Consider the following 56,686-nt stretch of genomic DNA (forward strand, 5'->3'; position numbering starts at 1 on the left):
TTATCCCGAACTCAGGTTAATTAAGAAAGAAAAATTAATAATTAAAATAAAAAATGCCGCAGAATTTCTGAGGCATTTTTATATTAGTGAGAAGAAACGGCCTTCAGTCCAATGATAGAGCCAATCAAGGTGAAAATGAAAAACATGCGCCAAAATGTTACCGGTTCTTTGAAGATGAAGACCCCAACCAAAACGGTTCCCACAGCGCCAATTCCCGTCCAGACTGCGTAAGCTGTTCCAAGCGGGAGACTTTGCGTTGCTTTCATCAGCAAAACCATACTGAGGATGAGCGAAACCAAGAATCCACTGTACCAAAGATAAGACTCGGTGCCGCTAGTTTCTTTGGCTTTTCCCAGACAAGAGGTGAATCCGACTTCAAAAAGTCCTGCGATGATCAAAATAATCCAATTCATTTTATTAATAATTTCAAGACTGCAAAGTTCACTTTTGAAACTCGAAAAGTTTTATACAAATGATAAAAAAGACATTAAATTTCTGCCCGGATCCTGCTTAAACTCACTTGTGTGATCCCAAGAAATGAAGCAATGTAGCCAAGCTGAACTCTTTGCAGAATCTCAGGTTGTTCGCGCAAAAGTTCCAAATAACGTTGCGACGCTGTTCGGAATTGTCTGGAAATGAAGAGTTCTTCGGTTTTTACCAATTCTTTTTCAGCCAGTTTTCTTCCCCAATTTGCGATGTGAATATCCGTTTCAAAAAGTTCCCTGAGAGATGCTATTTCCAATTGATACAAAACCGAATCTTCCAGAAGTTGGATATTTTCATAATTATTATCATTCCCGACATAACTTTTCATCGGCAAAACCACATCACCTTCCTTGCCAAACCAAAATGTAACATCTTGATTTTCTTGAGGAACGAAAGCTCTTACAATTCCTTTTTTAATAAAATAAATGGTTTTTTCCAATTTTCCGGCTTTGATGATAATGCTGTCCTTCGGAAACTCTATCTCAGAGATCAAAGTCTGTAAAACTGATTTTGAGCGTTCTGGAAGTGGAAATATTTGGTCAAGAATTGTATCGATATTCATCAACGAAATTTAATAAAAATAAAAACTCCGAGAAAATTGCCTCGGAGTTTGTCTATTACTTTTTTTTGTCTAAAAGTCTATTTTCTATTTAAGACTTCCAACCATATCTTCTGGTTTCACCCATTCGTCAAATTGTTCTGCTGTCAAAAGTCCAAGGTTTACGGCTTCTTCTTTCAAAGTTGTGCCGTTTTTGTGAGCCGTTTTAGCAATTTTCGCTGCATTTTCGTAACCGATGTGCGTGTTAAGCGCTGTCACCAACATCAAAGATTTGTCAACCAATTCCTTGATTCTCGGTTCGTTTGGCTCGATTCCAACCGCACAATGGTCATTGAATGAGATCATAGAATCTGCCAACAACTGTGCAGACTGCAAGAAATTGTAAGCCATCACTGGTTTGAAAACGTTCAGTTCGTAATTTCCTTGCGTTCCTGCAAAAGAAATTGTTGTGTCGTTTCCAAGAACTTGCGCGCAAACCATTGTAATCGCTTCGTTCTGAGTAGGATTCACTTTTCCTGGCATAATAGAAGAACCTGGTTCGTTTTCCGGAATGTGGATCTCGCCAATTCCAGATCTTGGTCCAGAAGCCAGAAGTCTGATGTCCTGAGCAATTTTATAAAGAGAAACCGCCAATTGCTTCAAAGCGCCGTGAGATTCAACAATACCGTCGTGCGCTGCCAAAGCTTCAAATTTATTAGGAGCCGTTACAAAAGGATGTCCAGTGAAGTCTGCAATATATTTCGCTACCAAAACGTCATAGCCTTTCGGTGTATTTAGTCCGGTTCCAACTGCAGTTCCACCAAGAGCCAATTCCTTCAAGTGGTCCAAAGTATTGTTGATTGCTTTTTTCGCATAATCCAATTGCGCAACATAACCAGAAAATTCCTGTCCAAGCGTCAAAGGCGTTGCATCCATCAGGTGCGTTCTTCCGATTTTCACGATATTCTGGAATTTCTTCGCTTTCTCGTCAAGTGTATTTCTCAATTTTTCCAAAGCAGGCAAAGTCTCTTTTACCACTTTCGTATAAGCTGCGATGTGCATTGCCGTTGGATAAGTGTCGTTGGAAGACTGAGATTTGTTCACATCGTCATTCGGGTGAACCAGAGTTTTCTCACCAAGATTTCCACCGTTCAAAACATGAGATCTGTTGGCAACCACTTCGTTCACGTTCATGTTGGATTGTGTTCCAGAACCTGTTTGCCAGATCACAAGTGGAAATTGGTCATACAATTTACCTTCAAGGATCTCATCGCAAACTTTCCCGATCAGGTCTCTTTTTTCATTGTCAAGAACGCCTAATTCTGCATTCGTATAAGCAGCGGCCTTCTTTAGATAAGCAAATGCATCGATGATCTCGCGAGGCATACTTCCTTCCGGCCCGATTTTGAAATTATTTCTGGAACGCTCCGTCTGTGCACCCCAAAATTTATCTGCAGGCACCTGCACGTCGCCCATTGTGTCTTTTTCGATTCTGAAACTCATTATATTATATTTATTTATTTTTAGGAGCTTGATCCCGTTTTCCGCTATTACTCCTCACTCCAAGGCTTTTCCCAAGGCCAGTTCCGGGGTAACCGCTGCAATCGGGGCTAGGGAATTGGTCTTTTTTATCCAACTTTTCCAACCAACTTGACATTGATTTTTCCAACCTTACGAAATTACTAAAAACTAAAAGTTCAGCAAAATGAAAAAAATCAAGTCAGAAATTTTGTGAGTTTTGGTAAAATCATCTACTTTTGCTAAAAATATATAGCATTATGATGTTATCAGCATTCTGGCCGGTTTACCAATTCCTTTGGACCATTTATTTCTTCACAATGATGATTTGTGGATTTTGGTGTATTTTGATGTTCTTCGGATTCATCGTACCACTTTGGTTAACAGAAGGTGTAGCGGAATATTTTGGGAAGATCAACAAGAACTTCGACCCAGAAAAGATCAGATACAAAAAGCTTTATGAGCAAGAAGGTGTAGAGGTGATCTACCAAAGACCTGCAGGTGAAAAACCAGTAAGCCACGGTCACCACCATTAATTTGGCAATTTTCTTTTCGTGAGAGATTGCACTCAAAGCGAAACAATATATATTTAAATCCATTCTTTTTTAAGAGTGGATTTTTCTTTTGACAAAACTTTTTTCTTCAATCTCAAGTCTTGATTCTTGCCTCTTTTTTCTTGATTCTTAATTCCGTATCTTTGCACTTTAAAAATTTAATATGTCCAAGTCATTAATTCCAAAACTGGAAGCGATAAAACAACGATATAATGAGGTCGCGGATCTTATCATCCAACCAGATGTGATCACTGACCAAAAAAGATATTCCACACTCAACAAAGAATACAGCGATCTGGGAAAGATCGTGAAAGTATTTGATGAATATAAAGGTGCCATAGACACGATTGCAGAATCCGACGAGATCATTGCGGACGGTTCTGACAAAGAATTTGTAGAAATGGCGAAGCAGGAGAAGTATGAAGCAATGGACAAACTGCCTGAATATGAGGAGCAACTTAAGTTCCTTCTAATTCCGAAAGATCCAACCGATGACAAAAACGTGATCGTGGAACTTCGTGCTGGAACAGGTGGTGATGAGGCGGCAATCTTCGTGGAAGATGTTTACAGAGCTTATGCAATGTATTTCAAAACCAAAGGTTGGAAACACGAGATCACAGATTCCAGCGAGTCAACCAAAGGTTATAAAGAATTGATCCTAAAAATAGAAGGCGACGGCGTTTACGGCATTATGAAATTTGAATCCGGCGTTCACCGTGTACAGCGTGTTCCTGAAACAGAATCTCAAGGTCGTGTTCATACATCAGCAATTACGATTGCCGTTTTACCAGAAGCAGAGGAAATCGATTTTGAATTGAATCCTGCAGATATTGAGATGCAGACATCACGTTCTGGTGGAGCTGGTGGACAAAATGTTAACAAGGTAGAAACGAAAGTTCAATTGACACACAAGCCGTCTGGTATGGTTGTGGTTTGTCAGCAAGCCCGTTCTCAGTTGGCTAACCGTGAATTGGCAATGGAAATGCTTCGTACGAAATTATACGATATCGAGGTTCAAAAATCAGTTGGCGATATTGCAGCGCAACGTAAATCAATGGTTTCTACAGGTGACCGCTCGGCAAAGATCAAAACGTACAACTATCCGCAAGGAAGGGTGACGGACCACAGGATCAACAAATCGATGTACAATCTGGATGCTTACATGAATGGCGATATTTCTGAGATGATCGACGCTGTGATCATGGCGGAAAATGCTGAGAAATTAAAAGGTGAAGAAGAGGGAATTTCTTAAGATTCTCAATTTATATAAAATAAAAGACTGCAAATTTGCAGTCTTTTTCTATTTTAACTTATCAATTCCTCTCAGTCCATTAAATTGGATTCCGTATTTCCAATTGCAGTAAGCGAAGAATTGGTACATTCTGTACTCGAACTCAAAACCGTAATTTTCTTTTGGGTCATAATCGATGGCGACTTCATAAAAATTCCGATTGGTACCAGAATAGAATCTGGAATTCCATTCGGTGACCAAAATTGTGTTTCGGGATTTCAGACTGGATTCTGTGAACATGGATCGTGGTTGCGCTCGTGATGCGACAAAGGTTTCGTACTCGGCATCGAAAACGGTGATTTCCCACTCGTCGGCAGAATCTGTTTTCTTCTGAGTGGCGATGGACGGTTTTTGGTCTTCTGCTCGCGGTTTTTTATTTGTAACACAAGACCAAATGAATACAGAAATTATGGTGAGGATGATGAAGTTTTTCATTTTTGTAATTTTTATTTTCTCGCAAATTTTTGCAGCTTTTTTTGAGATACTTTTTCAAAATCTAAGTTGGTCTAAGTTACATAAGTTATTTTAAAGTTGGTTTTGGAACGTGGAATCTCTCGCAGCCCGAGCTGAGTGGAGCTCATTTTTTTGTAAGGGGAAAGCTTTGGCAAAAAATAGCGGGAACGGAGCGCGGAAAAAGCTGCCCAAAAAATTATTGGACTATTACTTAAACAAAAAAACCGTTCCAGAGATTGAAACGGTTTGTATCAGTTTGATTTTGTATTAATTCTTACGGCGTCGGATCTTTCTGCAGGATCACAAACGCAGGAAAGTGGTCGGAATATCCGCCTGTGAACTGGTCGCCATTCCACGAACGGAACGGATAACCTTTGTAGTTTCCTTCTTTGTTGACCAAATAAGCTGGTGCATAAATTTCGGCTTTGAAGACCGTATAATCTTTTCTCACTTCTTTGTTTGGTGAATATAAATTAGACGAAACGATGATCTGATCGAACAAGTTTGGTGAATCTTGATAAGCCAAAGATGCCACACCGTTTTTATATAACGGATACATCAGATTGAGATAAGGTGTACTTTCTGACAGGTCTTTTGGATTGCCTGCTGCTTTCAAATAATTTTTTAAACTCGGACTGATCGGATCATCATTGAAATCTCCCATTGCGAACATCTTAGTGGAAGGGTCCAACGCTTGTACACTGTCCATCTGTTGTTTCAAGATTGTAGCTGCTGCATTCCTTTTTGGAAGGGAAGCTGCTTCGCCACCTCTTCTGGATGGCCAGTGGTTTAGGAAGAATGCCACTTTCTCATTGTCTAGGAAACCTGTCAATACTACAATATCTCTTGTGTATTCTCTTTTACCTTCGCTGCCGAAGATCTTTACTTCTTTTTTCCAAGATTTGGATGGCGTGAATCTTCTTTTTTGATAGATGAAGCCAACATCGATTCCTCTGTAGTCATAAGAGTTGAAGTGAACTACGCCATAATCATATTTTGCAATAGCTGGTTCTTTTACAAGGTCTTCCATCACCTGACGATTCTCTACCTCTATCAAACCTACGACAACAGGTGCTGTATTCGTGTAGGCTTTTCCCATTTCTGAGATCACTTTCGCCTCGTTCTCCAATTTTTGCTTGTAGATCTTGTAGTTGTAATTTTTACCGCTTTTCGGGGTAAACTCCTCAGAACCACCTTGGATTCTCACTACTTTTTTACCTTTAAGTGCTCCATCATTCCAAGGTCCAGCATAATCTTTATCTGTAACTTCAAGATATTTCACGGAATCCAAAGGTATGCTTCTGTGGAAAGCAGGGTTGCTTATGTCTTTGGTGCCATCTATGTAATCAGCAGAACGAATGGTGTCCCAGAGATTTTCGACATTCAGAAATCCTACGGTAGCAGCGCGTACTTGTTTCTTTTGCTGTGCAGATAATAAGGAGATGCTAAAAATAGCTATCAAGCGTAAAATATGTTTCATAAGTAGATTTTATTGTTTTTTTATAGTCTTATGGTATCGCTGAAAATTCTAACAACATGTGAGTTTTCCAAACCACGGCGATTTCATAAATAAAATATGTAAGGCTACAAAAGTAATTTTTTTTGCTTTGTCGCAAAATAAAAATTTCAAGTTTTTGATAATTGACAGTAAGGTTGCAAATAATTGATGATTTGTTAAAATAAATAAAATGTTAAAAAGTATTAATTATAGAAAATTTATTTACATTTGCCTTCCGTGTATAACGGACTGTATATTAGAAAAAAAGAGCAAACAAAACCTAATTGATTTATGATTAAAAAACTATCATTAATCTCCTTATTCACAATGCTTCCAGCATCATTTTATTATGCACAGACGACTGTTTTTGCATACCTGAAAGATGCTGATGGGAAACCCGTGGAAAAAGCACAAGTGGATCTAAAAGGAGAAGGTAATAGTGTTTCGGCAGACAAAATTGGATATTTCCAGTTTGTAGATTTGAAAACCGGACATTATCAGATTGTGGTATCAAAATCCAATTTCGAAACGAAAACTTTGGAATTTGACATCACCACAGAAAAGAAAAAAGACTTAGGGGTAATCACCCTTTATTCTTCTTTAACAGGGGCTGACCAAGGGCTTGCAATCCTTGATAATGGCGACGATGAAGGAGGTAGCCAGTCTTCAACGGTTGGATTATTGCAATCTTCCCAAGATGTTTTCAACAGAATTGCAAGTTTTGACCTTGGCGCTTACTGGTTCAGACCAAGAGGTGTTGACGGGCGAACTTCTGAAAACATGTTGAATGGTGTTTCTATGGTGAAATCTGATAATGGAAATGTCGATTTCTCTAACTGGGGAGGACTTAATGAAATCGTAAGATATCCAGAGATCTCTGCTAACCACGCACCTTCAGAATATGCATTTGGTGGGTCAAGTGGTGTGGTCTATAAAAATACAAAAGCCAGCGAATACAGAAAAGGATTCCAGGCAGTATACTCTATTACTAATAGAAATTACAGACAAAGAGTCTCTTTGAGATATTCTTCTGGAATGTCAAAAAGTGGATGGGCATTCACCTTAATGGGTGCTAAAAGATGGGCAGAAGAAGGTATCCAAGATGGAACTTTCTATGATGCTTATGGAACGTATTTAGGCGTTGAGAAAAAGTTCAGTGACAGTCATACCATGACTTTCAATGCATTTGCATCGCCATACAGAAGATCTACTTCTAGTCCAAGCACACAAGAAGTCTATGACTACAGAGGTGTACATTACAACTCTTATTGGGGATGGCAAGATGGTGAGAAAAGAAGTGAAAGAGTTAGAAAAGGTTTCCAACCAATCTTCCAATTGCAGGATTTTTGGAAAATCAATAAAAAATCAAACCTTTGGACGTCTCTTTCTTATCAATTTGGAAAAGACAAAGGTTCTAGGCTAGATTGGCAAAGTGTACCAAATCCTTCTCCTACATATTACAGAAACTTACCAAGTTATTTCGGATCTTTGAATCCAGATGCTTTCACTTGGGATCCTGTTTCGGGTAACTATCTTGCTGCAGGTGATGCCTACCAAACTTCGAAAACAGCTTGGGAAAATGGAGATCCAAATGTAACTCAGATCAATTGGAATAGATTGTATGCTGCTAATATAGGTCAAGATCCTGTCAATCAATACGGTGTAACTGGGAAAAGAGCATTGTACTATCTTGTAAACGATGTAAGTGATGATAAAGTTTGGAATGCAGCTACGCATTACACTTACAACTTTACAGACAAGTCGAAATTTATGTTAAATATCTCTTATCAGAACTACAGATCGGAGCTTTATAGAGAAGTTAATGACTTGTTAGGAGCAGATTTTGTTTTGAACAGAGACCCTTTTGCTGCGACAAATAATCCTGGAACGTCTGCTTTATATAATGAAGGAGAGACCAATGTTGCTAAAAAAGAAGGAGACAGATTGCTTTATAATTATATCTTCAGAAGACAGGAAGTTAAAGTGAATCCTGGTTTCAAATTCTCAGAAGGTAAATTCGATGTTTTTGTATCAGGTCTTGCAGGTTATTCAACTTCTAGCAGAGAAGGATTGTTCAAGCATTATTTATATGCAGATTCATTCGGGAAAAGTAAAGATTATGAATTCTGGAATTTCGGTTTGAAAGGTCAGATCATCTATAAAATAAATGGAAGAAACTTCTTAGTTTATAACGGTAGCTACTTCTCACAAGCACCATATTTGGAAGATCTTTTCATCAACCCAAGACTTAATGCATCTGTTGCTCCTAATATCAAGAATACGGTAGTTAATGCAAATGACTTGAGCTATGTGATCAATTCTCCACTATTCAAGATCAGGGCATCCGTATTTTTAATTGATACTCAGAATGAAACAAATGTTCAGAGATTTTTCGCCGATGGTATCCAGATCGATAATTCTATCACTGGAGGTACAACAGATTCCAATACCGGTGGACAATATATTCAGAGTGCCTTTGTAACTCAGGTGATGTCCAATGTAGAGAAAAGAAATCTGGGTGCTGAACTTGGAGTTGACTTCAAAGTATTACCGACATTGTCTCTGCAAGGTGTTGCTAGTTACGGCCAATATACTTACCGTAATGATCCGAATGTTTACTTTGCATCTGATGCGATCGGGGTTTTTGGAAATGGACAGTCCTTCGTGCAATTCGGAAAATCAAATCTTAAAGATTACAAACAAGGCGGAACACCTCAGATGGCATTCTCCGCTGGATTCAGATACAGCTCTCCAAAATACTGGTGGGTTGGGGCAAACTGGAACTATTTGGATAACAATTATCTAGACCCTTCTGCTTTGCTAAGATCACAAAGTTTTATACAAAACAGTAACTCTGGTACACCTTACGCAAATGTGGATGATGCTGAATTGAGAAGACTTTTGGCACCAAACAAACTACCTGCTGCTTATTTCATCAATGCAAATGTTGGTAAGTCTTGGTTGATGGGCAAATATTATTTATTGATCTCTGCGAGTGTAAATAATATTTTTGACAATACTAAATATATTACAGGAGGTTTTGAGCAAACTAGAAACGTTAAGTTTGATGGCTTCCAGGAGGATTTTAATAGAAGTCAAACATTATTCGGTCCTAAGTATTGGTTTACACAAGGGCGTTCCTATTTCGTGAATTTACAAGTAAGATTTTAAAAAATTAAAAAAAATGAAAACATATACAACAATCAAAACATTGGTTTTCTCTGCAATTGTTGCAACAACCTTTACTTCGTGCGTCAAAGATGATGACTGGAACGCTCCAGAAATCCTGTGCAATAATAGATTCGACGCACCAACTACTGAAATGGCAGCTTTTGCAGCTTTAGCACCAACAACTGGAACGTATAAAGTTCCTGCAGATGGAGCACCAGTAATTTTTGATGCCTATGTGGTGTCTTCTGATGAAAGTGGTAACTTTTACAAAACGATTTCATTCCAAGATAAACCCGAGAATCCTACTGTAGGTTTACAGATGGAAGTTGATAAAGCTTCCAACTATGCAGATTTCCCGGTGGGAGCACATATACGTATAAAAGCAAACGGATTAGTTTTAGGATTAGATAGAGGGACTGTCAAAATTGGATCTATTGATCCGACATATCCTATCGGAAGAATCCCAAGTATCCTTTTAACCAGATATCTTGCTGGTGTTTGTAATGGAGAAAACAGAATGGATATAGCTACATTGGTGCCTACTAAAATTGCAACTTTAAACTTAGCAAAACAATCAAAGTATATAAATACACTAGTTCAGGTTTCTGATGTACAGTTTAAGTTAGATGATCCAACAAAACCATACACCTATATTAGCTATACCGCAGGAGTTGGACAAAATACAGATAGAGATATCGAGGGTAAAAATGGAAATACCACTGTAATTAGAAATTCTGGTTTTTCTACATTTGGTTCTACATTAGTTCCTACAAAAAGTGGTGATTTGACCTTTGTCGTTAGCAGATATGACTCTAACTGGCAAATGTTAATAAGAGGAACTTCAGATGTTAATTTTAATAATGATAGATTTCCATCAGGAGATCCAAACACTCCAGATGATCCTTCGTCGACAGCGGTTAATCTTTTCGCTGGATCGGATTTTGAAAACTGGGCTACTTTTATTGGTAGTGTAAATAGTTTTGGAATCAAGCAGCCTCTTGCGCAAGGTGTTGGGCTTGGTTTAAATGGAAGCAATTCTGCACAAATTAAAGGAACAGCTGCTGGTAATGATTATTTGTTTACAGCAATAGCTCCAGCAGGTTTGCCAGCTAGTCCAAAAAGAATTACCTTTTATATTAAAGGAACATCGACTGGAAAATCACTTTCATTAAATGTTTACAGAACTTCAGGCTCACCAGCATACTACACCTATAATTTGTTGAATTTTACGAAAAGTTCTATCATTGATGTTTCTGATGCTAATGATTATAGAGGTGCAATTGATACAAAAGGAGAATGGATGCTTGTAGAAATTAATTTAGCAGGCGCGCCACTTATCAATTTGACTGCAGGCAAAGATATCTTCGCAATCAAAACCGGTTCTGCGGGAGTATATGATATTAATATTGATAATATCAAAATAGAATAATAAAGGGATTTATTAAAAACCGAAAAAGACCGCACATCGCGGTCTTTTTTTATTTCAAAATATCCCAGAATTCTGCGTTTTCATTTTCCGCCACAGCTTCCGCCCAAAAAATAAAACCAGAATTATTAGTGCAATCGCCAAAATAAAAGCGATCACAGGAAGAAAGATAGAAAGAACAGACATCAATCCTGCTCCGGCTGTTTCCGTTGTTGCTACAAGGTTATTTCCAATTCCGCCCGTTGTAGCCGTTGAGGCAGCACGAGTTCCTGCGAATCCCGACGCGATGGTCGCAGCAGTTCCACCACCAGCGATCAATGCCAAAGCCCATTGCGGAAAAGTTCCCAGCTCCATAAACTGACTGGCAAACAAAACGGATCCAGCAATTGTCGCCAAAGGAATGGATAAAGTATCAAGGAAATTATCAACTACTGGAATATAATAGGCAAGAACTTCTATCAAAGTCGCAGCGCCTGTGGTAATAAGAGTCGGTAATCCAGATAGCCATTCGAAGTTGTCACCCATTGGGATCCAACCGAAATAGGAAGCCAGGCTCACAGCAAATAATGGTAAGAAAACACGGAAACCAGAAGCCGCAGCCAATCCAATTCCGATAAAAGTACTTAATAGATAGGGTAAGATATCAGCCATTTGTAATTTTGTTTGAGAATAAAATTACAAATAAAAACAGATGCAAAGTCAGTATCAGTTAAAATCTAACTTCTAATATCTCACATCTAGCTTCTCTTTAAGATTCAGATTTCTTTTTGCAGAGATTCAAAAATTGTTTTTCCACCACAGAAAAATTCTCCGGCATTTCCTTTGAGGCCCAGAAAAGCATCACAATCGATCTTTCTTTGAAAGCCTCTAGGTAGATTGCCTTGTTTAATCGGTAAGATTCTCTTAGTAAGCGTTTTATGCGGTTTCTATCTACGGCTTTTTTGAAAAATTTCTTACCTACAGAAACACCAACTCTATGATTGGGAACCGAAAAACTATCGGTAGATTTGATATGAATAACTCGAATATTGTCCACGGTCAGCCATTTACCTTTCTTAAAAAGATGGTCGATCTCGGATTTTCTTTTCAGTTTTTCGTGTGTGGGGAAACTGTTTATTTTCATCGGAAAAATTATTCTTTTCCGGTTAAGTAATTAATGACTTCAGCCGCAGCATACAATCCGAATATCGCAGGAATAAAACTGATCGTTCCATAAAAAGACCTTTTGAAATTAGTTCCATCTGTCATTTTTAAGCTTTCTTCATCTTGCAATTCGGTAGAAAAAACACAACGGAAACCTTTGTCGATCTTCTCTTTTTTGAGACGTTTTCTTACTTGTCTTGCAAGCAGGCAATTGTTGGTTTTATGGATGTCTCGCACCATCACTTTGCTTGGGTCAGATTTTCCGCCTGCTCCCATGGATGAAACGAGTTTGGTCTTACTCCTTCTGCAAGCGATGATCAAAGCAATTTTTGGTGTCAAAGAATCAATACAGTCCAAAACGTAATCGAATTTTTCTGATCGAATGAGCTCGTTCATTCTTTCCGGCTCCAGAAACTCATTAAGTTTAGTCAGGTCAAGTCTTGGATTGATGTCCATCAAACGGTCTCCAACCAAATCAACTTTGTGCTGTCCAATCGTAGAATGAAGCGCCGGTAATTGACGATTGATATTGGTAATGTCAACCACATCGCCATCCACGATCACCATTTTTCCAATGCCGGCTCTCGCCAAAAATTCTGCTGCGAAAGAGCCAACGCCACCCAATCCAACCACCAAAACTTTAGCATTTTGAAGTTTTTCGATGCCATCTTCCTTGATCAATAATTCAGTGCGTTCCAGCCAAAATTTATCCATGCCTAACTATATTATCCAGATTTTCCCACATTTGGTCTTTTAGATTTTCCAAAGAAATTGATCTGATCTCAGCCACTTTTTCATAAAGTTCACTAATTTCAAAATCAGAATCATCGGTTTCCAAAAAAAAACTTCTGATGGGAATGTTTTTAATTGTATTCTGCAAAGGTAAGTGATCTAGTGCTGCTTTTCCAAAACTGAGGTAAAAGCCTGCGTCCAGAAGTTCTTGTGCAATATTTTCTTTCTTATTGAAACCGTGAATGACCAAAGGGACCTTTGCTGTTTTATAATGTAAAATTTGAGAAAAACGTCTTACACAGTGGATGATGATGGGTTTTTTGATTTCTTCTGCCCAATTGATGTGTGCCTGGAAGATTTCATTTTGAAGTTTCTCATCGATATCGATCAATCCGTCCAATCCACATTCGCCGATGGCCAGGCAATTCTCTGATAGTGAGATCTTTTTTATCGACTCAAGATCTGTTTGCCAATTATCCGTAATGTCTTTTGGATGCAAACCTGCAGAGAATTTTCCCGCTGGAATTTCGTCAGTGAGATTAAGACTGTAAATCCCATTTTTGTTGCGTTGATGATGATGAAAATCCAAAAAATCCATAGTCAAAGATAGGGAATTAAGTTTTTTTGAAATACCGATTTACTGATCGTAATTCTTCGATTTCGAGAATGGAGATCATAACATAATATTCTATTGTAATTAACCAAAATAAGTGTTAAATTTACATTCTATCGTTGAAAATAAATGAAGAAAAAATTTACTGATAAGCAGATAAAGATCCTGGATGTTGCGGAGGAATTGATCGCCAAAAAAGGCTTCGATGGTACTTCTGTGCGCGATATCTGTACCAAGGCCAACATCAATGTGGCGATGATCTCGTATTACTTCGGTTCCAAGGAGAAGATGATGTCCTACCTTTATCAGTACCGTGTTCAGCGAACGAAGGAGAGTTTTTCGGAATTTGCCCAGACGATAAAAGAAGGCAAGCCGGAAATGCAGATGAAGGAGATCATCAACTATATTGTGTCTCTACTTTTCAAATACAGTTATTTTCACGGTTTTGTGACTCAAGAAATTAGAACTCAGGACAACGTAAAAGATGATTTGCTGGAGTTTTATCAGATCTGCGTGGCAAGGTTGGACGATATCGTGAAAAAGGGAATCGTCTCGGGTGTTTTTCACAATGCGCCAAAATCAGAAGATATTCTTACGATGATCATTGGATCTACCTTGTTCGTCATTAGGAATCGTAATTTCTATGAGCTCTACATTCCTGCAACCAACGAGGCGCAGTACATGAAAGAAGCAGAACAGAAATTGAGGAGCAGCATTCTCTTGAGTGTTTTTGCACTCTTGGATTATGATGCAGAATAGTTTATTTCTCTATAAGCTTTAAAGCTTCATTAATGTAAAATTCCACTTCTGCCGGGCGGTTCTTCGAATCTTTTTCAAGGCCTTCTTTGTTGCCAAGTCTTACAATGATCATATCATATTCTGGAATTAGGATGACGTATTGCCCGTAAAGTCCGCGAAGATAATAGTGGTGGATCTTTACGTCATAATTGATCCAGACTCCCAAACCATAAACCCCATTTGATTGTGCCGATGGTGTGATCATATTTTCAACAAATGATTCATCGATCAAAGGCATATTTCCAAATTTCCCTTTGTTAAGAAGTAGAGAACCAAGCTTTGCAAAATCCCGTGCGTTGGATTGGATGCAGCAAAATGCTTTTTCAATTCCAAGGTCATCAGTTGACCATTCCGCATTCTGTTCCATTCCTAAAGGTCTCCAGAGTTTTGCAGAAGCGTAAGTAGCAAGTGGCATTCCCACTGCCCTTCCAACCGCGAGCCCCAAAAGTTGAGTGGCGCCACTTTGATATTCAAATTTTTCTCCCGGATTTTGCTTGAGTTTTTTCTGAAAGACCACGTTTGCCAGTGACGAGCCATAGTAGGCGGCCGCATTGGGGCCAAATGGATTCTTATAATTTTCTTCCCAGTCCAATCCAGCTTCCATAGACGCAAGATTTCCTAAGGTTAGATTTTTCCCAAATTCCTTTTCGGCAATTTCTGGATAGAGGTCGGCAAGCTTCTGATCAATCCCGCTGATGCGCCCATCGTCTATCGCCTTGCCCAAGAGCAAAGCCGTAACTGTTTTCGCCATAGAGAAGGAATTGCTGGCCGTATTTTTCTTGTAGCCATCCCAATAATGTTCCTGCAAAAGTTTCCCATGTTGGATTACCAAGAAAGAAACCGATTCGGTCTCTTTCAGATGTTGTTCCAATTCCGGAGACAGTTTTGTTTTATTATAATTAATGTCTGTCGGCCAAGGTTTTGGGTTACCTCTGGAAATTTTATTTGATGAAAAATATTTTCCGTCATCGATAGTTGAACTGGATTCTCCCTTAAGATAAGTAAGTCTCACACCTTGGAAAAGATAGTTATAACCAGAAATGTAAATGGTCAGAATGATTCCGGCAACTATTAATAAGAATATGTTCAAAGGCTTTTTCAACATTGTAAAATACTTTAATGTAAAAATAAATTTATTTTACTCAAATATCGATAAATTTGTTTGGAATGATTTTCGATTTTTCTTTGCTATGAATGATGAATTAAAAAAACAACAACTCCGGAATCACAAATTGTTAGCAACAGGATTGTTCATCTTGATGGCAGTTGTCTTTGTGGTCATGACAATTCTTCAAAAACAAGATCACGCACATTGGATCGGTTACATCCGCGCGTTTTCCGAAGCGGCAATGGTTGGTGCTTTGGCAGATTGGTTTGCTGTGACGGCGCTTTTCAATTATCCTTTGGGAATCAAAATCCCACATACCAATTTGATCGAGAATTCTAAAGAAAAGATTGGTGATAATCTAGGAAATTTTGTGGTGGAAAACTTTCTTTCGCCTCAAAATATCAGACCATATATTCAGAAACTAAAAGTTTCGGTTTACTTGGGCGAATGGCTTTCAAAAGAGAGAAATCAGACTGTTTTGATCAATGAGTTGTCATCGATTTTAATTAATATCATTAATAAATTGGATGATGAAACGGTCGTGAAATTCATTACAAACAAAGCCGAAGAAATGGCAGATTCAATCAAACTCAATTCTATCATCGGAAACGGAATCGAATATATCCTTAATAAAAACGACCATCAGAGATTAATAACAGGCTTAAGTTCTCAAATCAAAAATTACATTCTGGAAAATCAGCAATTGGTTACGGAAAGAGTAGAAAAGGAGAGTTTCTTCTTCATTCCAAAATCTGTGGATTCTAAAATATCAGAGAAAATTACAAAAGGATTAAGCGACTATTTCCGAGAAGTGGAGGAGGATTTGAAGCATCCATTAAGAACAGAGGTCACGAACAAGATTTTCGAATTTTCAAAAGAACTGAAAGAAGAACCAAAGTGGGAATCGGAATTTGAAAATATCAAGTCAGAGTTTCTGAAAGGCGAAAAACTGAATCAATATTCCAATGACATCTGGCAATCTTTAAAATCATCTTTAATAACAGAATTGACGGATCAGGATTCTAAACTCAAATCTTACATCAAAAAAAATCTGGACGAGTTTGTTTTCAATCTTCAAAACGATGAGCAATTCCAAAACCGAATTGATAGTTGGGTGCGATTAACAGCTTACAAATACATTCTTAAAAACACCAAAGGTTTCGGTGAATTAATAAGCACCACGGTCGGAAACTGGGAAGGAAAAGAACTTAGCCGAAAGCTGGAATTGGAGGTTGGAAAAGATTTGCAGTTTATCCGTATTAACGGAACCATTGTCGGTGGTTTGGTTGGTTTGATAATTTATACGGTTGCACATTTTATATAGATCAATTTATTTTCTCACTTTAGGTTGGAGAACAAATGAATCCAATTGCACAAAAAAGCCTCCGATTGGGAGGCTTTCAATTTTATTTCTGTTCAAGAATTTTCTCGATGATTTTATGTGTGATCATATAAGTTGGTTTCACACCAGTCAGTCCAAGTCCGCCGGAAGATAGTGTACTTCCCGTTTCCAAAGGATTATCCGAAGCATAGTAAGCGTACATCACAAACAGGTCCGGAGAAATGTGATGACGGATTTTGCTCGCTACCTGAATCGCTTTTTGATAATGTGCACCTTCCATTTCCAGTCCGATGGCTTTCCACGAAGTCGTCATAAAGTAAGACAAAATATCTTTGTTTTGAAGCGATGTTCCTAAAACGGTCACCATTGGTCCTTCAAATGCTTTTACTTCATCGTCTACAAAATCTTCGAGTTTCAACGCGTTCTCAAAAGTGTAATTATCTGCAGTTCCTTCGAAGATGTGGGAGGTTGGGATCATGATGTCGCCTTTTCCGCCAGTCAAGATTCCGGCTTTTCCCATAATGGAAACCGATTTCACTTTCATCATATAAACCTCGCCGTTGACTTCGTAAGGTCTTAGTAATTCGTCCATTACCTCAAAAGCTTGTTCTCCAAATGCGTAATCGAAAACCAAGATGACATCGTCACCTTTGAATTTTTGTCCTGCGAAAACCGAGTTTTTGAGTTCAGTCTTAGCAAGGTCGATGATCTGAACGTCTATGTTACTTCCGCTGTGGTCATCGATGTAGATCATTCCTTCTTTCAAAGCGTGGTCTAGAACTTTGGTTTGAAGGTCCTTTTTATTACTAATGTCAGCAAAAAGTTTGTAATCCACTTCTTTCGTTCCTTTTTTATTAAGCGCATCGTTGGCGAACAGCATATTTTTCACAGAGTGCATATTCGCACTGATGATGTGAAGCGGACGCATATGAAGGTTGTTCTCTACCAAAACCTGCTTGATCTTATTAGCCCACTTCTCTCCGAAAAGGTGATGACCAACTCTTTCCTGTAGAATCGATGAGAAATAGATCTCACGTTCGCTGATTTCTTTCCAATCCGTCAAACTTACTTGTCCTAAATAATAGATAATTTTGAACAAACGGTCAGGATTGTTGTCATCACCAAAGCTGTTATAAGCGTTCAAAGTTTCATCGAATGTTCTTCCCAAGAAAGAAGAAAGGTGGATTAACGCGACTTCTTTTTCTTTTCGGCTGTGTTTTTTCTCGCCTTTTGCAACTTCTTCAATGATTTTCCAGATTCTTCTTGGTCTTCCATCTTGGCTGAGGTCAAAACCAATGTTTCTGATTTTATCCGCTTCCAGATATAAGAAGGTAAGGTGGGTCAAAATATCATAGATCTCAGAACGTCCTAAAAGAACTTCGATGTTCATCTGATGTTCATCTATTCTGTAGCAATTTCTACGTCTTTTCTTAGGAACGATCGGTTCAAAACTGCCTTTGTCAAAACCTTCGTCAGACGTTAAATGAATGAAAGAACATTCCTCGATTCCTTCCGGAAGACGGTCAAGAACATAAAGTAAACCGTCCAGCTCTATCTTGTTTGGAATGCTCATACTTCCGTAAATCTCAGGGTTGATGACCATTAAGAGTTTTCTTAATGACTCGCCCGAAACACCTGAAGGTTTGAAAAATCCTCTGTAAAATAAATGTCTCATAGACACGTATAATCTTTCGATAGCCTCTGTGGTTTCTCTTGCTCTTGAATTTGCCATATATTAAAATTTTTATAAAAGTCTGCGAAGTTACGAAATTTAATTTAAATAATTAATTTGTTGATTTTCAATTGTTTGTTTGTGTATTTTGTAAATCTAAAATTGGTCTTTAAAATTAATCTTTCTCTCTAATACTAAGAAATGATTCTCAAAATAAATTTTATTCATATTTCGATAACAATAATAAAACATAGTGTTTTTTATTTTTAATTCAATCAGTGTTGATTTTAATGGGGTCAATTAAAGATTAAAATTTAAATCATATTGAACCAGCTGTAATTTTTATGGGGTATTTTATTTTGAATTTATATTTTTTGTAAATTTGCCCAGTTTAAAACAACAAACTTTTATGTCAACACTAAGATTTAAAGCTCTGGCAGAACTTCCGTTCAGAAATTACAGAAAAGACAACTCTATTGAAATTCCTGCAAAATTGTCGGAACTATATTGCCAAAACGTTTTCTCAGAAGTTACGATGAGAGAATATTTGACTAAAGAAGCATTCCAATCTATTTTGGACGCCATCAGAAAAGGTGCAAAAATCCCGAGACATATTGCAGACCAGGTTGCAGTTGCGATGAAAGATTGGGCAATGTCGAAAGGTGCAACTCATTATACACACTGGTTTCAACCATTGACAGGCTCTACTGCAGAAAAACACGATTCATTCTTCACGCCGATCGAAGGTGGAAGAGCGATTGAGAGATTCAGTGGCGCATTATTGATCCAACAGGAGCCGGACGCTTCTTCTTTCCCGAATGGCGGAATCAGAAACACGTTCGAAGCAAGAGGATATACAGCTTGGGACCCTACTTCTCCAGCTTTCATCATGGGAACTACACTTTGTATTCCTTCTATCTTTATTTCTTACACTGGTGAAACTTTAGATTATAAAGCACCATTGTTAAGAGCATTGAATGCAGTTGACGAAGCGGCAACCGATGTTTGCAAAGCTTATTTTGATAAAAACGTAACCAAAGTTTCTCCAACGCTTGGTTGGGAACAAGAATATTTCTTGGTTGATACTGCTTTGTATCAATCTCGTCCGGATTTGGTTTTGACTGGAAAAACATTGCTTGGACATTCTCCAGCGAAAGGTCAGCAATTGGACGACCATTATTTTGGGTCGATTCCTACAAGAGTGATGAACTATATGAAGGAATTGGAAATCGAATGTATGAAGTTGGGAATTCCTGTAACCACGCGTCACAACGAGGTTGCTCCAAACCAATTCGAATTGGCGCCAATGTTTGAGGAGGCGAATGTTGCGGTTGACCACAATTCATTATTGATGGACATTATGGCGAGAATTGCGCACAAGCATCACTTCAGTATTTTGTTTCACGAAAAACCATTTGCTGGTGTGAACGGAAGTGGAAAACACAACAACTGGAGTTTGGCGACAGACACTGGCGAAAATCTTTTGAGTCCAGGAAAAAATCCTAAGAAAAACCTTCAGTTCTTGACATTCTTTGTGAATACTTTGAAAGCCGTTCACGATTACGCAGATTTGTTGAGAGCAAGTATTGCCTCAGCGAGCAACGACCACCGATTGGGAGCGAATGAAGCGCCACCAGCAATTATTTCCGCATTCATCGGAAGTCAATTGTTCCGAGTTTTGGAAGAATTGGAAAAAGTAACCGACGGAAAATTATCGCCTGAAGAAAAAACCGATTTGAAACTAAATGTTGTCGGGAAAATTCCTGAGATCCTTTTGGATAATACAGACAGGAACAGAACTTCACCGTTCGCTTTCACTGGAAATAAATTTGAGATCAGAGCAGTTGGTTCTTCTGCAAACTGTGCTGAGGTAATGACTGTGATGAACGTGATTGCTGCAAAACAATTGAAAGTCTTCAAAGTTCAAGTCGATGCTTTGATCGACAAAGGATTGAAAAAAGACGAAGCGATCTTCAATGTTCTTCGTGAATATATTAAGGACTGCAAAAACATTATGTTCGAAGGTGACGGTTATTCCGACGATTGGGCAAAAGAAGCTGAAAAGAGAGGTTTGAATAACTTGAAAACAACGCCTGAAGCTTTAAAACAAGAATTAAATAAAAAATTCGTTGACCTTTACGAAGAATTAGGGATCTATTCTCACAGAGAGTTTGAAGCAAGAAACGAAATTAAATTAGAAAAATATTCTACTGTAATTGACATCGAAGGAAGAGTTTTGGCAGACATCGCAAGAAACCACATCATTCCTGCAGCGCTTAATTATCAAAACAGATTGATTGAGAACGTAAGAGGTTTGAAAGAGATCTTCAGTGAGAAAGAATTCAAAACTTTGGCTAAAGAACAATTGAGTTTGATCTCCCAGATCTCTGAAAACGTTTCCAAGATCAAAGTTGGTGTAGATGACCTACTTGAGGCAAGAGACAAAGCCAAAAACACTTCAGGAAGTCAGGAGCAGGCAGAAGCATATTGTACCAGCGTGATCCCATTATTCGAGGTTGTGAGAGAAGGTTCTGACGCTTTGGAAATGATGGTGGATGATGAGCTTTGGCCAATGACCAAATATAGAGAATTGTTATTCACGAGATAGACAAACTCGAAAACGTTAAAGTATCTTAACTAAAAATAAAAGCGCAAAGTCTAAATAAAGGCTTTGCGCTTTGTTTTTCTTTAACATTCCGTGTAAGACTGTTAAAATATGTTAAACCGAAGAGCTGCCAGTGTGAATTGGGAGACCCTTCCAAGAGTAATGGCTAAATTTGCTATGCAATCACAAAAAACCTACTCAAGTTTAACAAATAATTAAGTATATATGAAGAAAAGAGTTCTAGTTTATTTCTTATTTGTAGCCACATTCTTTTCACTGCAATCTTGCGTTTCCAACTATGTGGTTTCTAATACACAAACATACAAAAGCGATGCCAAATTTGCATCCGTGAATGTTAAAGCAGTTACTAATAATTCTAACAACAACAAAGGTCAACAAGTCTTAGCAGCAATCGCTAATACAAATGACGTGATCAAAAGATCGGCCATAGAAAATGCCATCAAACACAGCAACACAATCGATAACATCTTATCCGAAGCTGAAAGTTACCTTGGAACTCCTTACAGATACGGAGGGACTTCCAGAAGCGGAATAGATTGTTCAGCATTCGTGTTGTCCGTATTTGGCGCAGCAGCTGGCATGGATCTTCCGAGAGTTGCAGCACAGCAATCACAAGAAGGGGATTCTGTGGAAAGAAGTGAATTACAAAAAGGAGATTTGGTATTCTTCTCACATGGAAGAAGGATCTCACACGTTGGGATCGTAGAAGAGGTAACAGCAGATGGAGAGATCAAGTTTATCCACGCAGCCACTTCCAAAGGCGTCATGGTTTCATCATTGGATGACAACTATTGGGGACCAAAATTCAGATTCGCAAAACGAATTGTAAGAGAAGACAGATTAAGTGTATTAAATAATTAGAGAGACTGAAAATATTCAGAAAAAACCTCAGAATTCATTTCTGAGGTTTTTTATTTTATTAAAAACGTATTTGTAAAAACCTCTCCGACCCTCGAACTCTCCAACCCTCAAACACTCCAACTCACCCTTAGGAGCTATTTCCCGCTATCCGCTATTACTCCTCGCGCCCTCACTCTTCCCAACCGCTTGCTGTGGGGTAGCCGCTACTATCGGGGCTAAGGATTTCAGTATAGGGTCAAGTTAGCTAAAGACGAAGAAATTTTATACGTCAATCAGATCTTCTAGTCAATGATCAGATCTTCGATCTTAGATCGTACTTCTGGACTTTTCAATCTTAAAATGAGAAAGTATAATTCCGGGAAATTTTGAGAGATCTGATTCCAGGTTTGATTCAGTTCATAAATGTTTTCGATGCCTTGGAAAAGACTCGCCAAAAAGTGTGATTTTCTCTGGATCAAGCCTCGGAATCCATAAGCACCCAAAACCTGCAGAAAACGCATCATCTTCATCCAATTGAATGATTTCTTCAAAGCGTCTCTCTCTGATCCGTTTTCCCAAAAAGATAAATAATAGTCCAGCATCTCTTCCTTGAAATCACTCGGAAAATTGGCCTTCGCTTGATAAAGGAACGAGATCACATCATAACCAGCCGGACCTTCCATCGCGGATTGATAATCGATGAAGAAAATCTCATTCTTCTCATTCACCAAAATATTCCTGGATTGGAAATCCCGGATCATCAAAACCTTCGGCTCCAACTTCTGGATGATCTCAGATATTTTCTTGAATTCCTTTAATAAAGTCGATTTATGATATTCAATTTCCAAGACATCGATCAAGAAATTCTTGAAATAATAAAGATCGTGTGTGATCGGCAGGTCATCATAGCTTTCATATTCGAAACTGTTTCGGAAATCTACTTTGCCCAACGTTTTGGTCTGCAATTCAAAAAGTGCTTTTAAACTTTTCTTCACCAGATCTTTTACACGTTCCGATAAACCTTCTTTCGAAATCACTTCTGATAAGGTCTGATTTCCAAGAAATTCCTGAACGTACAGATCTCTTTCTTCATTGATTATTAAAACATTTGGCGTGTTCAAATTCAAATCATCAAACAAATTTGAAAAGTAGAAAAAAGCTTCGTTCTCAAGATTGTTTTCGTTGTAGGTAACCACATATTTCTTTCCTTCAGAAGAAGCCATATAATTGATCCTCGATGACCCACTTTGCGGAAGTGCGGTAAAAGAATCGGCTTTGTTTCCTAAAAATTTCTCGAAAAATTCCTGATGATGCTGCATAAGACAAAGTTAATTAATAATAGAATTTGAAACCACGAAAAATTGTAATTTTACCTTATGAAAGATTTTCTACCAGTTCTGAAGATTTTATTGAGATTCGTCGTCATCTACATTGTTTTTGTATTGCTGTATCAGTTTTACCTTAACAATTATGAGAATGATGTGGTAGATCCATTCACAAGATGGGTTGCGAAACAGGTTGCTTTCTTGCAAGATCTTTTTGGATTCCCAACAGTTTTGGTCGATAATTTGAAACTTCACAGTGTGCTTTTCCAAACGAGTGGAAAATTCACGACGAGAATGGTGGAAGGTTGCAATGTCATCTCTGTAGCGATACTTTTTGCAGCTTTTATCTTTGCTTTCTACAAAGGAGCAAAAACCTTTCTTTATGTTTTGGCAGGCTTGGTGGTCCTTCATATTTTGAATGTTTTCAGAATTGCGTTGCTGAATATCATTTACCTCAAATATCCGCAGTACGAGAAAGTGGGGCACGATTATCTTTTTCCTGCGATCATCTATGGTGGTGTGATCATTCTTTGGTTGGTTTGGATCCAGTTTTTCGCTTTAAAGAAAATTGAAAATGCTTAGGTGGTTTTTAGTTTTGGTCGGCGTTTTCGGATTGATAGGAATTCGTGGATTGGAGGACAAGATCTTTTACGACCCGTTTTTATCTTATTTCAAGTCAGCTGATCATTCTGCCGTTTTTCCAAAGTTTGAATGGCTCAAATTGATTTCAAGTTATCTCTTTCGTTTCCTATTGAATGCCTTTTTTTCACTTTGGATCATTTATTTTTTATTTCAGAATAAAGAATGGACGAAGCAGGCTTTTATATTGATCACCTTGATCTTTGTGATTGTTTTCCCCATTTATCTTTTTTGTATTAATGACAAATTCGAGTTCGGTTATTTGTTCTCTTTTTATATCAGAAGGTTTGTCATCCAGCCTTTGGCCTTACTGCTGATAATTCCTATTTTTTATTATAGAAAAAGGATGCAAGACAGTGTTTCTTAAGCAGATATTAAATTAATTTGAGATTTGATTTTTTTCAACGATAATTAATTATATTTGAAAAAAACAACCCATGAAGACGAAACAATTTTTCTATTGTCTTAGTTTTTCCTTGTGTCTTGTTAGTTGCTCAGATTATATCGATAATGCGAGGATATACACGGAAGGAAAAATCACTAATCAAAATGGCGAAGGTGTCAGTACGCCTTTACAAATAACAAACAGTTTTTTAGTTTCCGAAGGAATCTCCAAATCTGATGGAAGTTTTGGCTTAGGTGGACCTGCGACTGTAGATAGTGCCAATCTGTACGTTGGTCGAAAAATATTAAGCTTTTCTACAAATGCTACTGGTTGCAGGATCAATTATGACTCGCTTTCCATCAAACTTTCGAGTGGGCAAGGTTATACAAAATTTGATAACATAACTGTAGAATGATGAGAAAATATTTATTATTTCTAATGATTTTGGCAGTCTCGTTTTCCAACGCCCAAGAGAGAGTAAAGCAAAAAGCAAGATTTTCCATAGATTTAAAAGGGAATTTGGGAGTTCCCATCGGTGACAATTTTATGGCAGATGGACTGAAAAGCTTTGGTGGCTATGGTTTAGGTTTTCAGGCTATTTTTATTAAAGATTTTGGATTGGGCGGCGAATTCAACCAGATGTTTTCTAAAGTCAAGGACGTGAGTGTTTTTGGTGCTTTGGAAAATCCAAGGCTAACTGATTTTTCCTTCTATCTGATCTATCTGCATTCTTTTGGAGATAGTGGTTTTGATGTAGAAGCCAAAGCTGGTATTGGATCTTTATTTTTGAGGAGCGAATCCATCGATTGGGGAGACAGATTCAGGCAATACGGAAATCAGTACATCTTGGGCGGAAAAATTCTTTACAGCATTTCCAAAACTAATAATGTTCAGGTCTTCTTTGGGCCAAAAATATATTTTTTTACTTCTGATATCAATTTGGAGAATAAGAAAATAGAAAAATATTATTCTGATGCTACAATTCTGAACCTCAATTTAGGTTTTAGATTTAATTTTTAAAGATTATCCACAGTGTGTTTGTCTGGCTGGGAGATGTTTTCTCCGGTCCATTCTACTTTTTTCAAAAATTCATATTGGCGAACTGGGCAATTCACAACTTGACAGATCGCGCAGGAGATAGGCTTGCAGTCGTCCATATGAAAATTGAATTCAACCGATCGGTCCGTATTTTCCGCAATGAGTTTGATCATCGCCTCCATCTCGTTATGTGCTGTCCTCAACTCGAAATACCAAGGTAAGGTCATGTGCGCATCGATATGAAGTCGGCTTCCGAATTGCTGGATCTTCATATTGTGAACGTCGATCCATTCCGGTTTTCGGTTTTCATTAAGGAAATCAGCAAGTCTTCCTAGCATGGCTGGATCTGCCTCGTCCATGATCCCGCTAAGAGATTGTCTGATAATTTTGTAACCGATCGTAATAATATAAAATCCTAAAGCCAAAGCCACAACAGAATCAATCCAAACCAATTTGGTGAAGTAGACCAAAACCAAACTGACAACCACACCCAATGTTGAAAAAGTGTCTGACTGAAGGTGTTTTCCAGAAGAAATTAGAACAATAGAATTCTCCGCTTTTCCCTTCTGGATAGAAATATATCCTAAAACATAATTGGCAATAGCAGTCGCTGTGATAATCCAAATTCCCCAATCGATCTTATTAAGGACCTTTCCTGTGATTAAACTATTGGAGCCTTCATAGATGATCATCACGCCGGCGATGCTGATGAGTGAGCCTTCAATTGCGGACGTCACAAATTCAACTTTTCCATGTCCGTACGGGTGGTTCTCGTCACGAGGTTTGCCACCTAGGTATAAGGCGTAAAGTCCCATGAAAGCACTGATGATATTAACGATGCTTTCCATGGCGTCAGAAAAGACCGAATCCGAATTGGTCAGTTTCCACGCCGTGATCTTACCGATAAAAAGGATGATTCCAACAGCAGCGATCCATTTCTGAAAAGCGATACTGGAATTTTGTTCTTTGCTATTTTCCATTGCTAAAAAAAGAATCTTCGAGATTTTCGAAGATTCTTTGATTTTTGTTAGTTTAAACTAAGTTGTTTGCTACTAAGTATTCTGCGATCTGAACTGCGTTTGTAGCAGCGCCTTTTCGCAGATTGTCTGCCACGATCCAGAGGTTGAGCGTCTTCGGTTGGGAGAGGTCTCGTCTGATCCTTCCTACAAAAACATCGTCTTTCCCTTCGGAGTACAAAGGCATCGGATAATGATTGTTTTTCACATCGTCCTGAAGTGTTACCCCTGGCGTTTCAGAAAGGATCTTTCTTACTTCCTCTAGGTCAAATTCATTTTCGAATTCGATATTAACGCTTTCAGAATGGCCGCCTTGTACAGGAACTCTTACAGCTGTCGCTGTCAAATTGAAAGTATCGTCGCCCATGATCTTCTTAGGCTCTTTCATCAATTTGATCTCTTCTTTGGTGTAATCATCATCTGAGAAAACATCGCAATGTGGCAATGCATTTTTGAAGATCTGATAAGGATATACTTTTTCAGGACTTTCGCCTTTGATCTCAGCATTTAATTGATCTACTGCCGCTTTACCAGTTCCTGTTACGGATTGGTAAGTCGAAACGACCACTCTCTTGATATCATATTTAATATTCAAAGGGTGAAGCACCATTACCAATTGTATCGTAGAACAATTCGGGTTGGCGATGATCTTGTCTTCCTTGGTCAAAACATTTGCGTTGATCTCTGGAACTACCAATTTCTTGGTCGGATCCATTCTCCAAGCTGAAGAATTGTCGATCACGACTGTTCCAACCTCAGCAAACTTAGGAGCAAATTCCAATGAAGTATCACCACCAGCAGAAAAGATGGCGATCTCGGGTTTGACTGCAATAGCGTCGTCCATGCTAACGATAGTGAATTCCTTGTCCTTGAACTTGACCTTGTTGCCAACAGATCTCTCTGATGCTACGGGAATTAATTCGGTGATAGGAAGACCTCTCTCTTCCAAAACTCTCAGCATAACTTGTCCAACCATTCCGGTTGCGCCTACTACAGCTACTTTCATAATTAAATGATTAAAATATTATCCGAAAACTCTTGCCCAAGGGAAAGCGAACACAAAAAGTGCGAGTGCTACCAATCCTAAAGACATAAGTCTTATTGTTAATTTGTCAGCGGTTTTCAATTTTTTGTTGACGACGGTCATTAGCACTGCTGCGATCAACATAGAGAAAGGATGTTCCACATAAGTGAATCTAAGATCAGCATTTTTCATCACTGCGCCCATATCCAAACCTTTTGTAACATTGGTGATCAGCATAATGATCCCGATCAAGAACTGAACGTGAAAGAAGATCATGGTGAACAATGTCACTTTGCGTAAAGCCTTTGAAATGTTGCCGCTGTAACCAAACATTGTTACGAGCAGAAGAATTAAAAATGCAGCGACCAAAGCTAGTTCCAGATAAGCGAAACCTTTGTGTGCGTGCAAAAGAATGTTGTAAACTTCCATATTCAGATTTTTGATTGACAAAGATAAAAAAATCCCGACAGAAAGCCGGGATTTGAAGTATAATTAATATTAATTGAAATTAGAAAATATATCTAACTCCAAACTGTCCTTGCCATCTAGAAGCAAGATCAGAAATATTGAATGCTTGGTTATCCTTAGGAGCTCTGAAAGTATAACCACCACCACCAGAAGTAGTGTAAGTGATCAACTGATAAGCATTGTTGCTCACGAAGTAGCTTTTACCCCAATCTTTGTTAAGAAGATTTCCTACGTTGAAGATATCAAATGTCAATTGGAATCTGTGAACTCTGTCCTTGATCGTAATTCCCAGATCCTGAGTAATTCTCATATCGAATCTGTGTTCCCAAGGTGTTCTAGCTCCGTTTCTTTCTGCATATTGTCCTCTTCTAGTTTTTAGGTAAGGATCTTGCTCGATGAAACTATCCAATGCAGCCCATTGTTGTGCAACTGTAGCAGCGTTAGAACCTGTAAGGGCAACAAGTTTGATCTCACTTGCGTTTCTAGGAACATAAAGTAGGTCATTAGAGAAAGCACCATCACCATTCACATCACCGTTATATAAGTAAGTGAAAGGAGATCCAGATGTTCCAGCGTAGAATAAGCTGAATCCAGTTGAGAACGCTTTGTTTCTTCCGTATTCTATTTTATAACCAGCACTACCAATAGTTCTGTGTCTGATATCGAAGTTAGAATTTGCAAGAGGCGGATTGTTCGGACTAGTTACGATTTGTGTAAACTCCCAGTTAGATAATGCTGTACTGCTGTTACCATCGTTGATTGAAGCAGATTGTCCGTTGGTGTAAGCTGCCATTAGATCCAATCCAAAAGCGAATGATTTTTGCAATTGAGTTGTTAAACTATAAGTGTAACCTCTACTTGAATTACTTAACAAAATAACATTGGTGAAGTCTGTAGCGTTAACTCTTTGTCCAGTATAGTTAGGTCTTGTATCTGCACCACCTGAAAGAGCAGGGTTGATGTTTGCGTTGCTTCCAGAAATATTGATGTCAGAATACACGATGTTATTCATTGTTTTGGAAACCATTCCTTCCAAAGTAGCGTTGATCCCTCCAGGCAATCTGAAATCTCCTGCTAAGTTGAATCTCAAGACTTGAGGAATTTTGAAATCATCGCTGATAAGGTTAACTTCTGCTCTTGTAGATCCAGATCCCATATTTTGTTGATTCTCAATATTTGGGTCGAATCCGTTACCACCGTTTATACCAGTTGTTCTTGCATCAACAGTACCGAACAACATTCCACTGTTTGTATATTGGTTAGATAACCAAACAAATGGTACTCTTCCAGTGAAAACACCCACACCACCACGTAGTACAAGAGATCTGTCACCGTTTACGTTATAGTTGAATCCAGCTCTTGGTGCCCACAATAATTGACCACTTGGCGTATTGTCTGTTCTATATCCAGGGAAAGAAGCTTCGATTTTTGGATTTCTCAAAGGTTTGTCGCCAATTACTGGAACATCTAATCTAATACCATAAGTCAATCTAAAGTTTTTGAAAACCTCAGATTCTCCTTGGGCATAGAAACCTAATTGAGCCGCACTGAATTTAGCTTCTGGTCTAGATTCGCCAGGAATAAGAGAATATGTTGCTCTTACTCTCGCAGGAACATTGTTTAAGTAATCTGCTACACTGTTAAAATCCCATCTACCATTCAAGTTGTTGATGAACAAGTTTCTGAAACTGAAAAATTCATTGTGTGTACCTAAAGTAAATGTGCTTTTTCCAACGTTCCATTTGAAGTTATCAGTTACTTCAAAAATAGTTTGATCTAACTCATTAGCAAATGAACTTCTTTGAGAACCAAATTCTGCAGATGCTCCGGAAACGTTTCCAATATTTAAGATAGTGATCTGTGGAAAAGGACTTCCCGCAGTCTCACGATTGTCTTTAATAGATGAATATCCTAAAATTAAATTATTAGAAAAACTACTGTTGAAGTTACTTCTTAATTCGGCAACTAATCCACTTTGTTTGTTCGTGAATTTGTAAGCATTGTTTCCAAATCTGAAGAAGTTGGCACTTCTTGATAGATTGTCATCAAATGCATCAATAAAGTTATAACGAATAGCTAATTGGTGTTTATCATTGATATTCCAATCGATCTTTCCGAAGATTTTGTTGTTTTGAGTTTGGATGTCTTGAGGACCGTAGCCACCAATATCATATCCGTATTTTGAAAGCGTGTAATCTGCAATTTGCTGAGCGATCTCATTGGTCATAGTCGTACCTGCTTCACCTGCGTTGAAAGCCAAAGGAGAAGTTCTTCTTCCAGATTCTGCATTTAAGAAGAAGAATAATTTATCTTTAATCAATGGACCTCCAACTCTTACACCGTATTGTGTTTCACTGAATTTTGAAGACTTATCACCTGTGATTACACTTTTACCAATCGTATTTTCATTTCTCCCGAAAAAGTAAACAGATCCTTCAAATTTGTTGGTACCAGATCTTGTAACTGCGTTTACACCAGCTCCTGTAAAGTTTCCTTGTGTAACATCGAAAGGAGCCAGAGCTACTTGAATCTCCTGGATAGCATCCAATGAAATCGGTTGTGTACCAGCTTGTCCACCAGGTGTACCAGAACCAGAAAGTCCAAAGACATCATTGTTTACAGCACCATCAATAGTAATGTTATTATATCTATTGTTCGCTCCTCCAAAAGAGTTTCCATTGGCTTGTGGTGTAAGTCTTGTGAAGTCCTGAAGAGATCTGCTTAGAGTAGGCATGCTCTCTATTTGTTTTCTTCCAATAACGGTTGTTGCTCCGTTTTTTCTTGAATTACGTCCCACAGAAACCATTTGTACAGCTTCGATAGATGTTTCTTTCGGTTGTGATAGATTTGCATCTACTGCAAATGGTTCACCTAGCTGCAAATAGACATCGTCATAAATTACAGGCTGTAGATTCCCATAAGTAATCTCTACCAGATAAGGACCTCCAACACGTAGGTTGGACAAGTTAAAATATCCAGAGCTGTTGGAAACTCCAGAATAAACTGTTCCAGAAGGTTGGTGAGTTGCCTTGATGGTTGCACCAGCAGTATTTTTACCAGCAGATTGAGTAACTACTCCGTTGATGCTACTAGTAGTAACCTGTGCGGATGCTGTAAAAAAACCGGCAAGTAAAATTGCAACGATTAAAGTCTTTTTCATTTATTTAAGATTTATGTCGCAAAAGTCTTAAAAAAATCAATAGGTTCTGTTAATAGAGTGTTAATTTTTTAAAGCCTTGAGACTCAGGTCGATATTGCTCGAAGAGTGGGTGATTGCGCCTGCTGAGATAAAATCTACACCAGTTTTCGCCACCGAATTTAACACATCACGTGTGATTCCACCTGATGCTTCGGTCTCAGATTTTCCTTTTACGATTTTTACAGCTTCAGCCATCATTTCGACTGGCATATTGTCAAACATGATCCTGTCAGCGCCAGATTTTACAGCTTCTTTTACTTCCTCAAGGTTTCTGGTTTCGACTTCTATCTTAAGTTTCAGCTTGTTTTTTTTGACATAAGCTTTTGCCATTTTCACAGCGTTGGTGATGCTTCCGTTGTAATCGATATGATTATCCTTCAACATTATCATATCGTACAAGCCATATCTGTGATTCGTTCCGCCACCGATGGCAACAGCCCATTTTTCACAAACCCGGAAATTGGGTGTTGTTTTTCTGGTGTCAAGAAGTTTTGTTTTGGTGCCAATTAATCTGGAATCCCAATCGTGCGTCATCGTTGCAATACCACTCATTCTTTGCATGCAATTGAGAACCAATCTTTCTGTTGATAATATTGACCTTGCTTTTCCAGTAACGATGAAAGCGATATCACCTTTTTTTGCAGATTCTCCATCTTTGATGAAAACCTCAACTTTCAAATTTTTATCAAAATTCTTGAAAATGATTTCCGCCAATTCCACTCCAGCCAGGATGCAATTCTCCTTTACAATAAGTTGCGCTTTTTGCTCCAAGTCTTTCGGAATGGTGGAAAGGGTGGAGTGGTCACCGTTTTGGATGTCCTCTTCCAGAGCAGTTCTGATGAATTCTTTTAAAACTTTATCGCTGGCGTATGCTGGTCTTTTCATTTTGTGTTGATATTTTTATTAAGTTCATTTTCAATTTCCTCGATGCTCGGCAGGGAAGATTTAAAGTTATAGGGTAAAATTTTTCTTAATTCGTAGGAAGAGATTCCCAAAGGTTTGTGCAAATCTGTCAAAGAATATTCTGCAATGATGTCGTCTTTCTTTTTACAAATAATCAGTCCAACCGTTGCATTGTCATTTTCGTCACGCAATTGTTTATCAACAGACGTGACGTAAAAATTGAGTTTCCCTGCGTATTCCGGTTCGAATTCTCCAGATTTTAATTCGATGACAACATATCTTTTATTGATGTAAAATAGAGCTTCTGTCACATTTTTACATTTCGTGAAAATCTCAACGTGATGCCTCCACGCAATTAGAAAAAGTTTCTTAGGGAATTCGTTACCAAGTTGGTAACGATTTTGATTTTCCTTGTTTTTGAATTCTCCACCAACTTGCTGGAAAGTTGAGGTGTCATCACTTTTGAAATCGTTAGCAAGTTGCTGACGATTTGTAATTTCTTGATTATAAAATAAATAGAATCTTTTGAAGAATTTAATATTACTCTCAGAGAAACCTTTGATCTCAGGAAATTCATTTTTCAAATCATTACTCAACTGCTTGAAAAATCCCGAACCATAAGTATTCTCAAAACTCCTTTCAGAAATTTCCTTTCCCAAATCCCAATACATCTCTATCAAAGCAGAATTCACCTGAATGGCCGCTTTGATTTGGCTTTGCTGGATTTTCTGTTTCAAATCTGAAATCCAGCGGAAGTATTGATCATTGTTTTTATAAAGCATTATTTTTTATTCCTTTAAAACTTATCGGATGCTGGTATTCTAATTTTTATCAATGTATTTATTAAAGATCAAAGATAGGATTTCGTAGTCTTTACCTTGTCCAAAAGTTTCAGTATGGGCAGTTGTTCCAATAATCTTATATTTATTACAGTTGACGTCAAGCTTGGCAACGCCGATCACCTTATCGTCTTTTTTGAATACTAATATATTTCTAAATGTTGGAAAACAGTCGAAATTAAGTCTGTCTCGTTCCGACCGTTCAGAAAACAAGCTGGTAAGATTTTGAAAATCAGAAGGGTCGATCTCTGATTTTTTATATCCGACTTTGTCAAGGTTGTTCAGAAAGTGGTCATCACTAATGTTTTCCGAAGTTTCATCAAGAATTAAGTTATATTTGATGCTATCCAATGCGGTCCTTCGAGTATTTAAAAGATTCGAAGCTGTGTGTTCGTCAATTTTAAGTTTGTAATAATCGATGGCGTCAAACTCGAAAAAAGGTTTCCCGGGATCTGGGTCAAGATTTTTGTTGATGAAGTTTTCTACTTCTTCCGAATTTGCTTTGGTTTCTTTCTTCGAAAAGTTGCAGGAAAACAGGCAAAAGATTACAATCAGAAAAATGCAATTGATGACTTTCATTACTCATTGATCAAAAGCGGTTTCGTAGCCAAATCCTTATTGTAAAAAGCACCTTTATTCTCTTTCATTTCCAAAGATTGCTTGATGATCAAATAAGAAACATTCACAAGATTCCTTAATTCCGAAAGTTGAGGTGAAAGGATGGAATAATTATAAAGCTCTGTCACAGCTTCATAGATTTCGCGCTGTTTTTTCTTGGCTAATTCCAATCTTGTATTGCTTCTAACAATCGCAACCAAATCGCTCATCATTTCCTGAAGTTGCTTTCTGAGGTAAGTCACGAGAACCATTTCGTCCATCATTTTCATTCCCTCTTCATTCCATTCCGGAACGGCTTTCAAGTCATCGAAGTTGAAATCATTTTCTTTCAACAATTCAACCGTTTTCATCGCCGCGTTGTGACCAAAAACCAAACCTTCTAATAAGGAATTCGAAGCTAAACGGTTCGCGCCATGAAGTCCGGAATTGGTACATTCTCCAACTGCAAAAAGATTTTTGATGGATGATTGTCCATTTTTATCTGTATCAATTCCGCCCATCAAATAATGGCAAGCCGGTACCACGGGAATCAATTCCTTCATCGGGTCGATGCCTTCATCCAAACATTTTTTGTAGATATTCGGAAAATGATGGATGAATTTTTCCTTGTCCATACCTCTGCAATCCAAACCAACGTAATCATCGCCAGAAATTTTCAGTTCATTATCAATTCCTCTTGCAACGATGTCGCGGGAAGCCAATTCCTCGCGCTCATCATATTTCTGCATAAAAGGTTTGCCGGATTTCGTTCTCAGTTTTGCACCATCGCCACGAACAGCTTCGGAAATCAAAAACAACATTCCATCACGTTTGGAATACATCGCCGTCGGATGAAACTGATAATATTGCATATTCGAAACTTTTCCCTGAGCTCTGTGAACAAAGGCAATTCCGTCTCCTGTTGCTATGATTGGGTTGGTCGTGTTTTTATAAACGTGACCCGCACCGCCAGTTGCTACCAAAGTGATCTTCGAAGTGATCTTTTTGATTTTCTTATTTTTCTCATCCAGAATATAAGCACCGTAACCGTGGATGTTTCCCTTGTCCAATTCTTTACCTGGAACATGGTGTTGGGTAATCAGGTCGATGACATAATGATGAGGCAGCATTTCTATATTGGGAGAATTTCTGATTGTCTCCAGAAGCGCTCTTTCAATCTCAAAACCGGTGATGTCTTTATGATGCACGATTCGATTTTCCGTGTGTCCACCTTCTCTTCCGAGTGAATACTGACCTTTTTCCTGGTCAAATTTTGCGCCCCATTCAACAATTTCATTGAATCTGAGTGGTGCTTCTTCCACAACAGTTCTCACGATTTCTGGGTCGTTGATGTAATCGCCGGCCCGCAATGTGTCGTCTATATGTTTCTGAAAATTATCTTTGGAAAAATCTGTTACGACTGCCAATCCGCCTTGTGCATATTTGGTATTGCTCTCGTCCTCGTTGGATTTTGTAACGATGGTTATTTTTGTTTCTGGTAGTTGTTCGGAGATCTTGATGGCGTAAGATAAGCCTGAGATTCCGGAACCAATTACAAGAACGTCTGTTTTTATCATAAATAATAATTACTATCCTCAAATAGATCTGAGGTAATTCAAAAGAATAAAGTTATAAGAATTTGATGAACTTATCCGCAGGTTTTCTCACTTTTTTGAAATTCTGAAAATTATCATCTTCCGCTCTGTAACCTAAAGTCAGAACAACGGTAATTTTTTCGGTGTCCCTATCTATTTTCAAAAGGTCTTCCAAAATGTCAGATTTGAAGCCTTCCATTGGGCAACTGTCGATATTCTCCTGTGCAGAGGCCATTATCAAAGAGCCAAGAACGATATAACTTTGTTTTTCGGACCAACTTTCCATTTCTTGAGAAGTTTGATTTTCTAATTGAGAATTGATATTATTCCTAAAAGCAACCAACTGTTCCAGCGTCACGCCTCGTTCATTGATAATATGGTTAAAATAATTATCAACGTATTCCTTATTAATATTGGTCTTCGAAACCAAGGCGATCAAATGGGAACAAGTGGAAATCTGAGACGGATTGTAAAAAGCAGGGATCAGTTTCTGAATCGTTTCATCATTCTCCACCACCAAAAGATGATACGGTTGCAATCCTTGTGAACTTACAGAAAGTCGACCAGCTTCCAAGATATTGTTCAGTTTTTCCGAGGAAATTTTTTGTCCGTTAAATCTTTTTACAGAATATCGCCAGTTAAGTGCTTCTAAATAATTCATATAACAAATATAAGGAATTTGATATTTTGGTTAGAATCATTTTAAATAATGAATCATTCCTAACCGGATTTTTTAAATCATTCATTGCAAAGGCTTTATGACAAAGGTTTTCGCAATATTTCATTTTAATCGATTTTAAATCAAATCATTAGCCAAGACCGCGCCGAAACCAAAAAGTTATAAACATTAAGTATAAAAGTGGGCGAAAGTGGTAAAATGTGGTAGAAATTTATATAAATTTGCTCCAAATGAAAAACTTCATTGGAACATACGAGTGCAAAATAGATGACAAAGGGCGCATCAAACTGCCTGCTTCGCTTACGAAGCAGATGGAACATTTTGCAGATGAGCCATTTGTGATAAAGCGGTCGGTGTTTCAGAAGTGTTTGGAGGTGTATCCGATGCAGCCTTGGGAAAAACTGATGGGAAAAATAAACGGTCTGAACCGATTTATCAAAAAAAATGCTGATTTCATCAGGATGTTTACCGCTGGTGTGAAAACCGTGGAGATGGATAATGTTGGTCGTCTGCAAATCAGCAAAGATCTGACGCAGTATGCCGGTCTTGCTAAAGAGATCGTCATCACAAGTGCCGGCGAACTCTTCGAGATCTGGGACAAAGATTCTTACGAGCAAGTGATTGCGGTCAGTGAAATTGATTTTGCGAATCTTGCCGAAGACGTAATGGGAAATCTCGATTCGGAAGAGTCGAATTAATAATTAAGAGGGGATAAATTCAAGATCTATCAACTCTGAACTAACAACTATCAACTAAACAAAATGTATCATAATCCAGTCTTATTAAAACAAAGCGTAGATGCTCTGGTAACCAATCCGGACGGTGTTTACGTGGATTGTACTTTTGGTGGTGGAGGTCACTCGAGAGAGATTTTGAGTCGGCTTTCTGACAAAGGAAAGCTGTTTTCTTTTGACCAGGATTTGGATGCTTTGAAGAATACAATTGACGATCCGAGATTCACTTTGGTCAATCAGAATTTTCGGTTTTTGGAAAATTCGATGTTGGCTTATGGGATTTCTCAGGTGGATGGGATTCTGGCGGATTTGGGCGTTTCTTCTCATCAGTTTGATGAAGCGGAACGTGGTTTTTCTATCAGAAGCAACGCGCCGCTTGATATGAGAATGAACGTCATGCAAGGTCTTGATGCCAAAAAAATCATCAATGAGTATGAAGAGGAAGACCTAGCAAATATTCTTTATCAATACGGGGAATTGAGAGAATCTCGAAAATTGGCAAGAGAAATCGTTCATCACAGGAAAACTAAAAAAATCAACACGACAGAAGAATTGAAAGGTCTGTTCAGTTATATCCCGGCTTTTAAGCAGAACAAATTTTTTGCTCAGATTTTTCAGGCCATCAGAATCGAGGTGAATCAAGAACTGGAGGTTTTGAAAGAAATGCTGGTTCAGTCTTACAAGATTTTGAAAACCGACGGACGATTGGTCGTGATTTCTTACCACTCATTAGAAGACAGATTGGTAAAACGTTTCCTGAAAAATGGAATGTTCGAAGGTGAACCGCCGCGTGATATCTACGGGAATTACAAAAAGACTTTTGAATTATTAAAGACAAAAGCAATCATCCCGGACGACGAAGAAATAGAAGAAAACTCACGCGCCAGAAGCGCAAAAATGAGAATAGGAACAAAATTATAGTTGATGATTGATAGATGATGAATGATTTAATTCGTCGCTTTATCAATTATCATTAATCAATTATCATTTATAAAATCAGTTGGCAAAATTAACTCAAAACAAACAGAAGAGACTCACTTTTATGGATATCATAAAAGGGAATTTCCTTAATCGTGATGAGGTAAAAGCGCATTACAAATATTTCCTGTTCATTTTCGGACTTTTGATGGTGATGATTTACAGCAACCATTTGGTCAACACAAAAATTGAACACGTCAACAAGCTGAAAGAAGAAACAGAAGAGTACAAGTCGCGAAATGCGTACGCACAAAGCAGACTGATAAAAATTAGAATGGAATCCGAACTGGGAAAAGAAATGGTTCAGGATTCTTTGGTGAGTTTGGAAAGCCACCCGATGAAATTATTGATAAAAGCGGATAGCACAGATGATAAAGCAACCAGATAACAATTACGAAAAAAAACGTTCCAATGCGCTGAAGTGGGGCTACCTTTTTGTTTTGGGAGCTTTCATTCTGTTTGTCATTTTTTTAGGGAGAATTTTAGTTCTTCAGAATACCAATGTTCAGGAGTTTGAGGATAATTATATCAGCAAAAATTACCGAGAAGCAACCTTGAAAGCTGCTCGTGGAAACCTTTTCGCTTCCAACGGTTCCATTTTGGCGACAACGGTGATGCGTTATGATGTCTATCTGGATTTCAAATCGATGAGAGATACGATCTATTCCAATAATATCACGGCTTTGACGGATTCTCTCAGCAAGATGTTCGACAAACCGAGAAGTTATTTCCGCGCAAGATTGGACGCTCAGAACAAAAAGAATAACCAATATTATCTTCTGGCCAAAGGACTTGACTTCGATGAATATGATAGAATCCGAGAATTCCCAATCTTCAAAAAAGGGAAAAATAAAGGTGGTTTCATCGTGGAAAGAAATTTCCGAAGAGAACTGGCGACCACTCAGATCGGAGCCGGAACAATAGGAGCTGACAATGGAGAATCGAAATCGGGACTGGAAGGCGCTTTCAGCAAATTCTTAACTGGGATTGATGGGAAAAGATTAGAGCAGAGGATCAACTCGTCTCAATGGAAACCAATTGATTACTGGAAAGTTCAGGAGCCGATTGACGGTCAGGATGTGTACACGACTTTGGATTTGAGGATTCAGGATATTGCGCATACAGCTTTGGAAAACCAATTGATAAAATTTGATGCAGACCACGGAAGTGTGGTGGTGATGGAAGTTGCAACAGGAAAGGTAAAGGCAATGGTCAACCTGAGAAGAACTGAGCCGGGAATCTATGTTGATGCTTACAATTATACCGTAAAGGACGCTCAGGAACCAGGTTCCACTTTCAAAACGGTTTCACTTTTAGCAGCGATGGATGATGGTTTCATTGATGAAAATACCAAGGTCAACATCGGAAACGGAATCTGGAATTATGCAGGTCAAAGAATTACAGATGGTCACGGAGGAGGAACTTACGATGTGAGCGATGTTTTGGCAAAATCCAGCAACGTTGGTGCTGCTAAAATTATTACACAACACTATGCCGATAAGCCACAGGTTTTCATAGATCATTTGAAACGTTGGAAGATGTTCGATAAAATGCAAATCGAATTACCGGGAATTGCAAAACCATCGATCCAGACGCCACAAAGTAAACGTTGGAACAAAGCGACTTTGGCTTCTTTGGGTTATGGCTATTCATCAAGCTTTCCATTGTTGCAAATGGTGACTTTCTATAACGGAATTGCCAACAAAGGCAAAATGGTAAAGCCGCTTTTCATTGATAAAATAATGAAGGATGGAAACATTTTGTACAGTGCAAAACCAGAAGTAATGGTTAAGAAAATGGCATCTGACAAAGCAATTACAATGATGACCAGCGCGCTCACAAAAGCCGTTGAAAAAGGAACAGCAAAAAGTATCTATACGCCAAATCTGAAAATTGCCGGCAAAACGGGAACTGCACGGATTTTATATTGGTTACCTGGACCAATGAGATATCAGGCTTCTTTTGCAGGTTTTTATCCGTCCGATAATCCTAAATATACGTGTATTGTGGTAGTAAATCAGCCGGACAAATCGAAAGGTTATGCGGGAGGAACTGTTTCAGCACCAGTTTTCAAAGAGATTGCAGGAAAGACTTTTTTGAAAACGCCTTTGAATGTTGAGAAAGAATTGTTGGTGGAGCATAAAGTTGACTTGAGTAAAATGATCGAGCCTAATGTAAAGGTCAGTATCAAAAAGGATTCAATGCCAAAATTGGTTGGAATGATTGGGAAAAATGTGATTCCACAACTTGAAAATTTAGGCTACAGAGTGGATTACAAAGGTGTTGGTAAAATAACAGGACAGTTTCCGGCGGAAGGCGCAACAATCGGGAAAAACCAAAAGATTTATTTGAATCTTCAAAACTAAAAATTAAAGCGAAAGCTTATTATATATGACTTTAAAAGACTTATTACAAAGAATCCAGGTTTTGGAAACAATCGGAACACTTGCACTGAGCGAAGTCGAAGTGTCGGAATTGGTTTTCGACAGCAGAAAAGTTGTTGAAGATTCTTTGTATGTGGCATTGAAAGGAACCGTTTCCGACGGACATGCTTACATCAATTCTTCCATCGAAAAAGGTGCGAAAGTAATTGTTTGTGAAGAATTGCCTTCAGAAATTAATGATGAGGTGACTTACATTAAAGTTGAGGATTCTTCAAAAGCATTAGGGCATTTGGCCTCTAACTTTTACGGAAATCCTTCTCAGAAATTAAAATTAATCGGCGTCACCGGAACCAACGGAAAAACGACGGTAACGACTTTGTTGTTTGATATTTTCAAAACGTTGGGATATCAATCCGCTTTGATTTCGACTGTTGAATATAGAATCGGAGACGAAATTATCCCTTCAACTCACACAACTCCGGATGTTATTCGTCTTAATCAAATGCTAGCAAAAGCGGTTGAAATCGGTTGTGAATATGCTTTTATGGAAGTCAGTTCTCACGGGATTTCTCAAAACAGAACCGAAGGATTGCATTTCAAAGTGGCTGGTTTTACGAATATCACGCACGACCATTTGGATTATCATAAAACGTTTCAGAACTACATCTACGCGAAGAAGAGATTCTTTGACGAGTTGGAAGATTCTGCAATTGCTATCACAAATGCTGATGATAAGAACGGTTTGGTAATGCTTCAAAATACAAAAGCAAAAAAGAAAACTTTCGCTTTGAAAACAATGGCAGATTTCCACGGAAAAGTGCTGGAAGTGGACTTCAATGGAATGTTGCTGAATTTCAATAACAAAGAATTTTGGACAACATTGACGGGGAAATTCAATGCTTCGAATTTACTTTTAGCTTACGGAATTGCCTTGGAATTAGGAATGAATGAAGATGAGGTTTTGCAGGCGATTTCTGTTCTTCAACGCGTGAATGGCCGTTTCGAAACGATAAAATCCAACGGCGGAATTTTCTTCGTAGTTGACTATTCTCACACGCCGGATGCGTTGGAAAATGTGTTGGACAGCATCAACGAAATCAGAACGAAAAACGAACGATTGATTTGTGTTTTCGGTTGTGGAGGCGACAGAGACAAAACCAAACGTCCAGAAATGGGAGATATTGCGACCAAGAAATCAACGTTGGCAATCATCACTTCGGACAATCCAAGAACGGAGGACCCAGCGCAAATCATTAAAGAAATTGAAGCCGGAATTCAGCCTCAGAATTTCAGCAAATACACTTCGATTCCAGATAGAAGAGAAGCGATAAAAATGGCCATCAAATTTGCTGAACCAAAGGATATCGTCGTAGTTGCAGGAAAAGGCCACGAAACGTATCAGGAAATCAATGGCGTGAAACATCATTTTGATGACAAAGAGACGATTAGAGAACTATTACAATTAATGGGAAAATAAGAAAATATGCTGTATTATCTCTACGAATATTTAACCGCTCACGGATTCCACGTTCCGGGAATGAACTTGTTCAAATACATTTCGTTCCGCGCGGCGATGGCAGTTTTGTTTTCGCTGATCATTGCGATGGCTTACGGGAAAAAGATTATCAATTACCTCAGAAAAAAACAAATGGGAGAATTGGTAAGAGACCTTGGTCTGGAAGGGCAAAAGCAGAAAGAAGGAACGCCAACAATGGGTGGTTTGATTATCATTTTGGCGACTATCATTCCGGTTTTGTTGTTTACCAGAATCACCAATGTTTACATCGTTCTTTTGATTATTTCGGTTTTGTGGATGGGCGCGATTGGTTTTCTTGATGATTATCTTAAGAAAGTTAAAAAAAATAAAGACGGATTAAGTGGAAAATTCAAAGTAATTGGACAAGTTGGTTTAGGCTTAATTGTCGGAGTTACAATGTATTTCCACCCAGATATTGAGGTTAAGAGAAAGTACGCAGACTCAACTGTTGTGAACAGAAATAATGTAGAACAGAACTTTATGGATGAGGAGAAAATTCCGGTTTCTACAGTGCCTTTCACAAAAAATAACGAGTTTGATTACAGCGGAATTCTGTTTTGGATGGATGATGCAAAAGCACACGAGTGGGCTTGGGTTGTTTTTATTCCGATTGTAATTTTTATTGTAACCGCAGTTTCTAACGGTGCCAATATCGCGGACGGAATTGATGGTTTAGCAGCCGGAACAAGTGTTGTCATTTTGTTGACTTTAGCATTTTTCGCTTATGTCTCAGGAAACATAATCTTCGCTGATTATCTGAATATTATGTTCCTGCCGCATATGGGAGAGACGACCATTTTTGCCCTCGCATTGGTGGGAGCTGTGATTGGATTTTTCTGGTATAATACTTATCCGGCGCAGGTTTTTATGGGCGATACAGGAAGTTTGATGCTTGGAGGTGTGATTGCGGTTTTGGCAATTATTTTAAGAAAGGAATTACTGATTCCAGTTCTATGTGGGGTTTTCCTGATAGAACTTTTATCTGTCATTCTACAGGTTTGGGTCTTCAAATACAGAAAGAAAAAGTATGGGTTGGAATATGCCCAGAACAATAGATTATTCAAAATGTCACCGCTGCACCACCATTATCAGAAGGAGGGTTTCCACGAAAGCAAAATCGTAAACCGAATGATAATTCTGGGTGTAATGTTGGCGATTATTTGCTTAATCACTTTAAAAACGAGATAGAAGAATTGTAAAATGTAAAAAGTATTGACGTATTAACGATTCGAACGTTGAAATCATTAATACATTTTACATTAATACAACAATACAGAATAATATGAGAGTAGTAATACTTGGTGGCGGAGAAAGTGGTGTTGGCGCAGCATATTTGGCGAAGGCTAAAGGCTTTGACGTGTTCCTTTCGGATATGGGAACGATTCGTGAGAACTACAAAAAAGAGCTGGACGAACTTGGGGTTGATTATGAGGACGGAAAACATTCGGAAGAAAAAATCCTGAATGCCGACTGGATCATCAAAAGCCCTGGAATTCCGAAAAAAGCAGAAATGATTTTGAAGATCCAGGAAAAAGGAATCAGATTATCTTCTGAGATTGAATTTGCCTCTGAGTTTACAGATGCGAAAATCATCGCCATCACAGGAAGTAACGGGAAAACGACGACTACTTCTTTGATTTATTACATATTGAAGGAAGACGGTTTCAATGTTGGTTTGGGTGGAAACATCGGAAAGAGCTTTGCCAAGCAGGTTGCTGAGGAGAATTTCGATTACTATGTTTTGGAAGTGAGTAGTTTTCAATTGGATGACATTCAAAACTTTAGACCATACATTTCATTGTTGTTGAATTTATCTAAGGACCATCTTGACCAGTACAATTACAATTATGAAGAATATGCTTTGGCTAAATTCAGAATTGCTGAGAATCAGGAAGCTAACAACTTTTTCATCTATAATAAAGATGACGAAATGAGCAAATCAATCCTCGGAAAACTCGATTTGAAAGTGACCAAAGTGCCTTTCTCATTGAACGAAAGATTAGAAAAAGGTGCATTTTCGATTGATGAAAATTTCGTGGTGAATATCAACGAAGGTTTCACAATGAATATCGACGAATTGTCTTTGTTGGGAAAACATAATGTTGCCAACAGCCTAGCAGCAAGTATCGCTGGTAAATTATTGGAAATCAGCAATCAAAGTATTAGAAATTCATTGATGACTTTCCAAGCGGTTGAACACAGATTGGAACCGGTTTCCGAAATCAACGGCGTGAAATTCATCAATGATAGCAAAGCAACCAACGTAAACGCAACGTATTTCGCTTTGGAAAGTATGAAACAACCTGTCGTTTGGATTGTCGGTGGAAAAGACAAAGGAAACGATTATACAGAAATAGAAGATTTAGTTAAAAGAAAAGTAAAGGCAATTGTCTGCCTAGGAATTGATAATCAGAAAATCATTGATTTTTTCAAAGGCAAAAAAACACAGATTTATGACACTTCAAGTATGCAACAAGCTGTTGAAGTTTCTAAATCAATTGCAGAAAAAGGAGACGTCGTTTTGTTGTCGCCTTGTTGCGCAAGTTTTGATTTGTTCAATGGTTACGAAGACCGTGGAAATCAATTCAAAAAAGAAGTATTAAAAAGCGAAAAGCCAATGGCTATCAGCTAATTGAAATAAAATGGAACAAACTACAGACAACAAATTCGAACTGCTGAAAGGAGACAAGGTCCTTTGGTCGGTAATCATTTTGATTTCCCTCCTTTCCGTGTTTCCGGTTTATTCCGCAAGTTCGAATCTGGAATATATCGTGAACAACGGGACCACAACAGGTCACGTTTTCAAGCATATTATTTTCGTTTTCATTGGTTTGGGAATTATGCGTTTCGTTGGAACAGTCAAGTACGAATACATCGGAAAACTGAGTTCCATTCTGCTTTTGTTTACGATAGGACTATTGCTAATCACAATGTTCACGGGGCAAAAGATTGAAGGTGCAAGTGCATCAAGATGGTTAAAGATTCCGGGAACACCCATTTCGTTTCAGCCGTCTTCATTCGCTTATTTGATGTTAATCATCTATTTGTGTAGATATTTGACCAAAAGAATCAAGAGGGAAAGAGTTCCGATCGAGAACATAGTTTACATCTTCGGACCAATTCTGATTGTGTTTGGATTAGTTGCGAAAGACAACGGTTCTACAGCTTTGATGATCATGATGGTGTCAATTATCATATTGATTATCGGACAATTAGCTTGGCAATATGTGGCGGGATTTATCTCTCTTTCGGTGGTTTTCATTGTAATGTTTTTGGTTGTTGCACTTAACACCAATTTGATGGGCGGAAACCGTGTTCACACGTGGATGAGCCGTATCGAAACCTTTACAAGTTCCAAGAAAACGGCGGATGTTGAGGACGAAAGTATCAAGGCAAAAAACTATCAGGTAATGCAGGCGAAAGCCGCGATTGTCCACGGTGGATTCAATGGGATTGGACCCGGGAAAAGTGCTTTGAAGCAGACATTACCACAATCGGTTTCGGATTTTATTTTCGCAATTATTGTAGAAGAATATGGGTGGATGGGTGCTTTTGTGTTAGTCAGTCTTTATATGATAATGATAATTCGTATCGTGATGATTGCCAGTAAAATGCCTGCTTTTTTTGGGTCGTTACTGGTGTTGGCGATTGGATTAATGATATTTATTCAGTTATCGGTGAATATTGCCGTTGCTGTCAATCTTATTCCGGTTACTGGTCAGCCTTTACCACTGATAAGTTATGGAGGAACATCGATGTTGGTGACCTACATTCAGTTGGGAATTATACTAAATGTAAGTTCCAGAATTCAGGTTTTTGATGAGGAAGGATTGGGCAAAAGACAAAGTTTGGAAGAAATAAATGATATCGCTTAAATGAGCAAAAAACTAAAAATAGTATTGAGCGGCGGCGGAACAGGTGGACACATCTTTCCGGCGGTTGCGATTGCTCAGGAAATCCAGAAAAGGTTTCCCGATGCTGAGTTTTTGTTCATTGGTGCCAACGGAAAAATGGAGATGGAAAAAGTGCCTCAAGCTGGATTCAAAATCGAAGGTTTGAACATCGCAGGATTTGACAGAGGAAATCTTCTGAAAAATCTTGGACTTCCATTAAAAATAGTTTCAAGTTTATTGAAGGCTAAAAGAATCATCAAAGATTTCAAGCCGGATTTTGCAGTTGGAACGGGTGGTTTTGCAAGTGGACCAGCTTTGTACGTTGCAGCGAAAATGGGAATTCCGACTTTCATTCAGGAACAGAATTCCTTACCTGGAAAGACGAATGTTTTCAATGCAAAGAAAGCGAAAGCAGTTTTCACGGCCTATCCGGATATGGAGCAATTTTTCTCAGGCACGAAAACGTATTTCTTAGGAAATCCAATCCGTCAGAATATCATCACAGATTTGATTGATAAAGATTGGGCTAAGGAAAAATTAGGCTTAGATAAAAATAAATTAACGATTCTTTCCGTCGGTGGTTCACTAGGTTCCAGAACTCTGAACAACGGCTGGAAAGACAATTTAGATAAATTAAAAGAAAAAAATTACCAACTCATCTGGCAAACTGGAAAGTTGGATTATAGTGATTTGAAGGATAATGAATCAATTATCAATTATCAATCATCAATTATGTTGAAGGAGTTCATCTCCGATATGGCTTTGGCTTATTCTGCGGCGGATGTGATAGTTTCCAGAGCTGGTGCAATTGCAATTTCAGAATTAGCGGTGGCGAAAAAACCGGTTTTGTTGGTTCCATTTCCGTTCGCGGCAGAAGACCATCAAACCAAAAATGCATTGACTTTGGTTGAGAAAAATGCGGCGAGAATGGTCAAAGATTCTGAAATGAAAGATAAATTCTGGAACACGCTTTCAGAGATCTGTGAGAGTGAAAACCTGAGAAATGAAATGTCCACAAATTTGGAATTTTTCGCAAAGCCAAAAGCGGCAGAAGGAATTGTGAATGAGATTTTTAAAGTGATATAATTAATGAAATCAATTAAAGACATATTAATTATTTTTTGTTTGATTAGTTTGTCAGGCTGTATGAACCGGTATGAAAATATGCCGTCAAAAAACAATACAGCTGAAAGACAAAAATTAGCAAGAAGTTTTGCAGAGAATTTCTATGCGAAATGTGAGAAAAAAGATTATTCTGAGATTACAGGTTTTAATATCGATGTCAATATGAAAAATTATTTCTCTCCTGAAAGAATCAAAACTGTTTGTGAAAAAAGTGAGAAAAATTACGGAAAAATAGATATAGGAAGTTTGTATGCAGCCAAAACGAATGTATATCCATCGGACTTTTCAGATTTATTTGTTTTCAATGTTAAGACAGAGAAAAATGATAGTGTCAAATATTTGAGAATGGGAATGACTAGAGACAAAGACTATTTTCAGGTTTTTTACATATCAACAAAGCCATATAATAAATGGTATAAAAGAAAGAAAAAATGAGCATTTTAAATAAATATCAAAACTTCTATTTCATCGGAATCGGTGGGATTGGGATGAGTGCGCTTGCGAGATTTTTTCACGCGAACGGCAAAAACGTTTTGGGCTATGACAAAACACCTACGAAACTGACGGCTCAACTCGGATTTGAAGGGATTGATATTTCATTCGAAGATGTGATAGATGAGAAAATCGTAGCGTTCGACAAAGAATCGACTTTGGTGATTTATACGCCGGCAATCAAAAAATTAGCGATTCTGGATTATTTCGCCAGCGAAAGTTTTGAGATTTTGAAGAGAGCAAAAGTTCTTGGATTAATTACAGAAAATACAGATTGCATCGCGGTTGCAGGAACACACGGGAAAACGACGACTTCCACTTTGATTGCGCATTTGTGTAAGGAAGCCAATATGCCTTCATCCGCATTTTTAGGTGGAATTTCCGAGAATTTCAAATCTAATTTTGATTACAATGGAAACCAGTTTTCTGTGGTTGAAGCCGATGAATACGACAGAAGTTTCCTGAATCTTTCACCAGATTGGGCAGTCGTAACATCGATTGATGCAGACCATTTGGACATCTATGGTGACAGAGTTCAGATTGAAGATGGTTTCAGACAGTTTGCATCCTTGGTTCCGAATGACAATCAGTTGTTTGTAAGAAAAGGAATTGCGATGGGAAGAGAACATTTGACTTATGCGGTGAACGAGGAAGCGGATTATTACTCCGATAACTTGAGAATGGACCACGATAAAATCTACTTCGATTTCCACACACCAACGGAAGAAATCAACGATTTTGTTTGGGAAATTCCAGGAATTCATAATGTGGAGAATGCGACGGTTGCTTTGGCGATTCTTAGCAATTTAGGTGTTGATTTCGAAACTTTGAAGAAAGCAATCGCGAGTTTCAAAGGCATCAAGAGAAGATATACGAAACATATTTTCGATAACGGAAAAATTTATATTGATGATTACGCGCATCATCCGACAGAACTGAATGCGGTCATTGGTTCCATAAAAACCTTTTATCCGACTAAGAAATTGTTGGTGGTTTTCCAACCGCATTTGTTCAGCAGAACGAGAGATTTTGCGGAAGATTTTGCAAGAAGTCTGGAAAAGGCTGATGACCTTTTGCTTTTGGATATTTATCCGGCAAGAGAACTTCAGGAGAATTATGAAGGAATCACCTCAGCGTGGTTATCGGAAAAAATTGAAATTGAAAACAAGAAAGTCTGCACATTGCAAGAGACTTTTGAATTAATAAAAGAAAAGGAATTTGATATTCTTTTGACAGTCGGAGCCGGAAACATCGATACGCTTTATGACGGCATCGTGGAATGGCTTCCAAATATTGAAAAGGTGAGCATCTGATGAGATTAAAGCTTTCCATATTAATCAGCATTTTGGTCTTCGGTTTTGCTTTTTCGCAGTCGAAAGAAGTGTTGGCGGTAGTGGAAAATATTAATAAATATTCGGAAGCAATTGATAAAGACCCAAAGGTCATTGAGTATAGATTTGAAGTAAAAGGTAAGGACAAAACAATCCTTTATCAATACTCAAAAAAGGGAAATGAGATTGTAAAGATTTCCCGAGAATGGAAAGAAGATAGAGATAATTATACGAACACGTTCACAGATTATTTTTTATTAAAAGATGGACAAAGAGTTTATGCGACGCAAAATATAGTTTATACAAATAAGTCAGATGCGGAAGATATGGGAGGATGGAAATGCATTTTTTGGATTAATAAAAGTAAGGTCATCAATATGACATCTCTCGGACACGGGAAAACGGAATTGGATGACTGGGATTATGAATTGGAATTGAAGGACAACTTCAATTATATGTTGAAAACGGTAAAGGAATTTGATAAAAACCGATTGGCGAAAATAAAATAATAAAAAGAAAAAACTTAGCGCAAAGGCGTTAAAACCAAAATAAGAAATGAAGAACAAGTGGAGAATATTGAAGATACTTGTGACAGTCGTCCTTTTTGGATTTCTGCTCAGTTTCTCATTGAAGCGCTTCAACGATGCTAAGATGGAGAACGTGTCTATCAATATGAGCCAAGGCAAAACGCCGGTTTATTTTGTGGATGAGAAAGACATCAAAGAACTGGTAAAACAATACAATCCGACGAGAAAAATTGGAGATATCAATATTCCGGAATTGGAGAAGAAAATTAATCTAATTCCTTTTGTGGACAGCGCCAATGTTTATTTGAATCTGAATGGAAATCTGAATGTGGACATCAAACAAAGAGTTCCGGCTTTCAGATTAAATAAGGACGGAAAAGATTTCTACGTCGATAAAAAAGGTGTAGAATTTCCAATCTCAAAAAACTTCTCACTGCCAAGTATGTTGGTAATGGGTGATGTGAAACCTTCGGAATATGGAGCGTTAGGAGATTTAATAGAAAAGATTGACAAAGATGATTTCAGTAAAAAATATTTCATCGGAATCACTAAGGAAAAAGAGGATTACAATCTTTTAACAAGCGACGGAAATTACAAAGTTGAAATCGGCGACCTCGATAATATCGATTTAAAAGTAAGAGGTTTCAAAACCTTTGTTGAGAAATATCTGGTGGACCAGAATACGCAGAAGTACAAGAAGATTTCATTAAAATATGATAATCAGATTGTCACCACGCTAAATCCTTATTTCAAAGAAAATGACAGCATTCTCAGAAATGCACCAAAAATTGAGTTAAAGCCTGAAGATGGAAGTCAGAAGCTGGAAGTGAAAAAACCAGAAGCTAAAAAATCTGAAGCCAAACCTGAAATTAAAAAGCCGGTCAAGAAGTCAGAACCCAAAAAGGAAACTTCGAAACCGAAAAAAGTTGAGAAAAAACCGGAAACCAAGAAAGTTTCTGCCAAGAAAAAAGAAACGACTTCCAAAACAAGTGATAAAAAGAAAAAAGCAAAAGTAGTTGTAGAATAAAAAAGCCACGAAGTGGTGACATCAATAGCATAGGGCAAAGCCCTATGGAAAACGTAGAATAATAAATAGTCCCATCGGGACGACAAATATAACAACATAGGGTTTCAACCCTATTAACAATAAGAAAAATCAAATCGAACATATAATGGAAAATCAAGAGTATTCAGTAGGTCTGGACATTGGGACAACTAAGATTGTCGCCATTGTCGGAAGACGAAACGCTCACGGGAAAATTGAAATTCTGGGCGTTGGAAAAGCAAAAAGTCTAGGCGTTCACAAAGGAATTGTCAATAATATTTCCCAAACCATCAACTCCATCAAGTCCGCTGTGGCAGAAGCACAATCCAGCGCTGGCGTGCCTATCAGCAAGGTAACGGTGGGAATTGCAGGCAAACACATCCGTTCGCTTCAGCATTCGGATTATATTATGAGAGACCATCCGGACCAGTATATTACGGAGGAGGATATCGAAAAACTAAAAGACCAGGTGAAGAAGTTGGTGATGCTTCCAGGCGAAGAGATCATCCACGTTCTACCTCAGGATTATAAAGTAGATTCCGAAGGCGAAATCCAAGAACCAGTCGGGATGCACGGCAAAAGATTGGAGGCTAATTTCCACGTTGTTGTGGGACAAATGGGTTCTATCAGAAACATCGCAAGATGCGTTCGTGAAGCTGGTTTAGAAATGGAAGCCTTGACCTTGGAACCTTTGGCGTCGTCCGAAGCTGTTCTTACAAAAGAAGAAAAAGAAGCTGGTGTTGCGATTGTTGATATCGGTGGTGGAACTACGGATATTGCGATTTTCAAAGACAACATCATCCGTCATACTTGCGTGATTCCTTACGGTGGTGGGATTATTACCGATGATATCAAGGAAGGATGTTCAATAATCGAGAAACACGCGGAGCAACTGAAAGTGAAATTCGGTTCGTCTGTTCCTGAATTGGAAAAAGACAGCACTTACGTGACAATTCCAGGATTGCACGGCCGTCCGGACAAAGAAATTTCATTGAAAGTTTTGGCTCAAATCATCAATGCAAGAGTTGAAGAAATTCTTGAAATGGTGAATACAGAATTGAAAGCTTACGGCGCCTTCGAACAAAAGAAAAAACTGATTGCAGGAATCGTTTTGACAGGCGGTGGTTCCAATTTGAGAAATCTTCGTCAGTTAGCGAACTACACAACAGGCTTCGACAGCAGAATCGGTTTTGCTAATGAATATGTGGCGAACGATAAAAATCAATATTTGAAAGGTCCGGAATTTGCAACTTCCATCGGTTTATTAATGGAAAGTCTGAAAATCAGAGATAAGAAAATGTTGGTAACAGAGGAAGAGATCATCGAAGAATTGAAACCTCAAATCGAAAATGCCATCCAAGCGCAGACTCAATCTCAGGAAATCCAAACGCCTCAGGTTCAGAATGATATTGTAGAGATTGCGAAACATAAAGCAGAAGTGAAGAAAAACCGACCAACTTTCGGACAATCACTGATGGACAAAGTCAAAAAATTCTTTGAAGAAGTAGAAGAGTAACTATTAATTGTAAAATCGAAGAATCGTGGAATCGTAAAACCAGCAAATTGACAATTTTGCAAATCAACGATTTAACGATTTAACAAAACTGAAAAAACATACCATTATGGACAATATATCAAACACACAAGGTTTTTCCTTTGACCTACCAAAAGGGAATTCTGCCATCATCAAAGTAATTGGTGTTGGTGGCGGTGGAAACAACGCTTTGAAGCATATGTACGAGAAAGGAATTTACGGCGTAGATTTCGTAATCTGTAATACAGATGCACAGACTTTGGACAACAATCCAGTTTCTAACAAAGTGCAGTTAGGAATCTCTATGACAGAAGGTCTTGGCGCAGGTGCTGACCCGGAGGTTGGAGAGAAGGCGGCGATTGAAAGTATCGACGAGATCAAAGCAGCAATGGGACAAAACACCAAAATGGTTTTCATCACAGCCGGAATGGGCGGTGGAACGGGAACTGGTGCTGCGCCTGTAATTGCAAAAGTGGCTAAGGAAATGGGAATCCTGACTGTAGGAATCGTAACCGTGCCTTTTAGTTTTGAAGGAAAAAGAAGACTGGACCAAGCGGAATTAGGTTTGGACAAATTAAGAAATAACGTTGATTCTTTAATTGTCATCAATAATGATAAACTAAGACAACAATTCGGAAATCTTGGTTTCAAACAAGGTTTTTCCAAGGCCGATGAAGTTTTGACAAACGCAGCGAAAGGAATGGCAGAAGTGATTACAGGTTATTTCGATGTCAATATCGATTTCCGTGATGCGAAATCTGTACTTCAGAATTCCGGAACAGCATTGATGTCAACCGGCGTTGCAACTGGCGAGAAAAAAGCGGAAGAAGCAGTTAAGAAAGCTTTGGATTCTCCATTGTTGAACGACAACAAAATTACTGGAGCGAAAAACGTTCTATTGTTGATCAGAAGTGGTGTTTCTGAGGTGACGATGGACGAGATCGGTGTGATTATGGACTATATCCAAAAAGAAGCTGGACATACTGCAGATATTATTTTTGGAGTTGGGACAGATGAGGAATTAGGCGATGCAGTAAGCGTTTTGGTCATCGCAACTGGATTTTCTAATGACGATAAAAAACACACTGGAACGACTGAGACTATCAAATATTCTTTGGACGACAGACCAAATTCGTTTTCAAGAAACAGAGAATCCCCTTTCAAAAGCAGACTTCAGGAAGAGTCAAAACCTCAGCCTGAATCTGGGAAAAACTTTTTTCGTTTAGAAGATGAGGACGATTTCGGAACCTCTAATTTTCCAACTAATTCTTTAGTAGAAAGTTTGGTGGAAGAAGTGGAAACTGAAACTCAAATCATCGAGAAAGAGGAAATCGTAGATTATTCTAATGATTACAACGATGGAAAGCAGGAATACAATCTTTTCAATTTTGAGGATGATGCTAATGACGACTTCGATTTAGAGCCTCAATCTTTCACTTTCGAAGTAGAAGACAAGCCAAAACCGTCTTTCAAAACTGAGGAAGTAGAAAAACCGGTTGAAGTGACTTTCACTATCAACGAGTCTGCGACTGAAGAAGAATTTCCTGTTATCGAAAAGCAAGTGATCTCCGAAGTTAAAGAAGAAATTGTAAATGAAGTGATCGAAGAAAAAATCGAGGCACCAAAAACAAACAATTATTCTTTCACAGCAGAAGTAAAAGAAGAAATCGTTGAAGAAAGACAACCTGAGCCAGTTCAGGAAACTGAAAGCGGTTTTACATTCTTCAACAAAACTTCCGACACAGCTTCAAAGGCAATGGACAGAAGAAACAAGTTGAAAGAATTCAATTCCCGTTACCAGCAACTGGACAATGAGAATGTTTTCGAAACAGTTCCGGCTTTCAAAAGAAAGAACATCAACATCGATGGAGCCAACGCATCGGACCAGAATATCAACACATTTTTGTCTGATAACAACGGAAATATGCAACTGAGAGAAAATCGTTTTCTTAATAAAGATGTAGATTAAAAATTGTACAAGTGTATTGACGTAAAATGTAATAACGATTAAAAGTTACATTGCATTTTCAGTCATAATACATTAATTCTTTTTACATTAATACAAAAATTATGAGTTTAGAAATCACAATAAACGATGCGATAAAAACCGCAATGAGAGAGAAAGACAGAGTTGCTTTGGATTCTCTACGTGCTGTCAAAGCGCAAATATTATTACTGAAAACCGAAGCCATTGGAGCGGAAGTTTCAGCGGAGCAGGAAATTGCAATTTTGCAAAGAATGATAAAGCAAAGGAAGGATTCCTACGACCAATTTACGGCTCAGGGAAGAACGGACCTTGCGGAAGTAGAAGAAGCGCAATCCAAAGTGATTGAGAAGTTTCTTCCACAACAGCTTTCTGCAGAAGAATTGGAATCGGAAATCAAGAAAATTATTTCTGAAACCGGCGCGGAAAGCATCAAAGATTTAGGAAAAGTAATGGGCGTTGCTTCCAAAGCATTGTCCGGAAAATCTGACGGAAAGAGCATTTCCGAAATGGTGAAGAAGTTACTTGCCTAATTTATAATTGATAAATTATAAATGATGATTGATTTTTTTGAATCGATTATCATTTATCTCTTACCATTTATTGCCCCACGGATATTCAAAATATGCATATCGATTTGATTTGAACCCATGGTCCTCGGACTTTGGGTTTTTTATTTGATTGAATTTTCAGTGAAATCAAGACAAAATGGCTCAATAGATTTTCGGAATGATTTTAATAGAATGAAAGATGAGTGGGGCAAATTAATATTGATTAAATTTGCAACTCAAACGAAACTTTGAACGTTAAACTTTTAAACAAATCAATTATGTATCCAGCAGATTTAGTATTGCCAATGAAGGCAGAACTTACAGATAAAGGTTTCCAGGACCTTACAACACCAGCAGAAGTTGACACAGCACTTAAACAATCGGGAACTACTTTATTAGTGATCAATTCCGTTTGCGGATGTGCGGCAGGAGCAGCAAGACCAGGCGTTTTGTACTCTTTGACAGGCGAGAAGAAACCAGACCATTTGGTGACAGCATTTGCCGGATTTGATTCAGATGCAGTGGCAGAGGCAAGAAGATTGTTGGCGCCGTTTCCTCCAAGTTCACCGTGTGTAGCACTTTTCAAGGATGGCGAGTTGGTGCACATGCTAGAGAGACACCACATCGAAGGAAATCCTGCAGGCGCAATTGCTGCGAATCTTCAAGCGGCTTTCGACGAATATTGTTAAGAATACAAAAACCAAAATAGAAATATTTTGGTTTTTTTTATAACTATGAATGAAATCAGTCTTTATAGTTTTTATTATTTTTTAAATTTGCAAAAAAGTAAAGAAAGAATGTCAGATCATCAAGCCAGTTATCTATTTTCAACAAGGACCAGCCATGAGTTGGCAGAAAAGATTGCCAAAAGTTACGGGCAAACACTTGGAATCATTAATTTTCAACATTTCAGCGACGGAGAATTCGAACCTGTGTTGGAGCAGTCTGTAAGAGGAGCCAGAGTCTTCCTTATTGCATCTACTTTCCCACCAGCAGACAACCTTCTGGAGTTATTATTAATGATAGATGCTGCGAAAAGAGCGTCTGCCAAAAATATCACAGTCGTTATTCCTTACTACGGTCTGGCAAGACAAGACAGAAAGGATAAACCGAGAGCACCAATAGGCGCAAAACTGGTTGCCAATCTTTTGACTGCCGCAGGAGCAACCAGAATTATGACAATGGATCTCCACGCCGATCAGATTCAAGGATTCTTTGAGATTCCTGTAGATCACCTTTATGCTTCGACCATTTTTGTGGATTACATCAGAAATCTTAATTTGGAGAATCTTACAATTGCTTCACCTGATATGGGTGGTGCAAAAAGAGCAAAAAATTATGCTGGACATTTGGGCGCCGATGTCGTAATTGCTTACAAGGAGAGAAAAAAAGCCAACGTGATAGAAGAGATGTTCTTGATCGGTGATGTAAAAGATAAGAACGTGATCCTGATCGATGATATGATCGATACAGCTGGTACGCTTTGCAAAGCTGCGGACATCTTGATGGAAAAGGGGGCCAGTTCTGTAAGAGCGATGGCAACACACGGTGTTCTTTCTGGTAAAGCTTATGATAACATCGAGAATTCTCAATTATTAGAAGTGATCGTGACAGATTCTATCCCAGTGAAAGCAGGTTTGTCTTCAAAAATAAAAGTACTTTCTTGCGCGGATCTGTTTGCTGATGTCATGAAAATGGTACATGAGCACAAATCCATCAGTGATAAGTTCATTATTTAAAAAAAATTAATACCTTTGCACCCTTAAAATAATTTTATACAAAATGAAATCAATTACAATTCAAGGTACAAAAAGAGAAAGCGTGGGCAAAAAGTCTACTAAAGCTTTACGTGATGCTGAATTAGTTCCTTGTGTTGTTTACGGAGGTGGCGAGCCATTGAACTTCTCTGCATTGGAGAAAGCGTTCAAAGGTTTGGTATATACTCCCGAAGCACACACGGTATCTATTGAAGTTGACGGACAGGTAATTCCTGCAGTTCTTCAAGATATTCAGTTCCACCCAATTACAGACAAGATCATTCACGCAGACTTCTACAGATTATCTGACGATAAGCCAGTAGTGATGGAGGTTCCAGTAAGAGTGACAGGTCGTTCCAAAGGTGTGGTTGCCGGTGGTGTTCTTAGACAAACTTACAGAAAACTAAAAGTTAAAGCTATCCCAGCTAACTTGCCAGACGAGATCGTAGTAGATATTACTTCCCTTAAGATTGGTAACAAGTTCTATGTAGAAAGTCTTAAAAATGACAAATATACATTCATGCACCCAGACAATGCAGTAGTAGTTGCTGTTAAAATGTCTAGAAATGCTAGTAAAAATGCTGCTGCAGGAGCTGATGATGAGGATGAAGAAGAAGTAACTGAAGGAGGAGCAGAAGCTACTACTGAAGAAACTTCTGCAGAGTAATCATTACCTGTAAAAATAATACTGAACCGCCTCGTTTTCTACGAGGCGGTTTTTTTATGTCATATTTTTATTGCTGACCTTCATAAGTTAGAGTAAAAGATGGCAGAAATAAAAATCAATGACCTAACTTCAAAGAGCTTTATACGCATCTTATACAACCAAAAAATGACCTTCAATTTGTTATTTTAAGGAATTGTGTGGGGATATAATTAGAAATAAAGTAGGATAGTTTGTTACTGCTTTTTCATTTAGCTGATGTCTATTTTACATTGTAGCGGTTTAGTTTTCATTTATTACGATTTTGTTTTCTATTCCCTCATAAACATTTTCCATTCACCAAACTCTATTATCACTTATATTAACCCGATAGCGCGGATTTGCAATCCGTGCTCTTCACAACAATAAAAAGTAAGCAGTGACAAACTAATCAGTGCTTTTTCATTTATCTAATGTCTATTTTACATTGTAGCGACTTAGTTTTCATTTATTACTAGGTTGTTTTCCATTCTCTCATAAACATTTTCTATTACCCTAACTCTATTATCATTTATATCAACTTTGTTTTATATAATGTTGATATTGTTCTACATTATATCAATATTATTTTATGTAACACTCGTAGTGCATTATT

General features: G+C 38.1%; 52 protein-coding genes. 31 read left to right on the forward strand and 21 right to left on the reverse strand.

The features are described from left to right. Positions 1-83 precede the first annotated feature (83 nt). The 3 genes from AXA65_RS18395 to fumC form a co-directional block, all read right to left on the reverse strand. Entirely contained in the window at positions 84-413 is a 330-nt protein-coding gene (locus AXA65_RS18395) for a DMT family transporter (RefSeq protein WP_063971508.1), read from the reverse strand. A 74-nt stretch (positions 414-487) separates the two neighbouring features. Next, a complete protein-coding gene (locus tag AXA65_RS18400) occupies positions 488-1,048 on the reverse strand; it encodes a Crp/Fnr family transcriptional regulator (RefSeq protein WP_063971509.1) in 561 nt (186 codons plus the stop codon). 84 nt (positions 1,049-1,132) lie between these two features. Beyond that, entirely contained in the window at positions 1,133-2,527 is a 1,395-nt protein-coding gene (gene fumC / locus AXA65_RS18405; RefSeq protein WP_063971510.1) for a class II fumarate hydratase, read from the reverse strand. Positions 2,528-2,802: 275 nt separating this feature from the next. On the opposite strand from fumC, the gene AXA65_RS18410 reads away from it, so the two are divergent. Beyond that, on the forward strand, positions 2,803-3,078 hold the full coding sequence (locus AXA65_RS18410) for a hypothetical protein (RefSeq protein ID WP_034973808.1): 276 nt from the start codon (positions 2,803-2,805) through the stop codon (positions 3,076-3,078). Positions 3,079-3,259: 181 nt separating this feature from the next. Continuing rightward, positions 3,260-4,348, forward strand: coding sequence for a peptide chain release factor 1 (prfA, locus tag AXA65_RS18415; protein ID WP_063971511.1), 1,089 nt, complete (start codon positions 3,260-3,262; stop codon positions 4,346-4,348). 48 nt (positions 4,349-4,396) lie between these two features. Here prfA and AXA65_RS18420 read toward each other — a convergent pair whose 3' ends face one another. Both AXA65_RS18420 and AXA65_RS18425 read right to left on the reverse strand, forming a co-directional pair. Further along, the gene (locus AXA65_RS18420; protein ID WP_063971512.1) at positions 4,397-4,822 is read right to left on the reverse strand and encodes a DUF6146 family protein; all 426 of its coding nucleotides are present in this window, start codon (positions 4,820-4,822) and stop codon (positions 4,397-4,399) included. Between the two features lie 292 nt (positions 4,823-5,114). After that, positions 5,115-6,320 carry an endonuclease gene (locus AXA65_RS18425; protein WP_063971513.1) on the reverse strand — a complete coding sequence of 402 codons (1,206 nt, stop codon included), beginning with the start codon at positions 6,318-6,320 and terminating at the stop codon, positions 5,115-5,117. A 309-nt stretch (positions 6,321-6,629) separates the two neighbouring features. Here AXA65_RS18425 and AXA65_RS18430 point away from each other — a divergent pair, with 309 nt between their 5' ends. Together AXA65_RS18430 and AXA65_RS18435 are read left to right on the forward strand one after the other, a co-directional pair. Then, positions 6,630-9,509, forward strand: a complete 2,880-nt coding sequence (locus tag AXA65_RS18430; RefSeq protein WP_063971514.1) for a carboxypeptidase-like regulatory domain-containing protein — start codon at positions 6,630-6,632, stop codon at positions 9,507-9,509. 13 nt (positions 9,510-9,522) lie between these two features. Further along, on the forward strand, positions 9,523-10,938 hold the full coding sequence (locus AXA65_RS18435) for a DUF5689 domain-containing protein (protein ID WP_086048274.1): 1,416 nt from the start codon (positions 9,523-9,525) through the stop codon (positions 10,936-10,938). Positions 10,939-10,992: 54 nt separating this feature from the next. On the opposite strand, the gene AXA65_RS18440 is transcribed toward AXA65_RS18435, so the two are convergent. From AXA65_RS18440 to AXA65_RS18455, 4 genes are all read right to left on the reverse strand, one after another. Beyond that, the gene (locus tag AXA65_RS18440; RefSeq protein ID WP_063971515.1) at positions 10,993-11,586 is read right to left on the reverse strand and encodes a DUF4126 domain-containing protein; all 594 of its coding nucleotides are present in this window, start codon (positions 11,584-11,586) and stop codon (positions 10,993-10,995) included. Positions 11,587-11,683: 97 nt separating this feature from the next. Then, a complete protein-coding gene (gene rnpA / locus AXA65_RS18445; protein ID WP_063971516.1) occupies positions 11,684-12,058 on the reverse strand; it encodes a ribonuclease P protein component in 375 nt (124 codons plus the stop codon). A gap of 8 nt (positions 12,059-12,066) precedes the next feature. Next, on the reverse strand, positions 12,067-12,792 hold the full coding sequence (locus tag AXA65_RS18450; protein WP_063971517.1) for a ThiF family adenylyltransferase: 726 nt from the start codon (positions 12,790-12,792) through the stop codon (positions 12,067-12,069). Continuing rightward, positions 12,785-13,408: a TatD family hydrolase gene (locus tag AXA65_RS18455; RefSeq protein ID WP_063971518.1), complete on the reverse strand. Its 624-nt coding sequence runs from the start codon at positions 13,406-13,408 to the stop codon at positions 12,785-12,787. Before AXA65_RS18455 ends, AXA65_RS18450 begins: the two co-directional genes overlap by 8 nt. Before the next feature lie 144 nt (positions 13,409-13,552). Between AXA65_RS18455 and AXA65_RS18460 the strand changes: the two genes are divergently transcribed. Further along, positions 13,553-14,182 (forward strand): TetR/AcrR family transcriptional regulator, encoded by a 630-nt coding sequence (locus AXA65_RS18460; protein ID WP_063971519.1) that lies wholly within the window; start codon positions 13,553-13,555, stop codon positions 14,180-14,182. A 1-nt stretch (position 14,183) separates the two neighbouring features. Here AXA65_RS18460 and AXA65_RS18465 read toward each other — a convergent pair whose 3' ends face one another. Beyond that, positions 14,184-15,326 (reverse strand): serine hydrolase domain-containing protein, encoded by a 1,143-nt coding sequence (locus tag AXA65_RS18465; protein ID WP_063971520.1) that lies wholly within the window; start codon positions 15,324-15,326, stop codon positions 14,184-14,186. Positions 15,327-15,411: 85 nt separating this feature from the next. Here AXA65_RS18465 and AXA65_RS18470 point away from each other — a divergent pair, with 85 nt between their 5' ends. Further along, positions 15,412-16,653: a DUF445 domain-containing protein gene (locus AXA65_RS18470; RefSeq protein WP_063971556.1), complete on the forward strand. Its 1,242-nt coding sequence runs from the start codon at positions 15,412-15,414 to the stop codon at positions 16,651-16,653. An 82-nt stretch (positions 16,654-16,735) separates the two neighbouring features. On the opposite strand, the gene AXA65_RS18475 is transcribed toward AXA65_RS18470, so the two are convergent. Then, a complete protein-coding gene (locus AXA65_RS18475; protein ID WP_063971521.1) occupies positions 16,736-18,403 on the reverse strand; it encodes a DUF6909 family protein in 1,668 nt (555 codons plus the stop codon). Positions 18,404-18,752: 349 nt separating this feature from the next. On the opposite strand from AXA65_RS18475, the gene AXA65_RS18480 reads away from it, so the two are divergent. Further along, positions 18,753-20,951, forward strand: coding sequence for a glutamine synthetase III (locus AXA65_RS18480; protein ID WP_063971522.1), 2,199 nt, complete (start codon positions 18,753-18,755; stop codon positions 20,949-20,951). Positions 20,952-21,173: 222 nt separating this feature from the next. After that, a complete protein-coding gene (locus tag AXA65_RS18485) occupies positions 21,174-21,830 on the forward strand; it encodes a C40 family peptidase (RefSeq protein WP_063971523.1) in 657 nt (218 codons plus the stop codon). A 281-nt stretch (positions 21,831-22,111) separates the two neighbouring features. Here the strand turns inward: AXA65_RS18485 and AXA65_RS18490 are convergent, their stop codons facing one another. Then, positions 22,112-23,128 (reverse strand): aminoglycoside phosphotransferase family protein, encoded by a 1,017-nt coding sequence (locus AXA65_RS18490; RefSeq protein WP_063971524.1) that lies wholly within the window; start codon positions 23,126-23,128, stop codon positions 22,112-22,114. A gap of 57 nt (positions 23,129-23,185) precedes the next feature. Between AXA65_RS18490 and xrtF the strand changes: the two genes are divergently transcribed. From xrtF to AXA65_RS18510, 4 genes are all read left to right on the forward strand, one after another. Further along, positions 23,186-23,716, forward strand: a complete 531-nt coding sequence (xrtF, locus tag AXA65_RS18495; protein WP_063971525.1) for an exosortase family protein XrtF — start codon at positions 23,186-23,188, stop codon at positions 23,714-23,716. Continuing rightward, the gene (locus AXA65_RS18500) at positions 23,703-24,140 is read left to right on the forward strand and encodes an exosortase F system-associated membrane protein (protein ID WP_410492752.1); all 438 of its coding nucleotides are present in this window, start codon (positions 23,703-23,705) and stop codon (positions 24,138-24,140) included. Before xrtF ends, AXA65_RS18500 begins: the two co-directional genes overlap by 14 nt. A gap of 70 nt (positions 24,141-24,210) precedes the next feature. Continuing rightward, positions 24,211-24,573: a hypothetical protein gene (locus AXA65_RS18505; RefSeq protein ID WP_063971527.1), complete on the forward strand. Its 363-nt coding sequence runs from the start codon at positions 24,211-24,213 to the stop codon at positions 24,571-24,573. Next, entirely contained in the window at positions 24,570-25,178 is a 609-nt protein-coding gene (locus AXA65_RS18510) for a hypothetical protein (RefSeq protein WP_131797851.1), read from the forward strand. The genes AXA65_RS18505 and AXA65_RS18510 overlap by 4 nt, the downstream gene beginning before the upstream one ends. Here AXA65_RS18510 and AXA65_RS18515 read toward each other — a convergent pair. The 9 genes from AXA65_RS18515 to AXA65_RS18555 form a co-directional block, all read right to left on the reverse strand. Then, a complete protein-coding gene (locus AXA65_RS18515) occupies positions 25,175-26,176 on the reverse strand; it encodes a cation diffusion facilitator family transporter (protein ID WP_063971529.1) in 1,002 nt (333 codons plus the stop codon). The two genes, AXA65_RS18510 and AXA65_RS18515, sit on opposite strands and share 4 nt — an antisense overlap. A gap of 52 nt (positions 26,177-26,228) precedes the next feature. Continuing rightward, positions 26,229-27,218: an aspartate-semialdehyde dehydrogenase gene (locus tag AXA65_RS18520; protein ID WP_034973846.1), complete on the reverse strand. Its 990-nt coding sequence runs from the start codon at positions 27,216-27,218 to the stop codon at positions 26,229-26,231. Positions 27,219-27,236: 18 nt separating this feature from the next. Next, on the reverse strand, positions 27,237-27,665 hold the full coding sequence (locus tag AXA65_RS18525) for a hypothetical protein (protein WP_063971530.1): 429 nt from the start codon (positions 27,663-27,665) through the stop codon (positions 27,237-27,239). A 79-nt stretch (positions 27,666-27,744) separates the two neighbouring features. Then, entirely contained in the window at positions 27,745-30,864 is a 3,120-nt protein-coding gene (locus AXA65_RS18530) for a TonB-dependent receptor (protein ID WP_063971531.1), read from the reverse strand. Between the two features lie 60 nt (positions 30,865-30,924). Then, positions 30,925-31,788, reverse strand: coding sequence for a carboxylating nicotinate-nucleotide diphosphorylase (gene nadC / locus AXA65_RS18535; protein ID WP_063971532.1), 864 nt, complete (start codon positions 31,786-31,788; stop codon positions 30,925-30,927). Beyond that, on the reverse strand, positions 31,785-32,588 hold the full coding sequence (locus AXA65_RS18540; RefSeq protein ID WP_063971533.1) for a PDDEXK nuclease domain-containing protein: 804 nt from the start codon (positions 32,586-32,588) through the stop codon (positions 31,785-31,787). Before AXA65_RS18540 ends, nadC begins: the two co-directional genes overlap by 4 nt. A gap of 39 nt (positions 32,589-32,627) precedes the next feature. Next, positions 32,628-33,224, reverse strand: coding sequence for a hypothetical protein (locus tag AXA65_RS18545; RefSeq protein ID WP_063971534.1), 597 nt, complete (start codon positions 33,222-33,224; stop codon positions 32,628-32,630). Beyond that, positions 33,224-34,819, reverse strand: coding sequence for an L-aspartate oxidase (gene nadB / locus AXA65_RS18550; RefSeq protein ID WP_063971535.1), 1,596 nt, complete (start codon positions 34,817-34,819; stop codon positions 33,224-33,226). The genes AXA65_RS18545 and nadB overlap by 1 nt, the downstream gene beginning before the upstream one ends. Before the next feature lie 52 nt (positions 34,820-34,871). Continuing rightward, complete coding sequence (locus AXA65_RS18555; RefSeq protein ID WP_063971536.1) at positions 34,872-35,498, reverse strand: NAD(P)H-dependent oxidoreductase; 627 nt, start codon at positions 35,496-35,498, stop codon at positions 34,872-34,874. Between the two features lie 248 nt (positions 35,499-35,746). Between AXA65_RS18555 and mraZ the strand changes: the two genes are divergently transcribed. From mraZ to AXA65_RS18650, 19 genes are all read left to right on the forward strand, one after another. Beyond that, positions 35,747-36,214 (forward strand): division/cell wall cluster transcriptional repressor MraZ, encoded by a 468-nt coding sequence (gene mraZ, locus AXA65_RS18560; RefSeq protein ID WP_063971537.1) that lies wholly within the window; start codon positions 35,747-35,749, stop codon positions 36,212-36,214. 63 nt (positions 36,215-36,277) lie between these two features. Continuing rightward, the gene (gene rsmH / locus AXA65_RS18565) at positions 36,278-37,171 is read left to right on the forward strand and encodes a 16S rRNA (cytosine(1402)-N(4))-methyltransferase RsmH (RefSeq protein ID WP_063971538.1); all 894 of its coding nucleotides are present in this window, start codon (positions 36,278-36,280) and stop codon (positions 37,169-37,171) included. Positions 37,172-37,292: 121 nt separating this feature from the next. Beyond that, positions 37,293-37,616 (forward strand): FtsL-like putative cell division protein, encoded by a 324-nt coding sequence (locus AXA65_RS18570; RefSeq protein ID WP_086048275.1) that lies wholly within the window; start codon positions 37,293-37,295, stop codon positions 37,614-37,616. Beyond that, positions 37,597-39,594, forward strand: coding sequence for a penicillin-binding transpeptidase domain-containing protein (locus AXA65_RS18575; RefSeq protein ID WP_063971540.1), 1,998 nt, complete (start codon positions 37,597-37,599; stop codon positions 39,592-39,594). Before AXA65_RS18570 ends, AXA65_RS18575 begins: the two co-directional genes overlap by 20 nt. 25 nt (positions 39,595-39,619) lie before the next feature. Next, positions 39,620-41,089, forward strand: coding sequence for a UDP-N-acetylmuramoyl-L-alanyl-D-glutamate--2,6-diaminopimelate ligase (locus AXA65_RS18580; RefSeq protein ID WP_063971541.1), 1,470 nt, complete (start codon positions 39,620-39,622; stop codon positions 41,087-41,089). 6 nt (positions 41,090-41,095) lie between these two features. Further along, positions 41,096-42,337, forward strand: a complete 1,242-nt coding sequence (gene mraY, locus AXA65_RS18585) for a phospho-N-acetylmuramoyl-pentapeptide-transferase (protein WP_063971542.1) — start codon at positions 41,096-41,098, stop codon at positions 42,335-42,337. 94 nt (positions 42,338-42,431) lie between these two features. Next, entirely contained in the window at positions 42,432-43,781 is a 1,350-nt protein-coding gene (gene murD, locus AXA65_RS18590) for a UDP-N-acetylmuramoyl-L-alanine--D-glutamate ligase (protein ID WP_063971543.1), read from the forward strand. A gap of 10 nt (positions 43,782-43,791) precedes the next feature. Continuing rightward, complete coding sequence (locus AXA65_RS18595; RefSeq protein WP_063971544.1) at positions 43,792-45,024, forward strand: FtsW/RodA/SpoVE family cell cycle protein; 1,233 nt, start codon at positions 43,792-43,794, stop codon at positions 45,022-45,024. Next, positions 45,025-46,128: an undecaprenyldiphospho-muramoylpentapeptide beta-N-acetylglucosaminyltransferase gene (gene murG / locus AXA65_RS18600; protein ID WP_063971545.1), complete on the forward strand. Its 1,104-nt coding sequence runs from the start codon at positions 45,025-45,027 to the stop codon at positions 46,126-46,128. It begins immediately after the preceding gene. A gap of 78 nt (positions 46,129-46,206) precedes the next feature. Next, the gene (locus AXA65_RS18605) at positions 46,207-46,602 is read left to right on the forward strand and encodes a hypothetical protein (protein ID WP_063971546.1); all 396 of its coding nucleotides are present in this window, start codon (positions 46,207-46,209) and stop codon (positions 46,600-46,602) included. Then, a complete protein-coding gene (gene murC, locus AXA65_RS18610) occupies positions 46,599-47,972 on the forward strand; it encodes a UDP-N-acetylmuramate--L-alanine ligase (RefSeq protein WP_063971547.1) in 1,374 nt (457 codons plus the stop codon). Before AXA65_RS18605 ends, murC begins: the two co-directional genes overlap by 4 nt. Then, positions 47,972-48,499 (forward strand): hypothetical protein, encoded by a 528-nt coding sequence (locus tag AXA65_RS18615; protein WP_063971548.1) that lies wholly within the window; start codon positions 47,972-47,974, stop codon positions 48,497-48,499. The genes murC and AXA65_RS18615 overlap by 1 nt, the downstream gene beginning before the upstream one ends. Before the next feature lie 46 nt (positions 48,500-48,545). After that, entirely contained in the window at positions 48,546-49,544 is a 999-nt protein-coding gene (locus tag AXA65_RS18620) for a cell division protein FtsQ/DivIB (protein WP_063971549.1), read from the forward strand. A gap of 145 nt (positions 49,545-49,689) precedes the next feature. Further along, positions 49,690-51,078 (forward strand): cell division protein FtsA, encoded by a 1,389-nt coding sequence (gene ftsA, locus AXA65_RS18625; RefSeq protein WP_063971550.1) that lies wholly within the window; start codon positions 49,690-49,692, stop codon positions 51,076-51,078. 106 nt (positions 51,079-51,184) lie between these two features. After that, positions 51,185-53,065: a cell division protein FtsZ gene (gene ftsZ, locus AXA65_RS18630; RefSeq protein WP_063971551.1), complete on the forward strand. Its 1,881-nt coding sequence runs from the start codon at positions 51,185-51,187 to the stop codon at positions 53,063-53,065. A gap of 101 nt (positions 53,066-53,166) precedes the next feature. Continuing rightward, entirely contained in the window at positions 53,167-53,613 is a 447-nt protein-coding gene (locus tag AXA65_RS18635) for a GatB/YqeY domain-containing protein (protein ID WP_063971552.1), read from the forward strand. A gap of 296 nt (positions 53,614-53,909) precedes the next feature. Continuing rightward, positions 53,910-54,320 (forward strand): BrxA/BrxB family bacilliredoxin, encoded by a 411-nt coding sequence (locus tag AXA65_RS18640; RefSeq protein WP_063971553.1) that lies wholly within the window; start codon positions 53,910-53,912, stop codon positions 54,318-54,320. 108 nt (positions 54,321-54,428) lie between these two features. Further along, entirely contained in the window at positions 54,429-55,370 is a 942-nt protein-coding gene (locus AXA65_RS18645) for a ribose-phosphate pyrophosphokinase (protein ID WP_063971557.1), read from the forward strand. Between the two features lie 43 nt (positions 55,371-55,413). After that, positions 55,414-56,055, forward strand: coding sequence for a 50S ribosomal protein L25/general stress protein Ctc (locus AXA65_RS18650; protein ID WP_063971554.1), 642 nt, complete (start codon positions 55,414-55,416; stop codon positions 56,053-56,055). Positions 56,056-56,686 lie beyond the last annotated feature (631 nt).

It is taken from the genome of Chryseobacterium sp. FP211-J200 (genome assembly GCF_001643375.1).
GTDB classification, from domain to species: domain Bacteria; phylum Bacteroidota; class Bacteroidia; order Flavobacteriales; family Weeksellaceae; genus Epilithonimonas; species Epilithonimonas ginsengisoli.

Coding starts and splice junctions, on each gene's coding strand:
- AXA65_RS18480 (WP_063971522.1), top strand. CDS start 18,753: ATGTCAACACTAAGATTTAAAGCTCTGGCAGAACTTCCGTTCAGAAAT.
- AXA65_RS18580 (WP_063971541.1), top strand. CDS start 39,620: ATGACTTTAAAAGACTTATTACAAAGAATCCAGGTTTTGGAAACAATC.
- AXA65_RS18595 (WP_063971544.1), top strand. CDS start 43,792: ATGGAACAAACTACAGACAACAAATTCGAACTGCTGAAAGGAGACAAG.
- fumC (WP_063971510.1), bottom strand. CDS start 2,527: ATGAGTTTCAGAATCGAAAAAGACACAATGGGCGACGTGCAGGTGCCT.
- prfA (WP_063971511.1), top strand. CDS start 3,260: ATGTCCAAGTCATTAATTCCAAAACTGGAAGCGATAAAACAACGATAT.
- AXA65_RS18490 (WP_063971524.1), bottom strand. CDS start 23,128: ATGCAGCATCATCAGGAATTTTTCGAGAAATTTTTAGGAAACAAAGCC.
- AXA65_RS18425 (WP_063971513.1), bottom strand. CDS start 6,320: ATGAAACATATTTTACGCTTGATAGCTATTTTTAGCATCTCCTTATTA.
- murD (WP_063971543.1), top strand. CDS start 42,432: ATGAGAGTAGTAATACTTGGTGGCGGAGAAAGTGGTGTTGGCGCAGCA.
- rnpA (WP_063971516.1), bottom strand. CDS start 12,058: ATGAAAATAAACAGTTTCCCCACACACGAAAAACTGAAAAGAAAATCC.
- nadC (WP_063971532.1), bottom strand. CDS start 31,788: ATGAAAAGACCAGCATACGCCAGCGATAAAGTTTTAAAAGAATTCATC.
- AXA65_RS18545 (WP_063971534.1), bottom strand. CDS start 33,224: ATGAAAGTCATCAATTGCATTTTTCTGATTGTAATCTTTTGCCTGTTT.
- AXA65_RS18615 (WP_063971548.1), top strand. CDS start 47,972: ATGAGATTAAAGCTTTCCATATTAATCAGCATTTTGGTCTTCGGTTTT.
- AXA65_RS18540 (WP_063971533.1), bottom strand. CDS start 32,588: ATGCTTTATAAAAACAATGATCAATACTTCCGCTGGATTTCAGATTTG.
- mraY (WP_063971542.1), top strand. CDS start 41,096: ATGCTGTATTATCTCTACGAATATTTAACCGCTCACGGATTCCACGTT.
- nadB (WP_063971535.1), bottom strand. CDS start 34,819: ATGATAAAAACAGACGTTCTTGTAATTGGTTCCGGAATCTCAGGCTTA.
- murG (WP_063971545.1), top strand. CDS start 45,025: ATGAGCAAAAAACTAAAAATAGTATTGAGCGGCGGCGGAACAGGTGGA.
- ftsA (WP_063971550.1), top strand. CDS start 49,690: ATGGAAAATCAAGAGTATTCAGTAGGTCTGGACATTGGGACAACTAAG.
- AXA65_RS18645 (WP_063971557.1), top strand. CDS start 54,429: ATGTCAGATCATCAAGCCAGTTATCTATTTTCAACAAGGACCAGCCAT.
- AXA65_RS18455 (WP_063971518.1), bottom strand. CDS start 13,408: ATGGATTTTTTGGATTTTCATCATCATCAACGCAACAAAAATGGGATT.
- AXA65_RS18410 (WP_034973808.1), top strand. CDS start 2,803: ATGATGTTATCAGCATTCTGGCCGGTTTACCAATTCCTTTGGACCATT.
- ftsZ (WP_063971551.1), top strand. CDS start 51,185: ATGGACAATATATCAAACACACAAGGTTTTTCCTTTGACCTACCAAAA.
- AXA65_RS18465 (WP_063971520.1), bottom strand. CDS start 15,326: ATGTTGAAAAAGCCTTTGAACATATTCTTATTAATAGTTGCCGGAATC.
- xrtF (WP_063971525.1), top strand. CDS start 23,186: ATGAAAGATTTTCTACCAGTTCTGAAGATTTTATTGAGATTCGTCGTC.
- AXA65_RS18430 (WP_063971514.1), top strand. CDS start 6,630: ATGATTAAAAAACTATCATTAATCTCCTTATTCACAATGCTTCCAGCA.
- AXA65_RS18485 (WP_063971523.1), top strand. CDS start 21,174: ATGAAGAAAAGAGTTCTAGTTTATTTCTTATTTGTAGCCACATTCTTT.
- AXA65_RS18635 (WP_063971552.1), top strand. CDS start 53,167: ATGAGTTTAGAAATCACAATAAACGATGCGATAAAAACCGCAATGAGA.
- AXA65_RS18400 (WP_063971509.1), bottom strand. CDS start 1,048: ATGAATATCGATACAATTCTTGACCAAATATTTCCACTTCCAGAACGC.
- AXA65_RS18515 (WP_063971529.1), bottom strand. CDS start 26,176: ATGGAAAATAGCAAAGAACAAAATTCCAGTATCGCTTTTCAGAAATGG.
- AXA65_RS18570 (WP_086048275.1), top strand. CDS start 37,293: ATGGATATCATAAAAGGGAATTTCCTTAATCGTGATGAGGTAAAAGCG.
- murC (WP_063971547.1), top strand. CDS start 46,599: ATGAGCATTTTAAATAAATATCAAAACTTCTATTTCATCGGAATCGGT.
- AXA65_RS18520 (WP_034973846.1), bottom strand. CDS start 27,218: ATGAAAGTAGCTGTAGTAGGCGCAACCGGAATGGTTGGACAAGTTATG.
- AXA65_RS18450 (WP_063971517.1), bottom strand. CDS start 12,792: ATGGATAAATTTTGGCTGGAACGCACTGAATTATTGATCAAGGAAGAT.
- AXA65_RS18530 (WP_063971531.1), bottom strand. CDS start 30,864: ATGAAAAAGACTTTAATCGTTGCAATTTTACTTGCCGGTTTTTTTACA.
- AXA65_RS18505 (WP_063971527.1), top strand. CDS start 24,211: ATGAAGACGAAACAATTTTTCTATTGTCTTAGTTTTTCCTTGTGTCTT.
- AXA65_RS18510 (WP_131797851.1), top strand. CDS start 24,570: ATGATGAGAAAATATTTATTATTTCTAATGATTTTGGCAGTCTCGTTT.
- AXA65_RS18640 (WP_063971553.1), top strand. CDS start 53,910: ATGTATCCAGCAGATTTAGTATTGCCAATGAAGGCAGAACTTACAGAT.
- AXA65_RS18575 (WP_063971540.1), top strand. CDS start 37,597: ATGATAAAGCAACCAGATAACAATTACGAAAAAAAACGTTCCAATGCG.
- AXA65_RS18525 (WP_063971530.1), bottom strand. CDS start 27,665: ATGGAAGTTTACAACATTCTTTTGCACGCACACAAAGGTTTCGCTTAT.
- AXA65_RS18620 (WP_063971549.1), top strand. CDS start 48,546: ATGAAGAACAAGTGGAGAATATTGAAGATACTTGTGACAGTCGTCCTT.
- AXA65_RS18460 (WP_063971519.1), top strand. CDS start 13,553: ATGAAGAAAAAATTTACTGATAAGCAGATAAAGATCCTGGATGTTGCG.
- AXA65_RS18475 (WP_063971521.1), bottom strand. CDS start 18,403: ATGGCAAATTCAAGAGCAAGAGAAACCACAGAGGCTATCGAAAGATTA.
- mraZ (WP_063971537.1), top strand. CDS start 35,747: ATGAAAAACTTCATTGGAACATACGAGTGCAAAATAGATGACAAAGGG.
- AXA65_RS18435 (WP_086048274.1), top strand. CDS start 9,523: ATGAAAACATATACAACAATCAAAACATTGGTTTTCTCTGCAATTGTT.
- AXA65_RS18605 (WP_063971546.1), top strand. CDS start 46,207: ATGCCGTCAAAAAACAATACAGCTGAAAGACAAAAATTAGCAAGAAGT.
- AXA65_RS18555 (WP_063971536.1), bottom strand. CDS start 35,498: ATGAATTATTTAGAAGCACTTAACTGGCGATATTCTGTAAAAAGATTT.
- AXA65_RS18650 (WP_063971554.1), top strand. CDS start 55,414: ATGAAATCAATTACAATTCAAGGTACAAAAAGAGAAAGCGTGGGCAAA.
- AXA65_RS18395 (WP_063971508.1), bottom strand. CDS start 413: ATGAATTGGATTATTTTGATCATCGCAGGACTTTTTGAAGTCGGATTC.
- AXA65_RS18420 (WP_063971512.1), bottom strand. CDS start 4,822: ATGAAAAACTTCATCATCCTCACCATAATTTCTGTATTCATTTGGTCT.
- rsmH (WP_063971538.1), top strand. CDS start 36,278: ATGTATCATAATCCAGTCTTATTAAAACAAAGCGTAGATGCTCTGGTA.
- AXA65_RS18440 (WP_063971515.1), bottom strand. CDS start 11,586: ATGGCTGATATCTTACCCTATCTATTAAGTACTTTTATCGGAATTGGA.
- AXA65_RS18470 (WP_063971556.1), top strand. CDS start 15,412: ATGAATGATGAATTAAAAAAACAACAACTCCGGAATCACAAATTGTTA.